Below are 57,300 nucleotides of genomic sequence, written 5' to 3' on the forward strand. Positions count from 1 at the left end.
CAATACAGGCGGCGCAGCTACAGACTAAAATGGCTAAAGCCGAAAGATTACCTCAGTTTTCTGTAGGCATAAGTGCTACTCGCTTTGGTGTTTTTGATATGAACTTAAGCACTGGCTTCCAAACCGTTGGTTTTGGGCTTTTAAGCATCCCTATTTCTAGCTGGTGGGGCAGCGCCAAGCATCAGATCAGAGAGCGAGAAATACAGGAAGAAATTGCAGCTAATAACTTCAGAGACATTCAAGACCAACTCACAGTAGGTATTATGCAGAGCTGGTATAATTTGCAAGATGCTTTTAAACAAATTGAATTTGCCCAGCAAAACCTGGAATATGCCAATGAAAATCTGAAAGTACAAAGAGACAATTACAATAGCGGGTTAAATAACCTTACTGACCTGCTGGACGCGCAAAGAACTCAGCAGCAGGCAGAGACAGAACTGGTAAACGCTTACGCAGAATATGAGGTGAATGAAATCGTATACCTTCATAGAACTGACCAGCTGGAAACGCCAAAAATGGACGAGTAATTGTAGTTACTCAGTAATACAGGGGTGGTGTTTAATTACATCGCCTTTGTATTACGTTTAACCATTCAGGTCTAGCTTAATGGTTTTTCGTTTATCCGTATTTTCTGTACCCACTACTATGGTCTGAATAAGCTCAGGCATCTCTTGTGGCGCCAGCACATAATCCGGATGATCATAGATAATACTTTTCAGAGGCATGCTTTCAAAAATAGCTGTACTGGGATCTTGCACCAGCACCACTCCACCATTTTTTTCTATTACAGTACAGCCCTTTGTACCATCACTGCCCGTACCGGACATTACTACGCCTACCATCTTATCTTTCAACTCATTAGCAAGGGCATTAAAGCTCTCGTTCACAGTATAGTTAACTATTTCATCATTTTTACGCATGATTAATTTTAATTGACCATCCTGCAAACCCACCGAATGAGAAGGCGGACATATGTAGATTTTGTTGCCCGTTAACTCCATACCGTCCTCAACTTCCACCACTTCTACAGGAGTAATTCTTGAAAGAATCTTTACCAATAGGCTTTTATGAGACCGCAAAGCATGCTGAATTACTATATAAGATTCGTTATCAGTACTTCTCAAATTAGAAAAAAAAGGCCTTTAAAGACTCTAGTCCGCCGGCGGAGGCTCCAATAGCCACTACATAATTATAATCGGTCATATTCTTATTTTTAAATAAGTGTAATTCAACATTAAAAAATTCAATGTTTTCAATTATAATTTAAACAATTTTTATTCCGCAAAAGCTCTTTCAAACATATTCTGGCAGCATTTGAATGTAAAAAGGAAATAGAATAGATTAGCAGTATAAGCAATAAGAAGATCATCTTCTATGCAATTTTTCCTCATATCAAAACGTAAAATGAAACTGTTACTAAAAATCCTACCCTTACTTTTTGTCGTTTCTTCCATTCATATTTCTCAAGCACAAATCTCTGCTTCCAAAGTATTTACAGACCATATGGTACTGCAAAGAGAAGCGGACATTCCTGTTTGGGGCAATGCAAAAGCGGGAACGAAAGTCACGGTAGAACTTAACCAGCAAAAGCAGTCTGCCTACGCAAATGCTGATGGCCAATGGCAGCTAGACCTGCCCGCCTTACAAGCCGGCGGGCCGTATATATTGAATATTTATGAAAACGAGTCCACCTCTCCTTCTGTAAGCTTTAAAGATGTGCTTATTGGAGACGTGTGGCTGGCTTCAGGCCAATCTAATATGGAATGGCAAGTACAGCAGGCCATGAATGCCGATGAAGAAATTAAAAATGCCGATTATCCGCAAATTCGCTTTTTGAAAGTAGAGCATGCTAAAGAAATGGAACCGCAAGCTGAGATAAAAAATGGGAAATGGAAAGTTATAGATTCCGCCAGTGTTAAAGACTTCTCTGCCGTTGCTTATTATTTTAGCAGAAAGATCTATGCTGATATCAATGTGCCTGTGGGTATTATCCAATCAACCTGGGGCGGCACGCCTGTAGAAGCCTGGACCAGCCGTGAGCAACTGCTCTCCTCTCCGGTAATCAGAGACCGGGTACTGGCCAATGACACCATCACCATTCATCATATAGAAAAAGATAGCCTTGATCTAATCAAATTCTGGGAGTTAGTTTACAACCCTCATAACGGCACCGAGAAGCGCATTCCGAAAAAAAATTATAATGATACTGACTGGCCTACAGTAGCCATGCCTATCACTATTAAAAACTGGGATATACCACCTTATGAAGGAATGGTTTGGTTAAGAAAGACCATAGACCTGCCTAAATCCATGACCGGGAAAGACCTCACTATCAACCTGGGGCACCCTGAGCTCAACTACTCCTTATATTTTAATGGCACTGAAATTTGCAAAAATGTATGGAATGCTGAGCCGAAACACTCTTATACCATTCCTAAAAAAGCGGTAAGAAAAGGAAAAAACACTATAGCTGTACGCATAGCTTATTTATGGGGTGGCGGTGGCTTCAACCCTCCTGCTGAGGAAATGTACATCACTGATAACAACTCTAACATAAGCCTTGACGGCGAATGGAAATACAAAAAGGATTTGGAGCCTACTATTCCTACTATCATGAACTACCATCGTTATCCTTCATACTTATATAATGGCATGATTAACCCGGTTATTCCTTATGCCATAAAAGGTTTTATCTGGTATCAGGGGGAGGATAATGTAAAAGAGGCGACAGATTATGACAAGCTTTTCCCTTTGCTTATCAACGATTGGCGCATAAGGTGGCAACAAGGCTATTTACCTTTCATCTATGTGCAGCTGGCTAACTACATGAAACGTAAGCCAGAGCCATCAGAAAGTGACTGGGCGGTACTTAGAGAAGCTCAGACCAAAACCTTATTACAGCCCAACACAGGCATGGCTTGTATTATTGATATTGGAGAGGCGGAAACCATCCACCCGCTCAACAAGCAGGAAGTTGGCAGAAGGTTAGCGCTACTAGCTGAAAACATGGTGTATGGTAAGCAGGTACAAGCCTATGGACCTATGTACAAAAACTATTCTATTGAAGGTGGAAAAGTAATCATTGAATTCACAGAAACGGCTGACGGCCTATCTATCAGTAAAAATGCTGATAAGCTAAAGGGATTTGCCATAGCAGGAAAAGATCAGCAGTGGCACTGGGCTGAGGCAGAGATCAAAGGCAACCAGGTGATTGTACATTCACCGCAGGTAAGCGAGCCCACAGCAGTAAGATATAACTGGGCAGATAACCCTGAAGGAAACCTGATTAACTCCAGTGGTCTGCCAGCGGTTCCTTTCAGAACTGATAACTGGCCTACTGTAAAACAAAAATAGGCCTTTTTATAAATGAGAAGCGGTATCTTTTTCTATGCTAAACCAGAAAAGATACCGCTTTTTTATTTTCACACCATCAGCCAAGCTACTTCACTCCTACCAGCTGAGCCTGCTTTTCAAAAGCAATTTGCTGATTAAAGCGCTTTACTATTTCATCATAATAACTCTTCACTTTAGGGTATTCTTCTGGTTGATAAACTGATTTTTTAAACATATAGCTGGCATTTACTTTTACCACCTGCCCCTCACTCACATAAGCAACATCTATATAAACCAGGTCATTATTCAATTGATAATTTTCTGGTAATGCCATCACCGTGTACCCTTCAGGCACGCCTATTATGGTTTCATACTTCCTCAGGCTGCTATAAATCATATCTATAGGGTAGGTTCGGGTTTTCTGGTGCAACTGATTTTCCTGTATAGGAAATTTAAAAAACGGACTTACTATAAGCTTAGAGTTAATAGCCCCAAGCTCAGAGTTGGCCTGAACTGTTATACCATACGGCTTATCATTCTTAGCATAATTAAAAGAAGTAACAGATTCTACACTTTTAAATCCTTCATCTAAAAATGCCTTTTTCAACTTCTCCTCGCTGTCTTCATAGTTATATTTATACTCAAAGGCCTCATAATCTGTAGCCTGCACCGTAACAAATGACTTCGCTTCCATTTCATCTGGCTTCAGTTCAGTATTTAGCCTAATGGTCAGGTAACTAGGCGCATCATTCTCAAGGTTTACCCAGGCGGGCATTTCTTTAAGAATCAGCCCTTTCCCATTGATACACCACATGGGCAACCTATAAAAAGGCACAAAATTCTGAACGCCATCTGCCAGGAATGATTTATTATCAGCATATACCATTACTGCCACATAGTTAAAAAAGTGGTCAAAAGGATAGTCAACTGATATTTTACCATGGCTCCTTGTACTTAAAATCACAGGATATGCCTCTATGCCCGCCTCCTCTAGCAAGGCCAAAAGAAATAAATTGATCTCTCCAGAGGAGCCCAGTCTTTTGTCTACCAGCTCTTTAGCATTTTGATGCGCATATTTGGTAAAGGTTTTATTGAAAGAAAAACGCTTTCTTACATATTCAATTAAAGTGGCTGCCTTCTGTGTATCATCTAACCCCTCCAGGTTAATTTCCTCTAGCAGCTTTTTGGCCTGCCTCTGACTACTTTTTATATACTTTCCGAAATAATCATTTTTATATAGACTCTTGGTAAGCTCAGGCCATGACGTCATTATTTCACGATCTCCCCCTTGCGGGCTATGGAATTTTGCCAGCTGAAAATCAATTTTCATAATGTAATCATCCACAGAAGTAATAAAGCCTTCGTCTTTAAAAGCAGGCACATCTTCCATAGCGTAAGTGTGCACATAGTCTGAATATTCAAAACCAGACCCTATATTTTGACCGTAAGACTTAGCTATGCTCCCAAATTTACGTTTGCGCTTGCCTACTTCTGAGTTCTGATAATCAAACTTTCTAATGCCCTGAGCAATATAGATGTATTCATAAAAAGGCACCATTTTTACCGTATAGCGGCTATATACGGTAGGTATTTCATCCTGAAACTCCCAATCGGGTAAGTTAAAATGAAAAGGCGTTTCCAGCTCGTACTGATACTCTATCACTGTACCCACTTTCACATCAGGGAAAGCAAATTTTTTCACATTCCATCGTTCGTTGATCTTTTCTTCATAGATGGTTTTAGGGTTGAGCTCCTTTTTTCACAATCTGCCCATTTTCCTTATTGTAAGTGTAAGCCTCTATGTTTCTCACCACTTCTGTTTTCCCGTATCCATCTTCGTAATAAGGAATTCTCACGGTGGCATAATCCGTACCTGAAGGCTTTAAAATCTTGATCCTTTTAGTACGCACAAACTTAATGTTGTAAGTATCATCCAGAAATTCCGAAAGGCCTAAATCAAACAAGATCACAGCTTCCGCTTCAGGATCTTTATCATAGGTCTCCATGTCCATTTCCAAATCACCAACTTCAGTGAATTCTCTTGAAAACTTCTGCTCCTGCGCCCACACCCAAGCTGGCATTATAACTGCCATAAAAATTATCAATAATATTCTCATTATAGAGGGGTTAAAATAGTGGATGAGCCCTTTTTAAAGGCTTTAATTGTATTAATGAAATTGTAAAATTCCTTGTAATCAGACAGTGGATAGTCTGCCATGTATAACTCGAACTTCCTGACATAAATTACCTTATTGTTTTCACGAAAGCACGATAACTGAAAATTGCCAAATCTGGAACTGAGCTCAAATGTTGACGGCAACTCCAAAGCGTATTTTTCCAGGTCATCAATCTCATAAATAATAGAATCAATATTATTAATAGGATAATTGATTCTTATTGGAGACTTTCTTTCATCTGGCTTTTCCAGATCCATATTAAAAATATTAGGGCTAAGCACCTTCATACCGGCTACATGATGAAACTGATCGCGTACTTTAAAATCAAGATCAATTGATAAATGATCGTCATCTCTGGCCACAGAATCAAAATGCCACTGGATAAGCTCTGATTTCGGTATATTCAGGTACTCACTAAAGTAATCATGAAGATCATCCTTAGTATAATTTACCTTCATGTAAAGGTAATCTTCAAACAAAGTGCCTTTTAGCTCTCTTTCCAGCTTCAAATTTCCATTGCCATGTGCATCAATGGTATAATGGTATTTATCTACAGTGAGACAATCCTCGGCTTTTAAGGCAGGAGTTTTTACAAACTGGCTATTGGCACCATCTACCATAAAAGCATATCGGTTTTGTGTAAAAGTACCCAGATGATTAAAAGCATCAATTTTAGAGGTGTTTTCTAACCAAATGGTATCACCTGCCAGCGGCACCATTAAAATAACATGATTAAATTGCTGACTAGGAAACGCTTTATTCACCCGCTCCTGATTGACTCCCGCTGAAACTAAAGTATAATAAGACGGTATGTTAACAAATGACAGCATCGCTTTCATATAATTAGTAAGCGCTTTACAATCACCATACTTGTTTTCACAAACATAAGTGGCAGGGTAAGGCTTCATGCCTCCAAAATCAATATCTACATTGATATAGCGGGTGTTATCTTGCAGGTAGTGATATAATATTTTCACTATCTCCTTCTTGTCATTCACTCCTTCTATCAGCTGAGCTATTTTATTCTTCTCTGTAAAAGTAAGCTCTTCCAGCCCTTCATTTAAGTCATTTATCCACTGCCCAAATTCCGTCCAGGTTTTTAGTGATCCTTTCACCTCATAATCAAACTCCGCGGGAACTATCTCCACCATAGGCAGCAACTCATCTTTTGGAGGCCCAAAGGCTTCGACGTCATCTATCTCTTCCAGGTCTTCTATCTCCCAATGGTCCACCCGTTCCTCTTCACCATCGCTAGATTCATGCTTAATCTCATCATCATAATTCATATACAATTCAAAATCAACAGGATAATGAATAGTAAGCATGGCCTTTTTAACTGGTAAGCTCGGCTTTTTATAGGCTGACCAATAAGCGACATATAGATAATCTCGCATTGAGTATTCATAGCTATACTTTATGCGATACGGAAATTCATGCCATATAAGATCAAATTCCATGACCATGTCATCAGCATGAAAAGCATCTGACGAAAAATAATTATGAATAATAAGATCCTTGTTCTTCAATTTACGGATTGTATTCCCTTGCAAGTCCTGTATTTCTGCAGTCAGTAATTTGGTGTTTCCCTTTGTATAAGGGATGCTTATTTTACCTTCATTAGTATAGTGCCTACTCTTGATCTCATACAGGTAGGTCTCCCGTACATCAAGCGTATTGTTGCGCTTAACATAAATTTCAGTATGGCTTTGAAGCAAAATAGCTCCTGCTTGCCCCACACTATTATGCCAGCAAAAAATTAAGACTATTGGTATAAAAATTTTCATAAAACCAGACTAAACAAACGACAATGCTAATTATCTAATTTTGATAATTAAATCAATAAAAATAGCAAGAATCATTTAATCGCCATTATTAAGAAGCTGAAATAATCTTTTAACAATCCGTTAACCCGGCTTCTTTGGCTACCATAAAAGGCGTGATTAATTTCGGCACCAAGTACCACGTGGATAGATCAATCTCAAACCCGAATGTTTACGACTACTCAGGAAAAGGCCTATTCTAAGTAGACAAAACATTTAATTAAACTAAACCAAATGAAAACACTGAAACGTACATCGTTATTCAGCAAGGCCATTATTGCCTTATATTTTACTTTATTTATGAGCTGTAAAGATCATATTATAGAAGAAATGACCGATGAAAAAGCTACCGCAGAACAAGCTGTGGTCACCAGCACCCAAGCCAGAACTTCAGCTGATGCCCTGGTAAAAAGATGGGCTCCCATTCATTATATGGATGTAGACGTGACCGGTACTTACGCTGAAAATGGCAAGTCTGACTACATCACAGCCATTAATTATGATGGTGACTGGAATGCAGAAAACAACTGGGAGAATTTGTCTACCTACGGAAATGACCTTTATGCACATGTGTACTACTCTGTAGTGGAGACCTCCACCCACTGGTATATCATTTATGCCTTTTTCCACCCCAGAGATTGGACGGACATAGCCTTGCTCTATTACCTTGATCAGCATGAAAATGACCTGGAAGGTATATTAATGATGATAGAAAAAGATGGCAGCACTTATGGAGCATTACGAGGCGCTGTAACCGTGAGTCACTCAGACTTCTTTTCTTTCACCCCTTCGGGCAGCCCGCTGACTAATGGCCATGAAAATATTGATGGCACGCTACAGTTCGCTAACTATAATGGTGAAATGCACCCCGTTACTGCTCAAGAAGCTAAAGGTCATGGGTTAAAAGCCTGGCCCCAGTATGATATCAACGGAGATGGCATTATTTACTACCCTTCTATGAATGACATAGCTGAAAAGCCTGCTGATGAATATGATAATCATGTAGAGTATAAACTCGTGAATATATTTGAAAGCAATGGTTTATGGGCACAACGAAACAATACGGCCTTATTTTATGATGCCGGTGGAGATTTCAGAGGTAACAATTTTAAAGATGGAGGAGCCAATGCACCCTGGGCCTGGAATGATGGTAACGACGGAATTGTAAATGGAGGAGAAATGGCCACTGACCCTGCAAAGCTTTTTGACAACTATTTTGAAGGCATCAGTAACATATCTCATATATACACCAGCAATACTTACAACCCCAATGGTGGTGGAGTAGCTACTTTATATGAGGACTGCAACTACAGGGGCTATGCAGTATCATTGCCTGTGGGTGATTATACCCTAAGCCAGCTGGAAAGCAGAGGCATTTCTAATGATGATGTATCTTCCTTAAGAGTAGAAAATGGCTACAAGGTAGTTTTATATTGGGATAACAACTTCTCTGGAAGCTCAATAACCAAAACCTCTAATGAAGGCTGCCTGGGCAACCAGGGCTGGAATGATGAACTTAGCTCCGTAAGAGTAATGCATAATTAAATTTTTAAACATATAACCCCATAGAGTTTCATAAAACCGTAATTTGTTGTGAAGGCAAAAGGTTTTATGAAACTCTCTTATTTACACACATGACAAGATCACTCGTATTCAACCTCTTTCTTATCACCACAGCCGCATGGCTTTGTGCATATTGTTCTTCCCCTAAAAAGGAACTATCACAAGCTACACTACTACGAAGCCCCTATTTGCAGTGCGCTTTTAAAGACAGCCTTACCATACTTTGGCGAACAGACAGCGGAGAGGTTTGTCATGTAGAATACCGATCTGCTGACCAGGAAAAATGGCAGCAAGCCACAGGCATCACCCGAGCTACTAACACGGCAGCCATTGAAAACGAAGTGGTGCTGCATCACCTGCTTCCAAATAAAAAATATGAGTATAAAATATTTACTAATAAGCAGGAGCAATTACCAGATGAAAAGTTTTGGTTCCGCTCTCCATTAACCAAAAAAGACACTGCTTTCACCTTTTTTGCTGTGGGAGATATAGGTGAGCCTGTAGATGAAGGTGGCACACCCGATGTGCTGGCTAAAGCCCTGGAACCGCACAAAGACTCATTAGCTTTCGGTCTGCTGTTAGGCGATATTGTTTACCCTGACGGCTCCAGCCAACGCTATGACCAAAACCTTTTTCAATATTTCACTAAAGTGTTTCCTTATGTGCCTACCTATGCCTTGCTGGGCAACCATGATTGGCAGCTACCTGATGACTTCACTAAAGAGTGGAAACTCCCTAACAACGAGCATTATTATAGCTTTGATTATGGAAAAACCCATTTCATAGGCTTAGATTCTAAAATTGGCGACTTCTATGATTATGAAGAACAAGTAGAATGGTTCAAAAATGATTTACAAAAACGTGCTAAAGACACCGAATGGACCATTGTTTTTCTCCATCATAACGGCAAATCATGCACATACAAGCAAGATTATGAAAATGTAATAGCCCTCTACCCTATTTTTGAAGAAGCGAAAGTAGACCTGGTGCTCAATGGCCATGCGCATACTTATGAAAGGCTCAACCCTATGAACGGACAAGGGGAACCAATATCGCAATACATTGGCAAAACAGCGACCTACGCCAACCCAAGCGGATTTATAAGCATAACCGTGGGCAGCGGCGGGAAGCTAAGAGGCATAGGTTCCGACCCGAAACCATTCACCCCTGATCCTGAGCATTGCCGACACCCGAACCTGGTAGCGAAGGCCAACCATCTCTGGGCTTATCTACAGCTGAGCATTGAAGGCAGAAAATTAAAAGCTAAGGCCATTAGCACTGAAAAAGGTGATGTTGTAGATGAGTTTATTATTGAAAAATAAGGCTTTTAAAAAAATGTAATTGGATAATGCCATCAGACCTTTTAAATTGGATCGTTTAAAATTAACTTTATATGCAAACGGCGATTTTCACTTTACTGGGCACCATTTTAGGAGGTCTGATATCCTACTTTCTGCAAAGGCAAAAGTTCTCTCACGACTTAAAAATAAGACGAGAAGCAGATAAGACCGATTTCATGGCCGAAACCACCGCCCGACATTTCCTGAGCCACAAATCATACACAGATCGCTCCTTTGAGACCCTAAAAAAACGCTTAGGTGGGTTTGAAGATGATGAATTGAGAAAAATCCTGGTTCGCGCCGGAGCCATAAGAGACATCCGCCATGACGGCACAGAATGGTGGCGCCTACTCTCCAGAATGGATGAATATATAGAGAAAAAGAAGGCGGAGCGGGAGGAGGATTAATTTAGGTTGGAGGTATTTCGGCCTGATCTTTATTATCTGATCACCTGCCTTTACGGCATTTGTAACGCCATCGATAATTCAACAATCTGAATTTATTAAAATCGTAATTTAATTACGGTAGAGCTATAATCTTTCAACATAAAAATTAGCGATTATACCTATGAGTAGTATGTAGCCTTCAAGATGCAACACTTGATCAACTCACACTTATTTTTGTTTCAGGACGGCTATTGCTTCATTAATTATTGACACTAAATCACTAAGATTAACAGGAATACTTTGAATAGCTGCTTTTCCTGATGCAATCAAATGCTCTGTATCCAAAAATTGATACGTTAAAAAGAAGCTATCATGGTGAGGTATGATAAAACAACTAAGGTTATCAGTAGTTGGTCCCCAATTTAAAAAATTATAGAATGGGTAAATATTATCGTCCTCTATGTCATATTCATCCGTTTCAGGTATTCGTGTACGAAATATAAATTCATAAATTTCAGTAATACTTTTTCTTTCGAAATATTGCACATATTTACTCCAATCCTTTTGAAGAATCCGCTCAACATCTCCTTGCATACTTGCTATTAACTGCGGCACGTAAGCAGAATTATCTGCATAACACACATATTGATTATCTATAACAATATCTACTGTTAAAATTTTAGCGCCTATTTCTTTATCGTCTATATCAAATGCAAAGGTTGACTTATCCCCTATAATCATATTTGGCCTCTGGGTATTAAAAAATAATTGAACTTAAGTGTTATTGCATCTAAAACTGTGTACAATGAAATTTATGAGTAGGCCGACTTAGCTTCACCTCATCCATCTTAATATAAACTTTGTGTACTCCCATTGTTTATTATTTTTCAAGAATATAGCAGCTTTACCCTCTTCATAGCCACTATCAAAATAATCGTATTGTACATATACCGCTGAAGAGTCAGCATTAAAAATAGGTAAATAAAAGATATACCAGCTCTCATCATTCTGAAACTTTACGCCAAGTTTGTCATCTCCTAATGAGCTCAAATTCACCTTATTAACAATCTTTTTAGAATTTATGATTTGACTCTTTAGGTATTGTCTGGTAACTGAATCATCAAAATACTGAGGCTCTTCTAATTGTTCTACAATAGTTGTTTCATTCAACCATTGAGATCCTTGTGGAGGTGGATAGCTTATTCCCTTATCCGTGAATTCTAATTCATAATATTCATAATGCTGTAATTCTGAATCAATAAACCCATGATAATTAAGAGAATCCGCCAAAATACACTTTTCTATTAAGGCTATTATCAGGTTCTGGTTTACTGATTCAACTTCATCTCTATTATGCCCGCAAGAAACTAAGAAAATGAAAAATACGATTATGATTCTATGCATCAAAAATATAGTCTAGTAGATTGGGTTCAGCTATTTCCGGCCATAGTATGCCTGCTTATCCACTAGACACGCTCATAACTGTATTAAAGTAATAATTCCCGAAATACTATCTAAGCTGTATGGTCTCAATACCCTCTATCAGCATAGTTTTTAATTGCCCCCATTCTTTTATAAATATGAGGGTGGCTTAAAAACTTTTCACTTAGCCAAACCCAAAAATTATTATTATCCTTTGAGTCTTCTATAAACTGGCTGGTATTGATTTTTGAATAAATTTCTTTTCCTGTAGCCAGAATTAAAATCCCTTCAACTGAACCTATAGCTGAAAAATGGAACCCTATTCTATCACAAGTATATTCACAAGCTCTGGAATGTGCTAACTTAAGAAAAGGTATTATTGCCGATGGTGCAAGAAAAAATTCATGGTTCAGATGTTGTCTTTTTATATGACCTAGTTCATGACCAATTACGAATTTTAAAACTTCAAAATCTCCTTTAGAAGCAGTTTCAAGTACTTCTGAAAACAATACCAAGTGCTTGTTGCGGGCAAGCTTTGTTACAAATGCATTAAAGTGTCCGTGAAGCACATATATATCTGGCATCTCTTTAATTCCTATTCTCTGACATTGATCTTTAACTATAAAATAGATTTCCGGGTATTGCTTCTCGTTCAGTCTAACAGAATTACCTTGTATTAACCCTATAAAAAATCCCTGCCCAATCCTTTTTAATAACCCAAAAAGCAGAATAAAAGCTATAAGCCCAACTACAGCCATTACTCCAGAAATAGCTGATTGAAGAAAAGTAATAACCAACATGGCTAAAATGGCCAAATAGACGCATGAGCTAAAAAATACTCGCCATTGATAGTATCTCCTTTCTTTAGGATGCACTTTAAAATCCAGGTTCTCAGCTCTAACAGCAGAAGATGAGACATGGATATTATGAGATTTTTCCTTCTCCTGAACTTTTGATTGATACCATTCCTCTATTTCTTCATTTGGGAAATAGTGTTGAACTAAATAGTCTAAAAACCCTTTCCTCTCTACCTCTCCAATAATTCCCAGCGTGTGATCATACCCAGCCTGCTCTACGGTCATTAGGAAATCACCTGGTGAATCTTCTATTTCTATGGAAACACCCCCTTTCCCTTGCCTGGACTCCACTGCGGTGAATAGCTCATATAAATTTTGAAAATCTTCAATTTGATTATTAAATAAGATCCATTTTCTATAATCCTTTTCTATGTTAGCATTCATTTTTAATTATTGATTTGATCATTCACTTTAGAAAAAGCAATCACATTATTTTTCTATTTTTATTTGCAACATAATAAATTCGCATCAATAATTTAATTTTTATAATTAATTAAATATTTAATTTAAAACTAAACCTTAATGAGTTAATGATACCACCGTATTCATTTGAGCTTCCTGTTCTAATAATACAAGCTTCTTTGGGTAACACTTTAATAACCCACTCCCCAATTCACCCTCGTTTTGGTTACAACATGCGCTGAATCGGTTACTGCTCTTGCCCTGCCAATCATGAGCTTTGCCTTATAATTTAAAACACAAACAGCATGAAAATATTTGTAACAGGAGCCTCAGGTTTTATAGGGTCTGCAGTAGTAAGTGAGTTGATCAACTCAGGTCATCAGGTACTTGGCTTGGCTCGTAGCGAAGCATCTTCCATAAAAATAAGTGATGCAGGTGCTGAGCCTTTAAAAGGAGACCTTAAAGATTTGGAGAGCTTAAAACAAGGAGCATCACAAGCTGATGGGGTAATTCATACTGCGTTTATCCATGATTTTAGCCAATATTTAAAAGCAGGTGATATTGACCAAAAAGCCATTAAAGCCATTGGCGAAGTATTAGAAGGCACAAACAAGCCTTTGGTAGTGACCAGTGGCTTACTTGGTTTACCGCTCATCAATGGATATATTACAGAAGAGAGCATTTTACAGAATGGGCCACGAAGTTCTGAACCTACCACATTAGCACTTGCGGAAGAGGGAATCAATGCTTCAGTGGTTAGACTCCCTCCTTCGGTGCACGGTAAAGGAGACCAGGGTTTCATACCTTTCATTATCAATCAAGCTAAGAAAAATGGTATATCCGCATACCCCGAAGATGGCAACAACCTTTGGCCGGCCGTTCACCGGTTAGATGCCGCCAGGCTTTTCCGATTGGCAATAGAAAAGCCACATAAAGGTGCAGTATACAACGCGGTGGGAGATCAGGGAATTACTCTAAAAAGTATTGCTGAATTAATAGCCCAGAAATTAGATTTAGCCGCCACCTCAGTGAGTGGTGAAAAAGTTACTGAACACTTTGAATGGATGAGCAGATTTATTGGTTTTGATAACCCGGCAACTTGTGTAATTACGAGTCAACTACTCAACTGGCAACCTTCCGAAATTGATTTATTGCAAGACATGAATGAAAACTATTTCTAAATTAAAATAATTATCCTCCTTCAATTAGTCTAATTGAGGGAGGATTAACTATAACACCAACATTTCATAAATTTGAAATAATGAAAATCAAAGCCCCTATACATGTAAAAAGCATTAGTGAGTTTCATAAACTGAGGCGACTACCACCACCAGAGCATCCACTGATCAGCCTCATTGATTATGCTTCTATACAAACCCGTGATAGCGACGAGAGTGAGGCACTATTCTTTGATTTTTACCTTATTTCTATAAAGAAAGGCCTTACAGTAAAGCTAAAATACGGACAGCATACTTATGACCATGATGAAGGGGTAATGTCATTTATGGCACCACACCAGATACTAAAACTTGAAAGAATAAAAGGAGCCTCACCCCCGCGTTCTGGCTGGATGCTGCTCATACATCCTGATTTTATTTGGAATACCTCTTTAGCCAAAAACATTAAACAATACGATTTTTTCGGGTATGCTGCTAATGAGGCTTTATTTCTCTCTGAAAGGGAAGAAAAGATGCTTGATGGCATAGTACAAAATATTAAACAGGAGTACCTTAATAATATTGATAAATTCAGCCAAAACATTATAGTTTCTCAAATAGAAACCTTACTCAATTATTCTGAACGTTTTTATCAACGCCAATTTATTACCAGAAAAAAGGCAAGCCACCAAATATTAGAACAATTAGAAACCTTGCTTGAAAATTATTTCAGCAATAACAATCTGTTGGAAAACGGCCTACCTACACCTCATTTTGTTTCTGATCAACTTAATCTTACTACCAGCTATTTAAGTTCATTACTCAAATCACTCACCGGCCTGAGTACACAACAACATATACACCAAAAGCTGATTGAAAAAGCAAAAGAAAAACTCACCACCACACCCTGCTCAATAAGTGAAATTGCCTATGATCTGGGTTTTGAGCATTCTCAAAGTTTTAGCCGGTTTTTTAAACAAAAAACGAACATATCTCCGCTGGAATTTAGGAATTCATTTTTACAGAATTAACTAATAAAAAATTGACAAACAGAAAGTTACAACCTTAAAAGAATTATTATTGAGGTAAGCTTTTTAGGCATTATAGACCTCAATGATGGTTTCAATATATCCCTTTCTAATTTGGTTTGTATGTTCTATTTCACCTTTCGAAGTCTTAGCGATCTTATTCAATCGAAAACAATAGAATTATAACAAATAAAAGGGCTAGCAGAGCCGGTAATGCCTGTACAAAAAATATTTTCTTGCTAGCTGTAATCGCCCCAAATATTCCGGCAATTACAACGCACAGCAAAAAGAATAACCGAACATTAACCACCCACTGAATATCTGAAATGAAGAAAGTCCAAATTAAGCCGGCAGCCAAAAAACCGTTATAAAGTCCCTGATTGGCCGCTAATACCTTAGTTTTAGGAAATAAGTCTCCTGGGATTGACTTAAAAGTCTTCCTTCCTTTAGTTTCCCATGCAAACATTTCAATCCACAAAATATACAAATGCTCTAGAGCCACTAAACCAGTTAACAGGTGTGCGATAACGTTTATCATTGAATAGGTACTTAAATTGATTATATATCACATCAAGATAGACGAATAAATTAATATATGTACAAGCATTACTTTTAAATAACCAATAAGTTGCCAATCTCTATTTAATAATTGATCTCCAAAGGTTGTGTAAACCTGCATAGTAAAGGAAATGGTAAGTGATTGAAGAAACAGACAGACTTATCTGTATGTATATAATTCTGTATTTCTGCTGAATATGATTAACCATGAACTCACCAAGAGAACGAATTTTAGAAGTTACATCAGAATTATTCCATCAACAGGGGTATAATAGCACAGGCATAAATCAAATAATAAAAGAGGCCAAAGTTGCTAAAGCTAGCTTATACAGTAGACAGTCAATGGAGAAATAGAAATCTATTCATTAACGGTCGGGAAGAAATTACAGCCTTCCTGTCCAAAAAATGGCAGAATGAATTAGACTATAAACTCAAGAAAGAATATTGGAGCCATTCTGACAATAGAATAGCTGTACGCTTTGAATATGGATACAGAAATCTGAATGGTCAATGGTTTAGAGCCTACGGAAACGAAAATTGGGAATTTGATGAAAACGGTCTGATGGCAAAAAGATTTGCCAGTATAAATGATCTGGAAATGGCAGAAAATGAAAGGTATTTATAATATCTCTATCGGTCGTAGTGAAGGCTACGACCTACTTATTTTGCCTCGAAGTAATTATATTTTACCTTTTTATGTATGTAGAAATTGCCATTCTACCAGAACTTATAGAATTGGCTTTTTATGAAAGTGAGGGGGCGCCTCTAATGTGAAACAGTTATGGTATAACCAATATTTCTCAAGGAGACACCTCATATGCCCCAAATTCACTTTTATAATTATAATGACCTCATCCATTCATCCTTTTAAAGCGTGTTTCATTTTCAGGTTTACCGAAAAACCTAACTTCTTCCGAGCTTCCAAAGCCCACTTCCATTTCATCATTTACTAACCTATTCATTACGGAAAGGGTAAATTCTTTAACATCTACCCCATAAGTATGTAAGCCTTTGCCTCCCAAATCTGTATTTACTGCAGGTGGTATAATTTCAAGAACTCCAATACCCGAATTTTTGAGTTGATGCCTTAAAGAAAGTGTAAAAGAATGAATCCCTGCTTTAGTAGCACTGTAAATCGGCACGGCTGCATAAGGCACAAAACCCAGACCTGAGGTTATGTTAATAATATTAGCATTCGATTTTTCACGCAAGTGACTTAATAATAAAGCAGTTAGATGGATAGGCGCCTCCAGGTTGATCTGTATTTCTGTCTGTAAATATCCCCATTCCGCAGAGTGTAATTCATTGAGATTTATGAATTGTTGCATCCCTGCGTTATTCACCAAAATATTTAATTGAGGGAAATCTACCAAAATATTTTCAACTAACCGAACTCGTTCCTCTGCATTACTCAAGTCACACACCAGGATATGCAGATTCGGCATAGCTCCCCTGGCCTCTTCCAGCACTTCGGCCCTTCTGCCACAAATAATCACCTCACTACCATGATCATAAAAGTATTTTGCTATTTCCAGCCCTATTCCACTACCGCCGCCTGTTACTAGTACTGTGTTATTTTTGATATTCATTTTTGATTAGCTTTAATTAAAATCAATGACTGGCTCCACCATTCACTAATAGGTGCTGGCCATTAACAAAAGAAGATAAGTCACTGGCAAAAAATTCGGCTACATTGGCCACATCATCTACATGAGCCATACGTTTCATAGGGTTAGCCTCTATTAGCCATTCGATTGATGGTTCGTTATGATCCGTAAAAATTCCTGCATCACTTACTGCATAGGGTATGATAGAATTTACAGTAACGCCACGATGTCCTATTTCCTTTGCCAAAACCTCAACGAAATACTTAGGTGCAGTTTTACTACCTCCATAAAGCGCTACCCCCTCAAAAGGATATTCAGTAGTACTGGAAGATATATTAATAATGCGCCCTCCATCAGCAACATGCTTTGCCGCTTCCTGCAAGGTAAAAAATGTTCCTTTGGTATTAATGCTAAACAATTTTTCAAATTGCTGTTCAGTAATGTCATTTACGGGTACATCTACCAACTCTATTCCAGCATTGGCCACCACAATATCTATTTGATCAAAAACAGCTTTGGCTTCCTGAAATAGACGTTTTACTTCATGCGGCTTGCTTATATCTGCCTGAACAGCAATAGCCTCCACACCATGAGCCTTTATGACCTGCAAAGCCTCCTCTGCAGCAGCCTTATTATTAGTATAATTTATAATAATATTAGCCCCTAAGAAGGCATATCTTTCGGCAACAGCTCTCCCTAAACCACGACTAGACCCCGTGACAATGGCTACTTTATTCTGAAGTATTTTCATTTTAATTGATATTTTATTCGCGTCAAAATATTCTCAAGCAACTATTTTAATAAGCTAGTTGCTTGAGAGAATAATTACCTAACGCCATTAGAGATGAAAAAAATTAGGACATGCCTCCATTAGCTCCAATGCTTTGACCAGAAATCCATTTGGCTTCGTCCGTAGCTAAAAATGCTACCACTTGAGCTATTTCTTCTGGTGTACCTAATCGTTTATAAGCATTATTTGAGGCTATTTGCGCAATCAGTTCTTCTGATTTTCCTTTAAGGAATAAATCGGTACCTGTAGGTCCGGGCAGCACACAATTAACATTAATTCCTCTTGCACCTATCTCCTTAGCAAAAACCCTGGACAATTGCTCTACTGCAGCCTTGGTAGCCGAATAAACACCATAAGTAGGAAAAATAGTACGTGTTACGGTAGAAGATAGATTGATAATACTTCCATTATCAGCTAATTTGGTAGATGCTTCCTGCAAAGCATAGAACACACCTTTGAAATTGATATCGATTTGCTTTTCAAACTGATCTTCACTCAAATCTTTAATCATGGCATTGAGCATCACTCCTGCATTATTTACCCATATGTCAATTTTACCAAAATGACTAATCGCTTCATCAAACAAACGGGTTACATCAGCCCTTTTACTCACATCAGCCTGAATCACAACAGCTTCACCACCTTTTCCTTTAATGGAATCAAGCACTTCCTCCGCTGCCTCTTTATTACCATTATAATTAATTACTACTTTTGCTCCTGCATCCGCTAGTCTTAGCGCAATGGCTGCGCCTATTCCTTTTGAAGATCCTGTAACTACGGCTACTTTATTGGTTAGTGTACTCATCTTTATTATTGTTTAAATTTGATATTACAAAGATGACCATAGTAATCAGCATGGCTGATGCGAATAATTAAGGAAGACTTGCAAATATCTAAGGTGAGTTAAAAAAGATAGTTTTTACGGTAAGTAGCCGGGCTATCTCCGCTTTGTTTTTTGAAATAATTACTAAAATGAGCGCTTTCTAAAAAACCCATCTGGTTAGATATCTCCTTAATACTAAGTGAAGGGTTTTGGAGAAGAATTTTGGCCGTAGAAATGGCTTTTTCATTAATCCAGTATAGCATAGGCTTCCCTGTTTTGTTGCTAATAACATTAGAAAGGTAGTTTACATGCAGGTTTTGCTGATCAGCAAAATATTGTACCCGCATAGGTTGTTCCATTCTACCTTCCAAGACTTCCTTAAAATATTGCTCTACGTTTAATTTAAAATCCTTTACAATTTGTGAGCTGCGATTACCCTCATAAATAGGATTATAATCTAAGTAACAATACTCCTTAATTATCCATAATAAACCCACTAACAAACTACCTATAACCTTATTTTGAAACGCTGAAGGAGATAGAAACTCTTGCTCTATCAGGTTGTAAAGCCGCTCCACCCTAGCAAATTGATCTTGGGTTAACACCCTGGGCCGAACAGTTTCAGTTAATAAATATGGAAATTTCTCAAAGATGTCGCTATCTGTATATTCCTTCAAAAATGCCTCGTCAAAAGTAATAAGACGAGCATCCGTTAGCCGCGTCCACTCAAAAGTTCTGAAATTACCTGGGTTAGTAAAATATACAGTCCTGTTCTTTACCGGGAAGGCATGATCATCTATGGTATAACTTCCATCTCCATCTTTGCTAAAAAGAAAATTATAGTAATTCGGCCTAAAACTTTGTGTTCTATATGGTAGTTTTCTGATAGAATCCTGAACATGATGGATCGTAAATCCATTTACCGAGCTATTTGGAGTTTGCGTTATCCCCATTTTCTCGTAGAACTCATGTAAATTTTCAATACTATTAAGATCCGTCATTAATTCTTCTCTTTGGTTTAGCTATGAAAACCGAATTTAACATATAAATTTTACTAGCTTGGTGCAGCCTACTTCCGTCTAGTTGGTTTATTTTACCTGATTGACATCCTTTCCTACAGCTCCTTTATTATAATACAGCTATCCATCTGTGCTTACCTGAAATAAAAAGCACATGCTTATTATTTGAATTTCGTATCTTTGTTAAATGAACCACATTGAATCATTAGACGATTTTTATAAGCAGCGATTAAAAACCACTCCTAAACCTCTGCAAAATGTAATAGGACATTTTAATGTGTTTGCTTTTGATGATTTAACAGGATGTAGCATAAAACCTATTCCTTATAGCCGAAGGGGTTATTTTAAAATCAGTTTGATCAAGGGAAAGAATAAAGTTCATTATTCAGACAAAAGTATTAAAATTAAAAAACAAGCATTGCTATTTGCCAACCCACAGGTACCCTATAATTGGGAACAAATAAACAACGACCAAAGTGGGTTTTCATGCGTTTTTACAGAGAATTTCTTCCATCATTTTGGAAATCCTTTAAATTATTCTTCTTTTCAGCCTGAAGGTACTCCTATTATAGAACTAACAGACGAGCAAACCAGCTGGGCAGAACAGGTCTTTTCAGAAATGATCTCAGAGTGGACTTCTGACAATAAACATAAATATGATAAAATGCGAATGCTGGTATTTGAACTGTTATACCATGCTGAAAAACTACAACCTCAAAAAACAGACACAAAAAACCACACAAACGCTTCTCAAAAGATATCTACTCAGTTTTTAGAGCTATTAGAGCGTCAGTTTCCCGTTGAAGATGCCAGGATAGTTCCCTTACGGTCAGCCTCAGAATTTGCCGATAAGCTATCAGTTCATGTTAATCATTTAAACAAGGCCTTAAAAGAGGTTTTAAACAAGTCCACCTCCATTATAATACAAGAGAGAATGTTAGTTGAAGCTAAAATTTTACTTAAGCACACCAATAAAGATATCTCAGAAATTGCTTTTGCATTGGGATTTAAAGAACCCACCCATTTTCATAACTTCTTTAAGAAGCATGCCGAAATAACTCCAAGCCAATTTAGAATTGATTGATTCTCGTACTATTGAGATTGATTTTTGTTTAAAATCTGATGTGCCACCATTCTACCTTTGTACAACAAAATTTTCAGAAAAATGGCAAAAACAATTTTTATTACAGGAACTTCTTCAGGAATAGGAAAAAGAACCGCAAAATACTTCCAACAAAAAGGATGGAACGTAATTGCTACTATGCGAAACCCTGAAAAAGAGACCGAATTAACACAGCTAGATAACGTTACCGTATTACCTTTAGACGTTACTAATTCAGAACAAATCAAAACCACTGTAGCAAAAGCAGTTTCGTTAGGTAAAATTGATGTTGTACTAAACAACGCGGGTTACGGAACAGTGGGAGCTTTAGAAGGCACTACAGAACAGGAAATAGAGCAAGTGGTAAACACTAACCTGGTAGGGGTTATAAAGTTAACAAAAGAATTCATCCCTCATTTCAGAGAAAACAAAAGTGGTGTATTTATTACAATCTCTTCCATTGGTGGCTTAGTGGCATATCCTTTCTTTTCATTGTACCATACTACAAAATGGGCTATTGAAGGTTTTACCGAAAGCTTAGCTTTTGAATTAAATCAGTTAGGCATACAGATAAAAACGGTTCAACCCGGCCCTACAAAAACTGATTTCACAGGACGTTCTTTGGTTATTCCGGAACACGCTGCTTATGACGATATTTTTGACAGCTTCAAAAATATATTCTTTAGCGATGCTGTCTTAGATAATCTTGCTCCTGCAGAAACTGTTTCTGAAGTTATTTATGAGGCTGCTACTGACGGGAAAAACCAATTGCGTTATCTAGTAGGATCAGTTGCTAATGGTGACTACAACAAACGTTTAGAATTAGGAGCTGAAGAATTTCACAAAGATTTAGACAAAACCTTTTTTGGTGAATAATCAGCTTTAACAAGCTACCTTTAAAAGGTAAATTTTAAGTCACATTGGTACTTGAAATCTTCAGTATTAAAAGTAGGGAGATATTTCAAGTGCTTTAATGTGACTTTACTCCATGTTAGAAAAACTAGGTCAATCTTAGCAATGATAACCTACCCCACCTGGTAATCATGAAGATGATATGAAGAAGTAATTTTGATATTATGGAAATCAGACTGCTCTGGACAGCAGAAGCAAGTTCGAGATTGCTTCACTACACTTCATTAAGTTCGCAATAACCAGTTTTCTTTGGTCAGTTACGATCTTGCAGTACCGTGGTGAGGTAAAAGGGATTGAAAAGCAGGCTTTTCTCAAGTCCTTAGTGGCAGTTCAATGAGTACTCATGGCAACTGAACTAATTAAATGATTTTCTAAACTCCAGAGGGGTTTGGTTAGTATTTTTCTTAAATAATTTACTGAATGATTGAGGACGCTCAAAGCCTAGCTCGTAAGCAATCTCACTCACAGTCAGATTAGTAACGGTAAGTTTTTCTTTGGCCTTCTCTATAATTTTATTTTGTATATGCTGCTGCGTATTCTGTTTGGTATACATTCTTAAAACACTACCCAGATAATTAGCTGAGATATTAAGTTCTGAGGCAATCATGTTAACAGAAGGAATACCATTTTGTACTGATATATCTTTATCAAAGTAACCAGACAACACCTGTTCAAACCTGGCGACTAACTCCACATTTTTTTTCTTACGAGTTATAAATTGGCGTTCATAAAATCGCTCAGAATAGATCAGCAACATTTCCAATTGTGCCACAATCAGCTCCTGACTAAAACGATCTATATTAGATTGATATTCCCGTTCTATATTCTTAAGAATCTCTACAATAACTGCCTCCTCCTTCTCAGAGAGGAACAGTGCCTCATAAGCGGCATATTGAAAGAAATCATATGACTTTATTTTCTTAGCCAAAACAGTACCGAAGAGAAAATCAGGGTGAATAAGTAACAACCATCCGGATGGCTCAACCTTCACTTTAGGGTTCATCTCAATTTTGAGAAACTGCAATGGTGATACAAAAGTGAGCACCCCAGCATCAAAATCATAAGATTGCTGCCCGTAATTGAATTTGGCATTAACATTTCGCTTCAACCCTATTGAGTAAAAACTTTGTATCCACTGTAGTTCATGATCATTAACAGGGTATTTCACCTTACTATAATCTATTAGACTAATTAATGGATGCTCAGCCGCTGGCAGGTTACAGAAATGATGAAATTCAGATATTGAGTTGAAACGAAATGCCTTTTCCATAAATACTAATTCATAAATTTAAAGCTCTTTGTAGAAGATCATACCTCCATGGTATAATATTCCATTTTTAAACTCGCCATCAGCAGTAAAGCCAGTGTCATCTTTATAATCGATGTGATTCCCCGTTACTCTATAACTTCCCTGATAAGCACTTTTTCTAGAGCCACGAGCTTCATCGTATCTCATTGTTTGCAACAGTTCATGACGAATATGCCCATCTTCAGTTACCCACATACCTAAATACTCCTTGGTTTCTTCTATTGTTTTTTCCATTGACTTTAATTTTCTTGAAATCAAGCTTCAACTTAATATGCTTTTTGAGCCGTAGGTCTCACCACCAATTCATTTACATCTACATCAGTGGGTTGAGCTATGGCAAAGGCAACGGCTTTAGCTATGGCCAAACCTGGAATAGTATCTTTTCGGAACGATTCAATCGCCATTTTCTTTAATTCCGGATCTGATATCGTATTGGGTAGCTCTGATTCTGTAGCTCCCGGTGCCACTAAAGCCACACGTATATTTCTACTAACTTCTTGCCTAAGACCATCTGAAATGGCTCTTACCGCAAACTTAGTAGCACTATAAACTGTAGAAGTAGGCCCTACCCATCGATCACCTACAGAAGTGATATTGACAAACTGCCCACTGTCTTTTGATTCAAATACAGGAAGTGCCGCTGCAATACCATGCAAGACACCTTTTACATTTACATCTATCATCTGGTGCCATTCTGCTATTTTGTAATTATTGATCATAGATAAGGGCATAAGTCCGGCATTGTTAACAAATACATCTAACGTGTCGTACTTGTCAATAGCATATTCTACAAATGCCTTTACATTATCGGGTTGAGTCACATCCAAACTAGTATAAACTGCCTCCCCGCCATTTTCCAGGATCGAATTAGCAATTACCTCCAGCTTTGCAGTTCTTCTTGCTCCTAATACCACTTTAGCCCCTAAGGAAGCTAAATGCCTGGCAATTGCCTCACCTATACCACTGCTAGCTCCTGTAATAGCTACTACTTTACCTTTTACATTTTCCATCTTTTATTGATTTTTTGTTAAAAATGATAATGCAAAAGTGAGGGAAGGTAGAATCAAAAGAGTCGCTCAATCCGTGTTGGATGTATCCAAATCGTGAATGACAGTAAATTACGGGACTTTAAGGAAACGAATTTCGAAATATAAACAGTCGCAAGGCTACAGCTTCTAAAAGCAACCATATATTTGAAAAGCCTATGCTAATTAAGTATATGGATGTCTCCTTTAGTACATGACTCCGGATTTTTTGAGTTAGTTTCTGATAAAAAGTTTTATTACCAAAGAAGTGATTAGTCATAACTCTATCACGTCATCCCGGCCGCAACGAAGTGAAGAGCCGGGGTCTCGCTGTTCTGATAACACTAACCGAACAGTGAGATTCCTTATATCATTGCGCTATGCTCCATGATTCAGGAATGACGGCTTTTATTTGCTAATTAGTGTGTGTGACCTGCTTTTCACAACTGAATCATAGCAGGTGCTACGATCCATATATTGCTTGAGCATCCGCTCAAATTCTTTTCTTTATGTAGAAACACGTATTCATGAAATACTGCCTGTGTAGTGTAGCCTTAGCCATTAACTTATCTTATTCCAACAAAACACCATGCAGAGCATGGCGGGAACGAAGCACAAACGGACACTTGCCACAAAATAAAACTCAGACAGCCCTCATAGGACTGAAGTTTGCAGCAAAATTTAATGTAAAAAATACTTTAAAGTAAAAACTAATGAGCCAAGTCGAATCAAACACCTCATCTGTAAAAAATGCTGCAAAAGGATTCTTTCAGTCCTTTCGTGAATTAACCACTTGGAAGCCAGGAGATAGTTTCTTAACTAAAACAGGGAAAGTGCTCCTACATATTGTGGGTATTTTCCTTCTCATTGCCCTAAGCCCTGTCCTTTTATTTTCTCTTATTGTGGCCTTTTTAATAGCATTATGATCAAGAGATTTCTCCATTATAGCTTTTTGGTGCCACTTGTAATCTTTTTAAGTCATCAGTTGCTCGAGGGCATTTTTAAAATTAGCGTCCCCTTCATTGATTATTACGTGGATCCATTTTGCATGAGTGCACTCGCCCTACACCTACTGGCGGCAGAACGATATTGGTTTTTCGATCAATATATGCATACCATTGACATCATTATTACCACTGCTTTTTTAGCAATCGTATCCGAGGCATTATTTCCTTATCTGTCAGATCGATTCGTGGCAGACGTTTTAGATGTATTAGCTATTATTCTTGGTTCTTTATGGTATGTAATAACCAGACCACATTCTCATATGCCCGAATAAGGCACAAGTGGACACTTGCGCCAGGTTTTATAAATCTTGGAACAGTTTAGGGTTTCAGTTTCATGTCCACCAAAAACCAAATTAGGTTTGCAGTTTAAGGCAATCTCTCAAAAGAAGGGGACAAGTTTCACACTCTATTTCACATTATTGATTTTTCAAATAATTGTACTCCTCCCTTTAATATCAATAACCTAATATATCACTTCACCACAATCCCATATTTAAATAGCAGTCCGGCTAGTTCTGATTGAGAGAATTGTGCTTTTTTCAGTCTGTTATTTTCGGGGTCTATCAAAAAATTGAAGGAGGTGCTTAAGTCGGCCTTTTCCAGGTTAGTTCTGTCAAAAGTGGCTCCGGCGAAGTCACATTCATAAAAAAGGCTTTCTGACATGTCTGCTTCTACCAGGTCTACCTCGTACATAGAACAGCGTATCAGCCGGGTTTTCTTCAGGGACTTTTTATAAAAAGAGGAGAAATTTAAAATACAATCTTCAAAGGCCACTTCAAAAAGGAAGTCATTACACTCATCAAAGTGTGCTCCTATAAGCTTGCAGTTTTTAAACCGCACTTCGCGCATGGCACTATCAGTAATTTTTATGTTGCTCAGGTCACAACCGTCAAATTCACAATCTACAAAGGTAATTCTACTCAGATCAGCTCCTGCAAATGAACACTGATGGAAACTACACTCTTCATATTCTATGGCTTCAAGGCCTGCAGTAAAATCTTCCTTATTAAAACTCTCCTCTTGAATGGTATTCATTTATATCTATTACTTATTGTATATTATGCTTACTTCACAAAAACACATAGCTCCAGCAAGCATTTTCGCTCCGGATGCTCCTGCCAGTTACTATGATAAATTTCAAAACACGGTCTTTCTGCCACCTGATAGTCATTGGCATTAAGCCACATAAACATGCTGGTCCAGGCTTTTTCCAATTCATCTACTACCAGCTCCAACTTAGCTACCATGCATTTCCCGCCATCAAAATCCATTTTGAGCACCTCTCCTTCCTGTTCTATTTCCTCATTCAAAGTAATAGCCGCACTAAACCGGGCATTTTCTGCAGGAGTAATTTTCAAACTATCATGATATATCAGCATCAGTTTAGTGCTGGGAAAATCCAGCACGTTTCGTTTATCTGCCCATGATAAAAGCTTGCTAAAACTATCGCCTATATTATTACAATCACCAATATGACTAACATAAGCCAATAGCTCTTTTTCTCTATCCAGCAGCCGTATGTCGGCCGCATTAATAAACCATTCTAATTGTTCTTCCATACGGTAAAGGTAAGCTTCAAAAGAAAGTGGCTCTTGTCCGATCTTGCTATGATCTATTTTGGCATATCTATCCGGACTGGCCTCTCTAAACTGGGAGGGACTCGCACCATAATGTTTTTTAAAAGCCTTAGAAAAGGCAGCATTATCAGCAAAGCCCACCTCATAAGCAATATCCGTGATAGAAGTATGAGATCGCATGAGTAGAGCGGCAGCTTTCTCCATTCGGCGTCGCTTTACATAGATCAAAAAAGGCTCCTGGATGAGTGCTTTGAATATGCGGTGGAAATGAAAAGGAGAATAGTATGCCTGGGCGGCCACCTCATCAAGCGTCAGTGATGCTGATAAATGATCATCAATAAACTGGAGGGCTTTTGAAAGGCGCGAAAGGTACTGATTTATCTGATCATGCTGCTTCACGCCTTTAAATTATAATTTAGTTTCAAGGGAGACAAACGGTCTCCCTTGAAACTAAATTCTTTGTTAGCCTATTCACTCCTCAACGACTTCACCGGATTAGACCGGGCGGCTCCCCAGGCCTGATTAGCCACAATGATAACGGCAAAAGAAAGGGCTATAAAGCCTGTAAGCGGAAATACCCACCAGTCGATATTGGTACGAATAGGGTATCGGTCTAAGTATGAGTTAAGAAGCCACCAGGCCAGCGGAGCCGAAATTATAAATGAAATAATTACCAACCTGGAAAATTCACTTGAAATAAGTGCCACCAAACTGCCTACCGAAGCCCCAAGCACTTTTCTTATGCCTATTTCTTTAGTGCGTTGCTCAGCTGTGAAGCTTGCCAGGCCAAACAGTCCTAAACCAGTTATAATAATGGCCAGAATAGCAAATATGCCAGCTAACCGACTGGTAAGATTAATAGTGGTGAATTTCTTAGCAAAGTCTTCATCTACAAACCGATATTCGAACGGATAGGCAGGGTTATGTTTCTCAAACACACCCTGCACCTGAGCTACAGCGGCCTTTATGTCATCTGTTTTGCTCAGCCTTACGGTAACCAAATTATTACTCCAGTCCTGATCTATAATAATAAACATCGGCTTTATTGGGGCGTAAGGAGAGCCCATCAAGGTGTTATCTACCACGCCTATCAAGTTTCGTTTATCACCCCAAAGATCCAGCTGAGTGCCGATAGGTTCTTCCAGTTCCATGAGATCTAATGCTGCTTTATTAATTACTATTGCCGATGAATCACTTTTAAAATCTTCAGAAAAATCCCGCCCTTCAAGCACTTCTATCCCCATGGTTTTGGTATAATCATACCCAGCCGCAATGGTGGTAAAAATCACTTTTAAATCCTCTGGCTTTCCGGGCCAGCTCATAAAGTTGTTAGAATTAATAGATGTAATGGAGCTATTGGACTTGGTTACCGACTCTACCACCCCAGAACTTAGTAATTCCAATTTCAAAGGCCTAAAGTTTTTAATCATCTCATTATTCATAGGTATGGATAGTAAATTCTCCTGATCATACCCCAAGTCACGACTCTGCACCAATTGTATCTGTTTATAAATAACAGCGGTGCCTATAATCAGCAAAATAGCAAAACCGAACTGCAGCGTCACCAATACTTTCCTGGGTATACTACCATTTTTACCGACCTTCACTTTTCCTTTGAGCACTTTTACAGGCTGGAAAGAAGAAAGGTAAAATGCAGGATAACTGCCTGCCACTACTCCTACTAGTAAAATAAATGCCACGGTAACCATCCAAAATTCAGCAGAGAGATATTCAATAAACAATTGCTTTTCTACCAGCTGATTGTACAAAGGAAGTATCAGCTGAGCGAGTAAAATGGCCAGCACATATGAAATCAAGGTGATAAATATAGATTCGCCAATAAACTGAAGTACCAGCTCCACTCTGCCAGAGCCTACGCTTTTTCTCACCCCCACTTCCTTAGCTCTGCGCTCAGAACGTGCGGTGGCCAGGTTCATGAAATTAATACAGGCTATTAAAACAATAAAAACGGCTATTATGGTAAAAAGCTTCACATAATCGTTCATGCCGCCTTTAGCCACACCGTTTTCAAAATTAGAGTTGAGGCGCCAATCATCCATAGGGTGTAAAAAGAATGATCGGGGCATATCATCCTGTCCATTTTCTGTTAGCAATGGAGCTACCGCTTCATTTGCAGCCAACTCATGCGCAGGATCATCTAGCTCCACAAAAATCTGAAACGAGTAATTTCCCCAATTGTCTTCATTGTTTCCCACCCAGGGTTGTATCATGGCCTTAAACTTCCAGGGATATAGGTATTCAAATTCAAAGGAAGAGTTATCCGGGATGTCTTTAAGAATTCCGGTAACTTTTAATTCATGTTCATCATCAATTCGAACGAGCTGTCCCATAGCCTCCTCATCGCCAAATAATGACTGAGCCAAAGACTCTGTTATTACTATAGAATAAGGCTCATCAAGCACGGTAGAAGCATCACCTTTTATAAGTGGAAACTCAAACATATCCAGAAACTCCTCACTCACAGCGTATCCATCCTTATTAAAACGGGTGTCTTTCCAGCTCAGCAAGTGGGTACTCCCCCAGCCTGTAACTGCAGAGTTTACAATATTGGCCTGTCGGTTTTTAACGGCCTCATAAGTGGGCAGCGGCACCGACCTCCAACTATTCATTTTACCATCAAATTCGGCATTAGCCCAAACCTGATATAGCCTATCATGCTTAGGAATAAACTTATCGAAAGAAGTTTCATGTTTTACCCAGAGTAAAATAAGGATACTGCAGGCAATACCTATAGCCAGACCTGTAATGTTGATGAATGAATAAACACGATTTTTTAACAGGTTGCGAATAGTTACTAGTAAGTAGTTTTTGAGCATGGTAATTGATTTTTAAGGTATACTCAAGATTTCCGAAATGGTGACAGTCCAACATTCAAAAAATCTTAAATCGTCCAAAAGACCAAGCCCAAAACAAAAGGTTGCATGCTGATCAGCACGAACATCCTTTTACCCTATTATGAGAATCAAAATATTGATATATAAAGATTGCGGTTTTATTTAAAATTAGTCTAAATAGTTGCTCTTGTCTTTCATCCACCATACATTTGTCATTGTTTAGAATAAGTTTAAATAATGGTATGGTTTATATAAAAATAGCTAATGAAGAAGGCATATTTATCTACGAAGTAAATCCTGAAACCTACACTGCTACCAGAGGTGCTGAAATCACATCTGCTGCAGCTGTATTCGGACTCTTTGACCTTAGACCATAATTTATCTATAGCAACTATCACAACCTGTGATTAATTTCGCAGGTTGTTTTAATATTTTATAATGAAAGCACACAAACTAATCCTTTTACTATTACTTATCACTTCTCAATCTGCCTGTGCCCATTATTTATGGGTAGAAACCAATGAAACTGGCATAAAAGGCCAAAAACAAGAAGTGAAAGTTCATTTTGGCGAGTATACTTATGGACTTATTGAAGACCCTAACGGAGAAAACTTCGCTGGTGTCAAAAATTTCGAACTATGGGTAGTAGCCCCTTCAGGCAAAAAGCAAGCTATAAAAACCAGTGCCAAAGAAGATGCTTTTATAGGCTCTTTCACTCCTGATGAAAATGGCGTTTACACAGTAGTGCTAAACAACAAAGAAATTGATGTGATAGATTATACTAAATATGACTTTGGTATTTTCAGAACACATTATCACTCTACCGCTAAGGTAATAGTAGGTGGCGAGGTAAAAAGCTCAGCTTCTACTAATGATACCGGCCTGGCTATAGTCAACCTCAGCACTGAAAAAGCAAAAGAAAACGCCGAAGTTTCACTTCAGGTATTATACAAAGGTGAGCCTCTTAACAAACAGGAAGTAGATATTTATATAGCTGACCTATGGAGCAAAAAACTCACTACTAATGAAGAAGGAATAGTAACTTTTAAACTTCCTTGGGCTACCAAATACACTGTAGAGACCACTAAAAAAGAAGAAACTCCTGGCACTTACAAAGGAAAAGATTTTGAATTCATCTGGCATTGCGCCACTTACTGTATCGCTTTATAAGGCAATATGATTACATTAAGCATAATATTAACTTTCATTGGTTTTTGGTGCTTTTACCAAAAATCTAACCGTGCAGAGCTGGCAAAACCCAATGGCTTTGAGAAATGGATACGAGGCCATAAAGAACAGAGCTACATTATAGGGCTATTCGGTCTGGTATTAGGTTTTGTCTTCTGCCTGTTCTCCTTCGGTGTTACCTCTGGTATATTTACTTACCTGATTACCCTCACGGTAATAGCCAGCCTAAGCATAATTCTGGGGCCTTTGGGCTATCTTAACCGCTGGAGCATCAGCATTTTTTTCGTTTTAGCCTTAATTTTTGAAACTACCTTTTAATGCCAGCCAATAAGAAATACCTCAATCCTTCTTTTCACCAGCGGTTCGCTAAAATCACCGCTGGCTTTATTGGAGGATTTTTAATCACCAGCATTTTATTTCTATTATTCGCTTTAATAGTGGATCATGCTGCTGTTTTTATGACCTTAAAATTTGCAGGTTTCATAGTATGGTGCGTACTTATGATCCTGCCTTTTCTCTTTAAAAATGGCTGGAAGGCATGGGCCATATATCTGGCAGCCATTATTGTACTGGGAGCCTTATTCTATTTTTTAAAGCCTTCACCTGAACTATTATCTGCCTTATGAGTAACCGCATATATAACGTCCTTTTTCATACCCATACCGTAAGCGGACTGGTAATCAGTGTAGCCCTTTTTGTTATTTTCTTCGCCGGTTCTATCAGCTTTTTCAGAGATGATATTGTAAACTGGGAGCGACAACAGCCCATAGTGAATAACACTCAAATGGATGTGGATTTTGATACCATGCTGGATTCCGTTGCCAACTCTAACCCGCTGTATGGTAGAGATATTACGCTTAGGCAGATCCATCAGGAACGCAGAGTAATGGTATCAATTACGCCATCAAAAGATACCACTGCTGCAGAAGCAGCTCAAGGCAGGGCCTTTTTCTATCAAGATCCGGCAACACAAAAGAGCTATAACTACTTTCAGGACATTACTCTGGGAGAATTCATCTATAGACTACATTTCTTCGCTCAGCTCCCCTACCCCTATGGTTACACACTGGCTGGGTTTGTCTCCTTCTTCTTTCTGTTCGCCATTATAACTGGTGTTATCGTACACTGGAAAAAAATTATTAGCAACTTCTACCTTTTCAGACCCTGGGCTAAGCTAAAGACAGTATGGACGGATGCGCATACCGCATTAGGATTAATAGGCCTTCCTTTTCAATTTATATATGCCGTTACCGGAGCCACACTCATTATTGGTTCCACTATTATGCTTAGCTCCGCCACCTCCTTTTTTTATGATGGCGACAGGCAGCAAATGTTTGAAGACTTATCTACTGATGTAGAAGCATTACCGTTCACCAATACACCTACTGCCTACACAGGCTCTATTAATGCCCTGGTAGCACAGGCAGAAAGCCAGTGGGAAGGCGTGTATGCTGATAAAGTGCTGATTCAAAACTATGGCGATGCAAATATGCAAGTGGCCGTAGACGTGAAACCAGTTAATAAAAAGCAGTTTTCAGGATTGGGACAAGTAGCCTTTAAAGCGAACAGCGGTGAAATCACCTTCAAAAGAACTCCTTATGGAGAAACTCCTTATATAGCCAGTGTTCAGGATTTCCTGATAAAGCTGCATTATGGGAATTTTGGTGGCTACGCACTCAAAATCATTTATTTCTGCTTCGGTATTATTAGCTGCTTCGTTATTCTTTCCGGAGTACTCATATGGGTTGAAGCTCGCGATAAAAAGAGTAACACCCCATTTAAAAGAAAAGCAAATGAATGGGTAGCCAGTATTTTTATGGCTATTTCACTGAGCATGTATCCGGTTACAGTGATAAGCTTTTTGGCTGTAAAGTTATTTAAAGATGTAAATGATCCCGCTCCGCACGTTTTTCTTTACAAAGTATACTTCCTGAGTTGGTTGGTGCTATCCATTTTGTTTTCTATCAAAAAGAATAACTATTTCACTAACAAATGGTGCCTGATCTCTGGTAGCATTTTAGGTTTTATGGTACCGATAGCCAACGGCATAGTTACTGGCGATTGGTTATGGACTACCTTTAATGAACAGCAAATACAAATATTTGTGGTAGATGCCTTTTGGTTGACCACTTCAATAGTGACCCTTATCATCTGTTTTAAATTAAAGCCTGGCAAAAAGAAAACAGTAACCTCAACAGAAAGCACTACAAAAAAGACAAAACCTAAAAAACAGTTTAAGCCTAAAGTGAAAGCAAAAGCTGTTTAGCAAGAAATCTCTCCTCTCTCAGGTTCCTGCAGAGTTACCTGAGAGAGGAAATTAACCCCTCCCTCCTGTACATATAAAAGGCTTATTTTGATAATTATGATTCATTCTTTTCATAAGTCTTAGCTCTCATTTCTCCATAGTTGCTTCTAAAGCACTCAAAACCAATCCAACAGACTGATTGACAATATTTTGAGTAAATATTCCTATAAATCTATCATGATTAATAAACAGATAAATTTCCGTTTTTAAGAGATCAATTATTCTCCCACCTTGAAGCTTCACCATAATGACTGACTATGAATAGATTAGACGGAAAAGTAGCTTTAATAACCGGAGGAAATAGCGGAATAGGTCTGGCCACGGCCAGGCTTTTTGTACAACAAGGAGCTAAGGTGGCCATTACTGGTCGGCGGCAGGTAGCATTAGATGAAGCCATGGCACTTATCGGAGAGAATGCTATTTCTATTTTAGCAGATGCCTCCAGCATTTCTGCCAATAAAGAGGCCATAAAGCAGACTGTAGAAGCATTTGGCAAGATCGATATTCTCTTCTTAAATGCAGGAATAGCCAAGTTCTTACCCATCAGCCATATTTCTGAAGAGCACTTTGATGAACATTTTAACACGAATGTAAAAGGGCCATTTTTCACCATAAAAGAAGCCTTGCCTTACATGAATGATGGCGGCACCATTATTAGCAATACTTCTGTAGCCGGCGGTAAGGGATATGTAGGCACTAGTGTATATGCCGCCACCAAAGCCGCCTTACGCTCTCTAAGTAGAGTCCTGGCCAATGAGCTGGCAGCTAAAAACATCAGAACCATGAGCATAGCTCCAGGACCAGTAACCACGGCCATATTCAGTAAAATGAAGCTCAGTAATGAAGAGTTCGATGTGATGGAACAGCAGTTTTTAGATCAGGTACCGCTGGGCCGCTTTGGCTCCTGCGATGAGATAGCTGAAACCGTGCTCTTTATGGCTTCTGATGCGGCCTCTTATATAAATGGAATAGAGCTGAATGTAGATGGAGGCATGAGTCAAGTATAAGAAAAAGGCTGTATCAAAAGTAATTTTCAAATCATCCCTTTTGATACAGCCCATCAATTACTCCTCCATAGTAGCGAGATTACTCAATCAGCTATATTGGGGTAATAACAGCTGGATAGTAGTGCCTACTTTGGGTTCACTGGTAATACGCATTTCTCCACCTAGCTCATCCAGCAATTCCTTAACTATGTATAAACCAATGCCTACAGTCTTGTAATCTGCATCAGCACTATAAAAAACATCAAATACATTAGGAATAGCATCCTTTTCAATACCAATTCCATTATCATCGATTTCCAGAATAATGTAGTTATTCTGTTTTACTGCCGTAAGTGTCATACGGTTAAGCTCTTTGGCGGTATCTTTAAAAAGCATACTATTTCTAAAAATATGTCTTAATATCACCTTCAACACTTTTACATCCCCCTGCCAGGTAAGATCTTCTGAAATGTTATTTACCATTACAACATCAAAAAAGCGACTTTCCAGCAATTCGAACCATACATTAGTAGTAAGCAACCTGAGGTTAATAACATCACTGTTTACTTCAGAAAGCTTCAATTCTGCCATTTCTTTTATACAATGGCTTACATAACGCATTTGCTGCGTTTGCGACTTAATTTCTCTGTATTGGAAATTCCGATACTTAGCACACAACGCTTCATTCTGCATCAGATTAGTCATACCATCAATAGATTGAATTTTTTCATTCAGGTATTTCGTAAATTTTAATGCAAAAGAATTGGTGTCTATTTTAGGCATTGACATAGCTTCTGCAGTTAGGTTTTTCACTCCACTGCTCACCCAGCTTCTATGCTTACTGAGTGCTTGTTTCACCACATCTGGTAAGAGATCAAGATCTTTCTTAAGAACATAGTTATCCACCCCTAGTGCTAACAGTGACTTGGCTGTCTCCTCAGGCAGCGTGCCAGTAACCACTAAAAAAGGAACACTTCTGCGTTCTTTATGGCAAATCTGCAAAGCATCCATGCTGCTAAAATTTGCCATAGCATGATCCGAAATAATCAAATTAGGATTTGATTCATGAAGGGCGTCCAGGAACTCATCCCTGGTGTCTACACAATGTAGAGAGCAAGGAATCTGATTCTTTTTCAGAATCCGTTCCATCAAATAGAAGTCGTCTTTAGAGTCTTCTATTACGAGAATATTTATAGTTTCCATGACCCATTAGTAATTAGTAGTAGCGTATATATACAAAACTATTTCTTTGTTAAAATAATTTCCATAGGTACATACACGTATTTATACAAATTAAAATTATTTTAATTCAAATTAATTACTGATAAGAAAATTAATCGACTGATTATCAATAAATTACATGAAATGAGCAAAACTGCCACCGCGAAACAGAGAAGCTAAAACCCTGATTTTGAGCCGTAATCAGGTAAAAATAAATTTATGATTTTTGTCAGGATTTTGAGTTACTACCAATGAATACCCTATGATCTATATTTAGACTTTGAAAAAGGAAAAATGAGACTATTTAGGAGGAGCTATCACTCCCCTTCCTTCACCCCAAAAATAGTCTCGAGTTTAGATTTTGTATTTCCATCAGAGATAAGGATAAGGTAATCTCCGGCATTAATGATCTGCCCTTTGTTAGGGTTCTTTATGATTTGTCCGTGGCTCACCATACCAATGGCTACTGCATTAAACTTCTCTTTGAGTTCATGAAAAGCATCCATATACTCCGCCCCGGCCAGCTTATTATCTTTCAAAATTCTATATTGCTGAATATCAGAATCAAATCCCGAGATACTGGTTGTAATAAGGTCTTCAGTATAAGAAGCCACAAAAGGCTCAAATATATAGCTAGCCACCAGGCGAGAGGCTACTTCGCTCTGCGAGATGACATAGCGAATGCCTGCATTCACAAAAGTATCTTTGAGTTCCGGATTAATACAGGTAACTACAATATTACTATTAGGATATGCCTTTTTAAGGTTAAGCACAAATACCAGCGTTTTAGTATCTTCTTCAAAGTTTACAAATACGCCTTTAGTCTTTTTTATGTTCACCTTTTCATAGGCTTCCATATTATAATAATCAGCAAACAGGCAGAAGCAATTATCTCCCGGAAACACATCTTTGATCAGGTCTACATCTGCTTTTGAGTTAACTACAAAAGCGATTTTATGGCCAGAGTTAAATATTTGCTCTGCCACCTGCCGACCAAAGGGATTCCAACCAATGATGATATAGTGTCCTTCAAAGTCTGTACCCCAGAAACCATATTTTTTCTTTTCCATATACCGATTAAATTTACTGGTGATTTCGCCTATTACATAGCCTAATACGCCTATACTACCTATAATTACAATTAAACCTACCACTTTCCCTATTGGTGTAACAGGATAAAAATCTCCGTACCCCACGGTGGTTAGCGTAACTATAGCATACCAAAAGGCATCTGAAATACTCTTAATATTAGCATCTGGCGATTGTTGTTCTACCACCCCGATCAGGCAAATAATGCCGATGTAGGCTAATGATGCTAATATGTAGTATTTCCATTTTTTCATCTATTGCTTATTTTTATCATGAAGACCCCGGACAACTCTCAGTCATCTCAGGGGTTTCCCATTTCATTTCAAAATCCATAAACTGAACCTGCTCTTTAAACAGGTTAGTCTTCTCCTTGTTACAGCCGCTGAGCTCTATATAACTCCAGCCGTTTTGAGGGAAAGTGTGAATAGCCAGGTGAGATTCTGCCAGCAGCCATATAGCCGTGTATCCCTGAACCGGAAAGAAATACTCCGAGAAGTTAAGCACTTTAAATTCAGTGCTATTGAGCAACTTATCAAAAGTAATTTTCAAATATTCCGGCTCTATGGTCTTTACCCATAACCTAAGGCTGTAGATATGCGCCGTTAATGATTTATGTTCTGGTGTAATATGCTCCATAGCTTCGGTTAGTATAAATCCCAGTTTCCTTTTAAGTAATATTTATAAAGCACCGGATCATGTATTCGGTTAATTTTAACCGGCCCCTTATTGTCTCCTACATAAATATCTTTCCCAAATGAGGTGATCAGCTGCATGGCTTCGTGGTCTATCCACTGAGTATCTACAGAAAACTGCAGTTTTTGAAGTGTACCTTTCAGATCATCATAAGGACTGGCTTTTTGACCTAAACTCCACCCCCATTCGCCCATAGTAACTACCTGATTATGCAATGGAACAGTGTTAAAGCCTGCCTCTTTCATAGTCTTTACTATGCACTTAAAGGCTTTAGTCGCAAAATAAGGACTTCCGGCCTGAGTTACAATTACTCCCTGAGGCCTGAGCAACTTATAACAGCTTTTATAAAACTCATAACTATACAGCCTGCCTAGCTCCACAGTACGAGGGTCTGGCAAGTCAATAAAAATAGCATCATAAAAAGAGGTATCCTTTTGAATATACTGATAGCCATCTGTATTAATCACCTTTACCTTCTCATTATCAAGAGAGTTATGATTCAGCTCTTTGAGTATAGGGTTATTTTGCCCTAACTCCGTCATAGCAGGATCAAGATCTACCAAAGTAATATTTTTAACGCTAGGGTACTTCAGAATCTCTCTGGCAGCACAACCATCTCCACCACCTAATATCAGCACGTTTTCAGGGTGCGGATGCAAGGTGAGTGCCGGGTGCACCAAAGGCTCATGGTACATCACTTCATCTCTGGTAGAAAGCTGCTGATTACCGTTTAGGTACAGCCAATAATCATCTTTCCACTGAGTCATTACTATTCTTTGATAGGCCGTCTGCTCAGTAAATATTACCTTATCTTTATATTTAGACTGTTCTCCATATATAATAATAGGCTTGGTAACTAATGACCCTACCACCAGAATAACTAAAATGGCTGAAGCCGAAGGCAGTAATACTTTTTTATCTGAATCGCTCATCACCTTTCTTAAAGAAATAATTAAAGCTATAGCTACCAGAAGATTTACCAACCCTAATACAAATGGCGTATACATAAGCCCTAATACAGGCAAACCTATAAAAGCAAAGAAAACACCTCCTAAAAGGCTTCCATAATAGTCATTTTCAAGTATTCCTGAAATATTATACTTCAGCTCTTCAAACTCATTATTGATACGTACAACCAAAGGTACTTCCATACCTATGAGTGTGCCTATGCCTATAGACAGAACATATATCAATGTTTCATATGAAGTACTCCATGCTGACATGGTATACACCGAAAGTGGCGCAAAAGAAACCAATAATGACAAGGCAAACTCCACAAATAGAAACCATTTAAGCAAATGCTGATTAAAGGCTTTACTTATGCGGCTACCAACCCCCATGGAGAAAAGCATCAGCGAGATAATCATAACCCACTGAAAAATAGAATCTCCTAAAAAATAGGTAGCGAGTGTAGAAAGTATGTATTCGGCTACTACGCCTGAAAAACCAGTAGCAAAAATGGCTGCTTTTAAAAGCGTTGATCTACGACCAAGCATATTTTTAATCCGTCCCTCCAATATTTACAGTCCCTCTTTTACTATTACAAGCACCAGGTAATCAGCACTGAACCTCCTATATAAGCAAAGGCCTCTACTATGGCTGCTCCAATATTTGGCTTCTCCTGATTGATAATCTCATCAGTTAAATTCTCACCAGGCAGTAAAATTTTATCTGTAATATACCGCATTACAGGTAGTAATATTAGACCAACTACTACTTCTAGTCCAGCTTCAGAAAGGGTGGCTCCCCAGCTCTCAAACTCTCCCATCAGGCCAAATTTGATAAGGTTACCCATAGCTACTAACGCTCCTGCAAAACCAATACCCACAGCCACATTATCTTTTTCTATATGCTCATGGATGTCATAAGGAGTGATCAGGTTATATACCCAACCAGTAAGTAAAAGGGCTAACTGCCCCAAGAACCAAAATGCAAGCGCTGAAATAATTCCCGCAGATATGCTGCTGCTTTCTCCGGTTACGGCTCCAAATATTATAAGACCTGAAGCTATAGAAACGGCTCCTTCTACTATTCCTGTACCCTCATTCTGATCCTCTATTATTTCCTTTCTTACAGAAAAACGACTGAGCAACACCCTATCTGTAATAATGATAGAAACATTGAGCAATACTATAGCTAAGGCTCCATAGATGGAGATAACGATGACATCATTCCAAAGTCCTTGAGACGGACCAACAATAGCACTACCAATGGCTATAAGTAATCCCACAAAATAGCCTACATGTGATAAGCTAAAAGCCAGATTATCCTTTTTAACCAGCTCCTCTTTTACGTTGATGGTATTATGTATTAACTGATAGACAAACTTGCCTATTAAAAAGAAAATGAAAGCCAGTGCTATGTATATAATGGCCTCATATACAACAAATGAAAATTCAGAGAGACTCATAAATTATTATATTTTTCAATATGGAGTGTATTATTTACCAAATCCGCCACTTCTAGACCTAAACGATGATCCTGATGATGATCTTGAAGAACTACGAGAGGTTCTACCGTAGCTACTACCAGAAGAATACTTTCTGGAGCTAGACGAAGAAGAAGATCTGGCTACGCGGGTTCTTACCTTATCTTTAAATGTAGATGGCTTAGAGGCCCAGGTAGTGCTTCTACCAGAACTGGAAGAGGTGTAATTCTTTGTTCCATATATTGTTCTACCAGAAGGACCATAATATGATCGGCCAGTACCATAGTAGCCTCCATGGTAATCATCCCAATAAGATCTTCTTACAGGATAACTCATCATGTTGAACATAGAACGCATGAAAGCATATTTACCATAAAACTCCCAGAAGGAGCCTCCGTTTCTATTTACCCAATGTCCATATTTTTCATTACCTACATAGTTAGTATAACCTGCAGGAGCGGCTTGTTTATGCACAACCCCATCTTTTTTAGAGGCTATTTCCATACCCATATCATTTAAATGCTGCTTAAAAAAACCAGCTGATACAGGGTACCACTCTGTTTCTTTTGCCTGCACAGTATCAGGCTTCTCTACTATTACTCTATACTTATGCTTGTAGGTATCTCCTGACTCATCGGCATCCATATCATACAATATGATAGAGAAGTTTTGCTCGTCAGAAAGAGATTTTATTAACTCATCCACAGGAGACTTTTCCCAGTTCTCCATTTGCGATGAGCCTCCGTAATCATTACGCCGGTTATTACAAGCTTTAATAACTACAAAGCCTATTATTACCACAATAATAAGTTTTACAAATCCATTGTTCATTTTTTTCTTTTTAGTGTTAGTGGGGCCATTTTCATGATCTGCCACTCCCCTTCATGTATCGCCCGAAGGTAAAATATTAGAGATTTCAAATTCTTTTATGTATTTACCTGCTGAAGCCTCAAACTCCTTCTCTCCCCATTGCTCCACGGTAAGGATGTACTCTCCCTTATCATCTTCATAATCCCAAGACACAAACTCTTCCCAATCATCACTTCTGCCTATATCATGAAAATATCCGGGAGATTCTTCTTCCAGATAATAAGTTCTGCCATCATAAGTGATCTCAGAAGGGGGCTTTTGCTCAGTCATAAGCTTATCTACCACCTCAGAGCCTAGCGCCCTTACTTTTATTTTTGATGAAACAGAAAGTTCGAGCTCATCATCTTCTTCTAAAGACAAAAAGAGTGATTTTTCTCCGTTACTAATTTTATACTCTCTGGTAAAGTAATTATCGCCCCAGTCGTATTCATAAATATTATTCACCTCCCAGGTAGAAAGGTCATAATCGAATACAAACCCAACATCTAAGTCCTGCACTCTGATATCTGTGCTATCATAGTGAGGCTCTTTCTCTTTTTTCTTAAAGAAGTTATCAAACAAGCCCATTTGCTAATTATTTAATTACTGTCCTTTATTTTTCATCTTAGCTTTCAGCTCTTCTAATGAAGAAGACGCTTTAAATGATTTCTCATCAAGAGCAGAGTCTATCTCATCATCAAGACTTTTGCTTTCATTAGCGATGTCTCCATAAGCCTCTGCCATAGCCTCTTGCTGCGCTACTTTGTCTTTCATTTTTTCTAGCATACTCACTGTACTAGAGCTGTCTATGCCTGACATTTGCTTATTGATTTTTTGAGTAGCCTGGCTCACGCGTGAACGTGCTTTTAGCGTACGCAATTCATTTTCATATCTGGTGATAGAAGATCTCAACTTCTTTACGTTAGCATCTAACTGAGCTATGTTGGTCTCAAATCTTTGCACCTCTTCTTCACTTCTTTTGGCACTTTCTGTAGCCTCTTCTTTTCTGGTAAGTGCTTCAGTAGCTAACCTATCAGCCTCAGCAGGATCTAAATCACCTTTTTCAGCTCTTTGTAAAAGCATAATAGCCTTTTGCTCGTAAGATTCTGAAGTAGCTTTATGGTCATTAAGCTCTCTCTTACTTCTAATAGCCATCGCTTTTACCTCTGCTAAGGCTTGTAGACTCTTATCAAGATCCACTTTAAGGTCTCTTATGCCCTGCTCAGTCATTTTGATAGGGTCTTCTAATTTATCTATTGCCGAATTTGTTTCGGCTTTACCTATGGTAAATAACCTGCTAAATATTCCCATTCTTCTTTTAATTAATTTTTTGAAAATTCTATTATATCAGCTGCATACTCACTTAGCAATAACTCTAATGAGTTTAGCGTTCCTTCCAGCTCATTAAGATCAAGATTCTCCAGCTGTAAAGTATCTCTAAATAGCACTTTAGATCCGGACTCATCCAAAACAAAAGCACCATGAATAATCTCTCTGTTCTTCTTAAGCAGCTCTTCAAAAAGCTCTAATGACTTGTTGTTTATTTCAAAAAGCACCCCTTCTATAATTAAAATAGGGTCTTCGCAGTCAATAATAAGGTTGGCTATACCTGAGCCATCTTTTTCCACTACAAATAATTCTTCTTGAGGGTCTTCATGAAGCAGCGTAAACTCAAGCTCCAACAAAAACGATTTTACTTTATCAAAATTTGCACTCATTTTTCACTAGTATTTTAATATAACAAGTTTATATATTTATCGACAAACCACATAAATTTTATAGCAAATTTGGGTCATTGGCAATATTTGAATTTAAACAGAACTATCTGATGATCAGTAGAACGCTTATATTCATTACCTACCCTACTTTTCATTCTTTATAGCCGCCAACCTGGCCAAAAGTGGTGGATGCGAGTAATTTACAAAAACATATGCCGGGTGCGGATATAAATTACTTAAATTATCTACGGAGAGTTTCTTTAATGCGGTAGCCAAAGCATCTCCATCATATGTTTCTCTCGCATAAGCATCGGCTTCATACTCATTTTTTCTGCTAAAAATATTCATAGCTATGCCCAGCAAGGTACTAATAGGAGAATATAATAGACCGAAAGCCAATAAATTTAAATGCACGCCCATTTGCTCGGCACCAAGAGCAAGAGAAAGGTTTTCATTATAAATCATCGTAGACATAACGAATAGCATTACTCCTATTTGCATAATAGAAATAGCAAAGCCGTAAATAATGTGCTTTTTCTTAAAATGTCCCACCTCGTGAGCCAGTACCGCCACAAGCTCTTCTGTGGTATGGTTATTAATTAAAGTATCATATAACACTATTTTTTTCTTCTTTCCTAAACCAGAAAAGAATGCATTTGCCTTGTTAGATCTTTTTGATCCATCTATTACATAAATACTGTCTAACGGAAAAGCTATCTTCTCGCTATAAGCCTGTATTGCACTTTTGAGTTCACCATCTTCTAACGGCGTTAGCTTATTAAAAAGAGGAAGAATAAGTGAAGTGTAAAACATATTTACAAACAAGATAAACACAGAAGCCACCAGCCAAAAATACAACCAGAAGTTCTCACCGATATTCAATATCAGATATAATAAGGCACCCACCAGCACCACTCCCAGCACGGCAGAAAGCGCGTATCCCTTTATTTTATCCAGCACAAAAGTTTTAGGTGTAGTTTTATTAAAGCCGAAACGCTCTTCTATCACAAACGTGCTATACCATTGAAATGGGATGTTAATAACATCAGACACCACATATAAAACTCCAAAATTGGCTAATGCCAGCCATATTTCATTTTCAAAATACGGCCTCAGCAGCTGATCGATATAACCAAAACCACCAAGCGAAAGCATTAAAAATGAAATGATAAAACTAAAGGATGAGGTAATAAATGAAAATCTGCCAGAGACTTTCTGGTATTCCTGAGACTTTTTATACTTCTCTTCATCATAAAATGAAGCTATTTCTTCAGGCAAATCCACCCTCTTAGACTTATGATTGAGGTAATCTAAAAGCTGATCTACCGCAAAGTCTATAGTAATAATTCCTAAAATAATATAAAGAATAATATTTGGTGCCATTAAGAGTATCTAAGTAGTTAAAGCTCAAATATAATAAAGTTGACCGAGAAGCCCCTTTCTCAATTTGAAACAAAATCCCAATAAGAGAATAAAACAAGCCTTATTAATACTTCAAAAAACTGAAATACAGCACTTTACAAAACATGGTATGCAAATTGGTACCGACATGTCAAATCCTTAAAGTTAAATGAATAAACGTACAAATATATTTGGGAAAATAAAGGACGCCATTAAGCACCCTTACTTTATCCCTGTAGTGGTCTTCATCCTGGGAGCAATCACTATTATGGTAGAAATATTATTACTGGTATCATAAGTCTATTTAGAATGTTTTAAAATAGCTGACCATGATTGTTTGATTAGTTTTTGGCTTGTACCTTTGACAACGTCAAAATGTTACAACTTAAACTATCAAATTATACAAATGAGTTGGTTCACGAACGCTATTTCTAGCTCCTTGGGAAGAAAGCTTCTCATGGCTTTAACGGGATTATTCCTTATCGTATTTTTAGTGGTTCACTTAATTGGTAATTTCCAATTATTACACCACGATGGTGGCCAGGCATTTAACACATATGCCCGATTTATGACCTCCAATCCTATTATCAAAACTACATCCTACCTACTTTATGCCACTTTCATTATCCACATTGTATGGGGTATTGGATTGGTAGTGAGTAACAAAAAGGCTCGTCCTGTAGGATATAATGTATCTAAAGGTTCTACAAATAGTACCTGGAGCTCACGAAACATGGGCTTGTTAGGAACTATTATTTTCATCTTTTTGGTAATACATCTGAAAAACTTTTGGTATGAAATGCACTGGGGGAGGGATCCCTACGGTAACGTATGCTGGTGAGTCTTACAATGACCTTTACACGGTAACTGCTGCGGCTTTTGCCGAATGGTGGATTGTAGCTTTCTACACTATTTCTATGCTTGCTCTAATGTTTCACCTATATCATGGGTTTAGCAGTGCCTTTCAAACTTTGGGTCTCAATCACCCTAAATACAATCCTTTAATTAAAGGGGTGGGATATGGATTTGCCATTATTGTTCCGGCACTTTTCGCAGTGATTCCCATTATAATGTTTTATCAAAGTATTTAAAAAAAGAACTCTTAAAAGCTTGATAGATGAAATTAGATTCTAAAATACCAGAAGGCCCAATAGCCGAGAAATGGTCAAAGCATAAATTCAATATAAAATTAGTAAACCCTGCCAATAAGCGAAAGTATGACATCATTGTGGTCGGTACAGGTTTGGCAGGAGCTTCAGCCGCAGCCTCTTTTGGTGAACTAGGTTATAACGTGAAAGCCTTCTGCTTTCAGGATAGCCCCAGAAGAGCGCACAGTATTGCTGCACAAGGTGGTATAAACGCTGCTAAAAACTATCAGAATGATGGTGACAGCGTTTTCCGTTTGTTCTACGATACCGTAAAAGGAGGTGACTACAGATCAAGAGAAGCTAACGTACACAGACTTTCTGAAGTAAGTGTAGACATTATAGACCAGTGTGTGGCTCAAGGTGTTCCTTTTGCCAGAGAATACGGTGGTTTATTAGCTAACAGATCTTTTGGTGGAGCGCAGGTTTCCAGAACCTTCTACGCCAGGGGCCAAACCGGACAACAGCTTCTACTAGGTGCCTACAGTGCGCTAAGCAGACAAATCGCTAATGGTAAAGTAAAAATGTACCCTCGCGAAGAAATGCTTGACCTGGTAATGGTAGACGGAAAAGCCAGAGGTATTGTAACCAGAAACCTGATCACAGGTAAAATAGAGTCACATAGTGCTCATGCCGTAGTTTTGGCTACGGGAGGTTACGGTAACGTATTCTACCTTTCTACTAATGCTATGGGCTCTAATGCTACCGCAGCATGGAGAGCACATAAAAAGGGCGCTTACTTTGCTAACCCTTGCTTCACGCAGATACACCCTACCTGTATTCCTGTTTCTGGAGATCACCAGTCAAAATTAACTTTGATGTCTGAATCTCTAAGAAATGATGGACGCGTATGGGTTCCTAAAGAAGTATCTGATGCTGAAAAAATCAGAAGAGGAGAATTAAAACCTACTGATCTTCCTGAAGAAAAAAGAGATTATTATCTGGAAAGAAGATATCCTGCATTTGGTAACCTTGTACCTCGTGATGTGGCGTCTCGTAACGCTAAAAACATGTGTGACGATGGCAAAGGGGTTTCTAAATCAGGCTTAGCAGTATTTCTTGATTTTGCTGATGCTATTAAAAGAGATGGCAGAAGCACTATAGAAGGAAAATACGGTAACTTGTTTGACATGTATCAGCAAATTACCGGTGAAAATCCTTACGAAACACCGATGATGATCTATCCTGCTGTTCACTACACCATGGGTGGACTTTGGGTAGACTATAACCTGATGACTACCGTAGACGGTTTATACTCTCTCGGAGAATGTAACTTCTCTGATCACGGAGCTAACCGATTAGGAGCCAGTGCATTAATGCAAGGTTTAGCAGACGGATACTTCGTAATTCCTTACACTATCGGCGATTACTTAGCGAAAATGTCTTATGATAAGGTACCTACTGATCATGAAGCATTTAAACAAGCTGAAGCTGATGTAAAAGGCAAAATCGAAAAACTGCTTTCTATAAAAGGAGAAAAAACCGTTGATGATTTCCACAAAGCACTAGGAAATATTATGTGGGAATACTGCGGTATGTCTAGAAACGAAGCTGGCCTGAAAAAGGCAAAAGTAGAAATACAAAAATTAAGAGAGGAATTCTGGCAAAATGTTAATGTGATTGGATCAAGCGATGAATTAAACATCAGTCTTGAAAAAGCTAACAGGGTGGCTGATTTCCTTGAATTGGGTGAATTAATGGTAGATGATGCACTCCACAGATCTGAGTCTTGTGGTGGTCATTTCCGTGAAGAATCACAAACCGAAGAAGGAGAGGCTAAAAGAAAAGATGATGAATTTTCTTTTGTTTCAGCTTGGGAATATACTGGCCCTGAAGCTCCTGCTACCTTACATAAGGAAGAACTGGTTTTTGAAAATGTTAAATTGACCCAAAGAAGCTATAAATAAGTACAGGGACTATACCCATTTACTTTTAAAAGTTTTATTATGAAAATCACATTAAAAGTCTGGAGACAGAAAAACGATAAAGAAAAAGGTGCATTAGTTACCTATCCATTAGATAATATTTCTTCTGACATGTCTTTTCTTGAAATGTTTGATGTCTTAAACGATCAACTAGAAAGAAAAAGGAGAAGAACCCATTGCCTTTGACCATGATTGTAGAGAAGGTATTTGCGGTGCTTGTAGCATGTACATAAATGGTAAGCCTCACGGCCCCAAACAAACTACTACCTGCCAGCTTCACATGAGAAGCTTTAAAGATGGAGATACCATAGTAGTAGAGCCCTGGAGAGCTAAAGCTTTCCCTGTAATCAAAGATTTAGTAGTAGATAGATCAGCATTTGATCGTATTATTACATCTGGAGGTTATGTTTCTGTAAACACAGGAGGTATTCCTGATGCTAATGAAATTCCTATTCCTAAAAAAGTAGCTGATGAAGCTTTTGATGCTGCTACTTGTATAGGTTGTGGTGCTTGCGTAGCTGCTTGTAAAAATGCTTCTGCCATGCTTTTTGTAAGTGCTAAAGTGTCTCAATTGGCCCTTTTACCTCAAGGTAAAGTAGAAGGTAAAACCAGAGTTGAAAACATGGTAGCTCAGATGGATGAAGAAGGATTCGGATCTTGTACTAACACCGGAGCCTGCTCAGCGGAGTGTCCTAAAGGAATCAGCTTAGAGAACATAGCAAGACTTAATAGAGAATTTTATAGTGCTAAAGCTAAATCTGATAATCTATAAGTTTTAAATTATATTCCGTTATAAATCCCCTTCAATCATGAAGGGGATTTTTTTATGCTTTTATTTTTTTACGGTTTCAGGCATATACTTATACACTAAGCCTGCCGCTATTAAAGCTGCAGCTCCAGTCACAATAAACGGCAGCTCAAAAAACTCATTAACCAGCACACCGGTTATCAATGGCCCCACGGCTATCCCCAGAGCAAAGCCCATGGTGATAATGCTCATTTGCCTTCCCCTCTCCTCCTTTGCTAGATAAATCTGCTGCCAAGGCAAATGCTGGCGCAGCAATTCCTGCCGCCGACACTCCTTGTAATAAACGTAATATTACCATCTGATACATTTCTGTCACCTCTCCCATAAGCACTGTACTGATGGCCATAAGCACCAAGCCTATTAAAATAAAAGGCCGCCGCCCCCTCTTATCTGATAAATGCCCCAATGGTACCTGAAAAATCAAACGGCCAACCATAAGCATACTAAAGGCTACACTAAATCCAAATGCAGTAATATCCAAACGCTCGTTAAACTGATTCTCTAATGTAGTGACCATAGAGAAGCAATTAGCCATAGTAAAAGTAGCTAAAGCCGCTGTAAGTATACCTGGTGAGTATAGTGACCAATCAAAAAGTCCTGATTTTTTAGTTTTAGTAACTGGCTCCTCCACCTTCACTTCTTTAACCCATAGCAGCACCATAATTACTGAAATAAATATTAACACAGCTCCTGCAATAAAAGCAGAGTTAAACCCATAATGAACTTGCAAATATCCGCCTACCACTGGTCCTATAGCAAAACCAATCATTCTGGAAGTACTGTATACTCCCATTGCCCCTCCTCTTGATTCCTTTTTGGAAACGGCCGTAATAATAGAGAGAGATGCAGGTATTGTAATGGCCACACCTACACCTTGCAGTATCCTCAAATACAGCAAATGCATGAAATTTTCAGCCACTATAAATCCTAACGTACCAGCACAGACAATGAGCATTCCTATTATGATCAGTACCTTTCTCTTATTCAAAGCATCACTTACTCCACCCATTACAGGTTGGCAAAGAGAAGTTACAAAGCCGTAAATAGAAATAAGCAGCCCTACCAGCACTGATACAGAAAAGTCAATATGTTCAGTTGGTATCTTGGCTACGTATACGGGAATTAAAATAAACAGAATGCTATTTCCCATAGCATCAGCCATTCGGGCAAAAGAAAGGGCCAATATAGTTTTATTAAGCCCTAGTATATCATTTATCGCTTTCTTAAAATTCAAATCCTATACTTTTAATTTATAAAGTTTACTTAGTAAAACATTTGTAAAGAAATTGTTCCGGTTAAGGCCTCCTAATCAACTCCTTTTACACTTAGTGTAGTCCTTTTAAAGGAAACACCAATAACCTATAAAAAGAAAAACCTGAACATACTATATTCAGGTTTGCGTCTATAAATAGATTAGGGAAGTTTTACTTCTTTTCTTCTTTAAGCTTTACTATCTCCTTTTGCAGTTCCAAAACAATAGAAGCCAATTGCTCAGTGGAAACATCCTTAGAATCATCAGCATCAGGAAATTGCACACTTATATAAGCCTTACTAGCCCATATCTCCAGCACCTCCTCTCCTGCTATCTGGTAAGGAGAATATTGTCGGTTATCAGACACTAAAAACAGCTTACCTGTATCCTCCAGATAATTAAAAACGCGCTTATAAACTATCCCGTCGTTTTGAGTTACCAAAATATAGGTCTTCCCATTTTTTATATCTCTAATATCATCTACATATTGGCCTATAATAATAGTACCTGGCAAAATAGGTAACATAGAATCTCCCGTTATCTCAAAAGCCCGGTAGGTACCAGTAGCCAGTATAGGTAGATTGAATTTAGGCAGTTCCTTTATATACTCAGGGTCAGCATATCCATTCAGATATCCAGCTGCAGCTTTTTGAGGAACCAGCTCTATATTTTCCTTTTGCTCTTCATTAACAGTTATAGCCAGTACTTCCTTTCCTCTTTTGAATTTGCTTACAATCAGCTCTTCATCAGAAAGCTTGCTTACATCTTTATTAATGAGTATATCTACAGAAGTACCAAAGAGCTGAGCCATTTTTATAAGATTGCTAATTCGGGGATCTGCTCTCCCCTCTTCATAGGCTCCTAAAAGAGATCTTTTTATACCCAACTGCTCCGAAAACTGCTCTTGGGTAACTCCCATCTTCTTTCTAAGATATTTGATATTATCGCTTATCAGGCTCATTAGTTAACTGTTAAAAATCAATATTGAATCTCTGGTCCTCCTTAGAGGCTCGGCTAAGTTATATAAATGGCTGTGATAATATGCATCTTTAGCATCAATATATCTCATTTCTTCTTCAATAGAATTCACCACTTCTTTTAAGGTCGACCCTGACTCTGCCAACATATAACCATGCCAGCGGGCCTGATTAGAAGAGGATACCACAAACTTAATCTGGCACTTGCCTGACTTTAGTTTCTTACTATACAACTTGAGCTTATAATCTGAATTATTCATTTTACTAATTTTATTAGTATTCATCTGCAATAATGCGACTATTATTCAAAAAAGCAAATCTCAATACTAAAAAAATTAGTTTTTACTCAAAGTTCAATTTTCGCCTTCATAAAATCTAAGGATTATTTTAACTTCACAAATACAAAATATGGAAGACAGTTACAAACACAGGGGCATGCGCAGATCTCTGGTAAAAATTTTAAAAACCAAGGGAATAACTGATAACGGTGTGCTTCAGGCAATTAGCAAAATACCTCGGCATTTTTTCTTTGACAATGCCCTGCTGGGTCACGCCTATCAGGACAAGGCTTTCCCTATAGGCGAAGGTCAAACAATATCACAACCTTTCACGGTGGCCTTTCAAACTGAAAAGTTAGAGATCAGCCCACAGGATAAAGTACTGGAAATAGGCACTGGCAGCGGCTATCAGGCTTGTGTATTGGTAGAAATGGGAGCTAACGTTTACACCATTGAATACAATAAAGTACTCTATGAAAGAACGCGCAAGTTTTTACCTAAAATGGGCTATAGACCGAAGTTTTTCTGTGGAGATGGCTCCAAAGGCCTACCCAGGTATGCGCCATATGATAAAATAATTGTTACAGCCGGGGCACCTTCAGTTCCATCCAGCCTCATCAAACAATTATCTGTAGGAGGAGTTCTTATTATTCCTGTTGGTGATAACGAAAAGCAAAAGATGCTCAAAATCACCAAAGTAGAAGATAAAAAATTAAAGAAAGAGGAGTTCGATTATTTTAGCTTTGTACCTTTGCTAGGTGATGAGGGCTGGGGCAAATAGTCTACCTCTTGCACTTAAGCAAAAGATCAGATTTAGATTTTAATTTAAAGAATGTCAAAAAAACAAAAGAAGTTTGTTCGTGAGTCCTATGTGACCATGACAGAACTGGTTCTTCCTAATGATACCAATACCTTGAACAACCTGATGGGTGGAAGGCTCATGCACTGGATGGATATTGTATCTGCCATAGCAGCTCAAAAACACTCTAACAGAATAGTAGTAACTGCTTCTGTTGATAATGTTTCTTTCGGTAAACCTATCCAGCTTGGTAATGTAGTTACGCTTAAAGCGAAAGTAACACGGGCATTTAACTCTTCCATGGAAGTGCACATTCAGGTAGAAGCTGAAGATATTCCTAGCGGTAAAAAATTTGCCAGTAACAGTGCTTTCTTCACTTTTGTAGCTGTAGATCAATCTGGCAGACCGATCGATATACCTGAAGCCATTCCTGAAACAGATGAGGAAAGAGACCTATATGATGGCGCATTAAGAAGACGTCAGTTAAGATTGGTGTTAGCAGGTAGAATGGATCCTGATGAAGCCGTAGAGTTAAAATCAATATTCAATTTAAATAAGGAGTAATGTCTGATAACGCTTTCTTGAAATTTTTCATCACTGAGCCTGTATACAAAATAGCAGGTGAAGAAATCATCAGTAATTCTACCGAACAGGAGCCTCAGGAAGAACAAACACCTGAACCTACAGTGGTTGTAGAAGAAGAAAAGCCTCAAGAAAAGCAAGAGCAGCCTATTTCCATAAAAGGAGCTAATTCCCTGGGGGTTATTGTTATTGTAAACGAACCCTCAGCTGAATTCATTACAGATCAGGACGAAGCCTTTTTAGGCAAAATATTGAAAGCCGTAAAGCTAGACATCACTAAGACTGGCATCATCAACGCTCATAACAATCCCGGTCTTAACCAACATACTTCAATGGACATTGAAGCCAATAAATTCCTGTTATTTGGCATAGATGCTGCACATATATTCAAAAGCGACTTCCCTCACTATCAAATTATAGAAGCAGAAAATAAGGTTTTTCTTAACAATCACTCCCTTTCTGAAATCGCAAAGGATTCAGAACTAAAAAAACTGCTTTGGGGTGCCCTTCAGAAAATGTTTTTATAAGCTCTAAGCACTCTTTTTTATTTCATTATAAGGTTTGATATCATATATTTGTTAAGGCGGCAAGGCGGTAAAAAACTACCCTGATTTGCCGTATGTGCAAATTCACTAAACCTCTTTTGTAATGAATAAGATCCTTTATCTTGTTCCACTTCTCGGATTGTTGGGACTCATCATCATGGCATTCAAATCTTCCTGGGTAAAGAAACAACCAGCTGGAAATGACAAAATGCAAACACTGGCTAATCACATACGTGAAGGAGCCCTCGCTTTTCTTAAGGCAGAATATAAGGTGCTGGCTATATTTGTAGTCATAGCAGGCATTCTTTTAGCAATAATTGCGTCTCTCGTTGAAACCACTCATTGGTTTATCGTCATTGCCTTCGTTATAGGGGCATTTTTCTCAGCCGTAGCAGGAAACATAGGCATGCGAATAGCCACTGCTGCTAACGTAAGAACCACTGAAGCTGCCCGAACCAGCTTAGCTCAGGCATTAAAAATATCCTTTACGGGAGGCACCGTAATGGGACTTGGTGTAGCTGGCTTGGCCGTATTTGGCTTAAGTTTATTGTTTTCACTCCTTTTCATCTGGTTTATGGGTGGAGAATGGACTGCTAACGGTGTTCATGACATGACCTTAGTGTTAGAAGCACTTGCAGGATTTTCTTTAGGAGCAGAATCTATCGCTCTTTTCGCTAGAGTGGGCGGCGGTATTTATACTAAAGCCGCTGATGTGGGCGCTGACCTGGTAGGTAAAGTAGAGGCAGGCATCCCTGAAGATGACCCTAGAAACCCTGCCACTATCGCAGATAACGTAGGAGATAATGTGGGAGATGTAGCCGGCATGGGCGCTGACCTTTTCGGCTCTTACGTAGCCACCGTTCTTGCCTCCATGGTTTTAGGTAACTATGTAATAAGAGACATGGGCGGCTCTATTAATGACGAGTTTAATGGCATCGGCCCTATTCTTTTACCACTTGTTATAGCCGGCTTAGGCATCATATTCTCAATAATTGGCACCTTTTTCATTAAAATAAAAGATAATGGAGCCAAAGAAAGCCAGGTACAAAGTGCCCTTAATTTAGGCAACTGGAGCGCCATAATACTTACAGCCATAGTCTCATTTTTCCTCATCCCCTGGATGCTACCTGAAACTATGCAAATGAACTTCTTCGGTATAGGACTGAAAGATGTTAGTTCTATGAATGTTTTTTATGCTGTTTTAGTAGGACTTGCCGTAGGCGGACTCATATCTTACTTCACTGAATATTATACAGGGCTGGGCAAGAAACCTGTTTTAGATATCGTTCAAAAGTCAGCTACAGGAGCTGGCACCAATATTATTGCTGGTCTGGCCACGGGTATGATCTCTACCTTTGCTCCAGTATTACTTTTTGCTGGTGCCATTTGGGGCGCTTATGCCTTAGCAGGATTCTATGGAGTAGCTATTGCTGCCTCTGCTATGATGGCTACCACTGCTATGCAGTTAGCCATTGATGCCTTTGGACCTATTGCTGATAACGCAGGGGGTATAGCCGAAATGAGCGAACTACCTGATGAAGTAAGGGAAAGAACAGACATTTTGGATTCTGTAGGTAACACCACAGCGGCCATTGGTAAAGGTTTTGCTATTGCTTCGGCTGCACTTACAGCCCTGGCACTCTTTGCGGCTTATGTAACTTTCACCGGCATAGATGGTATAAATATTTTTAAAGCAGAAGTTCTTGCTGCCTTATTCATTGGCGGAATGATTCCTGTAATATTTTCGGCCTTAGCCATGAACTCTGTAGGTAAAGCTGCTATGGAGATGGTTAAAGAAGTAAGAAGGCAGTTTAAAGAAATACCAGGAATTATGGAAGGTACCGGCAAACCTGATTATAGCAAATGCGTTAATATTTCAACTAAAGCCGCGATCAGAGAAATGATGCTTCCTGGCGCCATCACTATAGTTTCTCCTATAATAATTGGTTTTGTTATGGGCCCTGAGTGCTTAGGTAGTTATATGGCAGGAGTAGCGGTTTCTGGCGTATTGTGGGCTATATTCCAAAATAATGCCGGAGGCGCCTGGGATAATGCTAAAAAATCTTTTGAAGCAGGGGTTGAAATAGACGGCCAAATGACCTTCAAAGGTTCAGAAGCTCATAAGGCAGCCGTTACTGGTGACACAGTAGGTGATCCATTTAAAGATACTTCTGGTCCTTCTATGAACATTCTGATTAAACTCACCTGCCTGGTCGGCTTGGTGATAGCTCCTATTCTGGGCAAAATATATCAAAATGAAGCCTCACAGCACGCCTACACTGAAGAAGTAAAAACAGAGATAAAAGTACCAGACGAAAAAACTCAATCTTCAATTACTGCAATTAAAGAGTAGTTTTATGACCCAAAAACAAGAAAGAGCCGTTTTATACAGCTCTTTCTTGTTTTTATTCTTCTAATAAAACTAATTCGATTAGATTTACATTCTTGGCTACGGCCTAAGTGCTAAAGCCCTTTATAATCAACTGATAAAGTTGTTTGTTTTTATTTATTTTATGTAATATCCTTTAGCAAATATTACTATGATCAAAAAAATCTTGCTATTATTACTTAGCATAGCACCTTTCCTGTGCCAAGGCCAGGATATTTTAGGTAAGTGGAAAACAATAGATTCTGACTCAGGCGAGGCTCAGTCTATTGTAGAATTATATAAAAGAGATGGTAAAGTCTATGGCAAAATAGTAAAACTATTCAGAAAAGAAGGTCAGGATCCTGACCCTATTTGTGATGATTGCCCTGAAGACGATCCTCGCTATGGTAAAAAAATCATAGGCATGGAAATCATCAAAGATTTAGAAAAAGATGGCTCTGAATACGTAGATGGTACTGTATTAAAGCCAGACGAAGGAAGAATTTACAAATGTAAAATATGGCTTGAAGACGGAAAACTAAACATTCGAGGATATTGGGGGTTTCTATATAAAACCCAGGAATGGATTAGAGCCGAATAAAGCACATATAGTAACCTAACCCCTATTTATGCACTTCAGAGAAAATTTTTATAATCGTCTAATAAAGCAAGGGTTACCAGAGTATATTTATATGTATAAAACAGCAGAGCTCAAATGAAGGACAATGAGGTTTTCGAACGGATATGCCGTGGTGACGAGACTGCCTTGGAGTATCTTTATAAAAAGTATTATCGGATGATGACCAAATTGGTGATCTCCAATAGCGGAACAGAACAAGAGGCAAAAGACATTTATCAAGATGCTCTTGTTGTTTTTTGGCAGAAAGCTACCAGCGGTAACCTGGTGCTCACGTCAAAGATAAGCACTTATCTCTATAGTATTTGCCAAAATCTATGGAGAAAAGAGCTAGATAGAAAAAGACGCCTTTCCCATGAAGAAAAAGATGGAGAGGAATATATTGACATCGATACAAAAGAAAGATCTAAGATCATTACAGACTGTATTGGACAACTTGGTGAGACGTGTAAAAAAGTGCTAATGTTTTACTATTTTGACGGGTTATCCATGCAGGACATAGCTGATAAGCTAGGTTTTGCGAATACTAATACCGCCAAAACGAAGAAATACAAGTGTAAAAAGAAATTAGATGAACTAGTCAAATCTCAGTACTCTGAGAGCGACTTCCTTGATTAATTAAATATGAGCGAAGTAGAAAAAATCGATGCTTATTTCGGAAACGAAATGACTGAAGCAGAAAAGATGGACTTTGAAAACTCAGTTCAAAATGATCCTTCTCTTAAAAAGGAGTTTGAGTTTCAAAATGATATCGTGAATGCTTTACGAGAAAACCGAAAAGCTGAACTTAAGGCAATGCTCAACAAAGTTCCTGTATCAGGATCTATGTCGGCTGGCAGTTCGTTTAGTGTAGGAAAAATCGCTTCATTAATAGTGGGTGCCGCTATAATGGGTATAAGCGTATACTTCCTGACTAACTCAGACGCTGCTGAAAGTACAGCTACTATAAGCACAACCGAAAACCAACCTGTAAAACCTGAAACCTTACTTGAACCTGCAATCTCTAATGAAAAATCAAATTCTGATGAAGAATTGATTTCAATTGAAAGTGAGCAAGCATCAAGTTCAGAAAGTAATGAAGCAAACGTGCAGAATTTCTCTGATGAACAATCTTCACCTGAGAAATCTGAAGACAATATGACAAGTGTTTCCTCTACTACTAACAATACTGAAGCAACTCAGAATGTAGTAGTGAGCAAACCTGAAATTAACAAACCTGTTCTTTCTAACTTTAACGATGCTCAAAACAACGCAGATAGCCTTGAGGCTCCTGGTGGCAGCCTGGTAAACAAAACTTACAAGGAGCAAAAAAGCATTGAAGTAGAAATAGAGGAAGGCAGCAAAAGACACAACTTCCACTATCACTTTGTGGATGGGAAACTTTTCTTACTAGGTGATTTTGATAAGAATCTATATGAGATCTTAGAAATTAACACTGATAGTGATAAAGCCATCTTCTTATACTACAAAGATCAATACTACAGCTTAGATAAGCAGCAGGAAAAAATAGAGGCACTTACTCCTATCAAGGATAATAGCTTGGTAGCCAAACTTGAAAGAATTCGTTCTGAAGAGTAACCTCTAAAAAAGATTTACACAAAGAAGCCTCTGATTATGTCAGAGGCTTTTTTATTTGCAATACTTGGCTTTATTTTGCCAGAGGTTTAATAACTTGGCTAACAATTATTAAATTTGAAATAATCAAATCAACTGCGTGGAAAAAGATCAAAGAAGCAAAAAGAAGAAAAAACTAGGTAGCTACCCATATACCAGTGTGATATTCAGTATAACCCTGGCACTTTTTGTAATCGGTTTATTTGGACTTCTTCTCCTGCACACCAATAGACTCACCGAACTTATAAAGGATAATATTGAACTTCAGGTATACCTTGATAAAGACATTACTGATAATCAAAGGATCCAAATACAAAAAACCCTTTCCTCTAAAGATTATGCTGCAGAGAAAGATGATGAAGTTCAAATAAGCTTTGTTTCTAAAGAGGAAGCGGCTGAAGAGTTCATCAATGAAACAGGAGA

General features: G+C 38.3%; 62 protein-coding genes and 1 pseudogene (2 of these 63 running past the window's edge). 31 read left to right on the forward strand and 32 right to left on the reverse strand.

Going from position 1 to position 57,300, the window contains the following annotated elements:
* A protein-coding gene (locus LVD15_RS00310) for a TolC family protein (protein ID WP_233778315.1) crosses the window boundary here: on the forward strand, positions 1–527 show its 3' portion. It extends 799 nt beyond the left edge of the window; the window shows 527 of its 1,326 coding nt (coding positions 800–1,326); its start codon lies off the left edge, out of view; it ends in the stop codon at positions 525–527.
* Positions 528–584: 57 nt separating this feature from the next.
* Here the strand turns inward: LVD15_RS00310 and LVD15_RS00315 are convergent, their stop codons facing one another.
* Positions 585–1,124 (reverse strand): chemotaxis protein CheB, encoded by a 540-nt coding sequence (locus tag LVD15_RS00315; protein ID WP_233778316.1) that lies wholly within the window; start codon positions 1,122–1,124, stop codon positions 585–587.
* A 280-nt stretch (positions 1,125–1,404) separates the two neighbouring features.
* Here LVD15_RS00315 and LVD15_RS00320 point away from each other — a divergent pair, with 280 nt between their 5' ends.
* Entirely contained in the window at positions 1,405–3,354 is a 1,950-nt protein-coding gene (locus tag LVD15_RS00320) for a sialate O-acetylesterase (RefSeq protein ID WP_233778317.1), read from the forward strand.
* Positions 3,355–3,439: 85 nt separating this feature from the next.
* Here LVD15_RS00320 and LVD15_RS00325 read toward each other — a convergent pair whose 3' ends face one another.
* Genes LVD15_RS00325 through LVD15_RS00335 form a run of 3 tightly spaced genes read right to left on the reverse strand, consistent with a single transcriptional unit; the run spans position 3,440 to position 7,294 of the window.
* Positions 3,440–5,035 (reverse strand): DUF3858 domain-containing protein, encoded by a 1,596-nt coding sequence (locus LVD15_RS00325; RefSeq protein WP_233778318.1) that lies wholly within the window; start codon positions 5,033–5,035, stop codon positions 3,440–3,442.
* 37 nt (positions 5,036–5,072) lie between these two features.
* The gene (locus tag LVD15_RS00330; protein ID WP_233778319.1) at positions 5,073–5,450 is read right to left on the reverse strand and encodes a hypothetical protein; all 378 of its coding nucleotides are present in this window, start codon (positions 5,448–5,450) and stop codon (positions 5,073–5,075) included.
* The gene (locus LVD15_RS00335) at positions 5,450–7,294 is read right to left on the reverse strand and encodes a DUF3858 domain-containing protein (RefSeq protein WP_233778320.1); all 1,845 of its coding nucleotides are present in this window, start codon (positions 7,292–7,294) and stop codon (positions 5,450–5,452) included. Before LVD15_RS00335 ends, LVD15_RS00330 begins: the two co-directional genes overlap by 1 nt.
* Before the next feature lie 270 nt (positions 7,295–7,564).
* On the opposite strand from LVD15_RS00335, the gene LVD15_RS00340 reads away from it, so the two are divergent.
* From LVD15_RS00340 to LVD15_RS00350, 3 genes are all read left to right on the forward strand, one after another.
* Positions 7,565–8,875, forward strand: a complete 1,311-nt coding sequence (locus LVD15_RS00340) for a beta/gamma crystallin family protein (RefSeq protein ID WP_233778321.1) — start codon at positions 7,565–7,567, stop codon at positions 8,873–8,875.
* A gap of 89 nt (positions 8,876–8,964) precedes the next feature.
* A complete protein-coding gene (locus tag LVD15_RS00345; RefSeq protein ID WP_233778322.1) occupies positions 8,965–10,215 on the forward strand; it encodes a metallophosphoesterase in 1,251 nt (416 codons plus the stop codon).
* Between the two features lie 71 nt (positions 10,216–10,286).
* Positions 10,287–10,640: a hypothetical protein gene (locus LVD15_RS00350; protein ID WP_233778323.1), complete on the forward strand. Its 354-nt coding sequence runs from the start codon at positions 10,287–10,289 to the stop codon at positions 10,638–10,640.
* 207 nt (positions 10,641–10,847) lie between these two features.
* Here LVD15_RS00350 and LVD15_RS00355 read toward each other — a convergent pair whose 3' ends face one another.
* The 3 genes from LVD15_RS00355 to LVD15_RS00365 all read right to left on the reverse strand — a co-directional run bounded on the left by LVD15_RS00355 (position 10,848) and on the right by LVD15_RS00365 (position 13,282).
* Positions 10,848–11,360, reverse strand: a complete 513-nt coding sequence (locus tag LVD15_RS00355) for a hypothetical protein (RefSeq protein WP_233778324.1) — start codon at positions 11,358–11,360, stop codon at positions 10,848–10,850.
* 93 nt (positions 11,361–11,453) lie between these two features.
* A complete protein-coding gene (locus tag LVD15_RS00360; protein ID WP_233778325.1) occupies positions 11,454–12,023 on the reverse strand; it encodes a hypothetical protein in 570 nt (189 codons plus the stop codon).
* A 125-nt stretch (positions 12,024–12,148) separates the two neighbouring features.
* A complete protein-coding gene (locus LVD15_RS00365; protein ID WP_233778326.1) occupies positions 12,149–13,282 on the reverse strand; it encodes a M48 family metallopeptidase in 1,134 nt (377 codons plus the stop codon).
* Positions 13,283–13,605: 323 nt separating this feature from the next.
* Between LVD15_RS00365 and LVD15_RS00370 the strand changes: the two genes are divergently transcribed.
* Together LVD15_RS00370 and LVD15_RS00375 are read left to right on the forward strand one after the other, a co-directional pair.
* Positions 13,606–14,481 (forward strand): SDR family oxidoreductase, encoded by an 876-nt coding sequence (locus LVD15_RS00370; protein WP_233778327.1) that lies wholly within the window; start codon positions 13,606–13,608, stop codon positions 14,479–14,481.
* An 80-nt stretch (positions 14,482–14,561) separates the two neighbouring features.
* On the forward strand, positions 14,562–15,488 hold the full coding sequence (locus LVD15_RS00375; RefSeq protein ID WP_233778328.1) for a helix-turn-helix domain-containing protein: 927 nt from the start codon (positions 14,562–14,564) through the stop codon (positions 15,486–15,488).
* Between the two features lie 154 nt (positions 15,489–15,642).
* Here LVD15_RS00375 and LVD15_RS00380 read toward each other — a convergent pair whose 3' ends face one another.
* Entirely contained in the window at positions 15,643–16,020 is a 378-nt protein-coding gene (locus LVD15_RS00380; RefSeq protein WP_233780919.1) for a DUF1304 domain-containing protein, read from the reverse strand.
* A gap of 230 nt (positions 16,021–16,250) precedes the next feature.
* On the opposite strand from LVD15_RS00380, the gene LVD15_RS00385 reads away from it, so the two are divergent.
* Together LVD15_RS00385 and LVD15_RS00390 are read left to right on the forward strand one after the other, a co-directional pair.
* Positions 16,251–16,397, forward strand: a complete 147-nt coding sequence (locus LVD15_RS00385) for a TetR/AcrR family transcriptional regulator (protein ID WP_233778329.1) — start codon at positions 16,251–16,253, stop codon at positions 16,395–16,397.
* Positions 16,354–16,668 (forward strand): DUF1348 family protein, encoded by a 315-nt coding sequence (locus LVD15_RS00390; protein WP_233778330.1) that lies wholly within the window; start codon positions 16,354–16,356, stop codon positions 16,666–16,668. The genes LVD15_RS00385 and LVD15_RS00390 overlap by 44 nt, the downstream gene beginning before the upstream one ends.
* 226 nt (positions 16,669–16,894) lie before the next feature.
* Here LVD15_RS00390 and LVD15_RS00395 read toward each other — a convergent pair whose 3' ends face one another.
* From LVD15_RS00395 to LVD15_RS00410, 4 genes are all read right to left on the reverse strand, one after another.
* Positions 16,895–17,632: an SDR family oxidoreductase gene (locus LVD15_RS00395; protein ID WP_233778331.1), complete on the reverse strand. Its 738-nt coding sequence runs from the start codon at positions 17,630–17,632 to the stop codon at positions 16,895–16,897.
* Positions 17,633–17,654: 22 nt separating this feature from the next.
* On the reverse strand, positions 17,655–18,401 hold the full coding sequence (locus tag LVD15_RS00400) for an SDR family oxidoreductase (protein ID WP_233778332.1): 747 nt from the start codon (positions 18,399–18,401) through the stop codon (positions 17,655–17,657).
* Positions 18,402–18,504: 103 nt separating this feature from the next.
* On the reverse strand, positions 18,505–19,245 hold the full coding sequence (locus LVD15_RS00405) for an SDR family oxidoreductase (protein WP_233778333.1): 741 nt from the start codon (positions 19,243–19,245) through the stop codon (positions 18,505–18,507).
* A 98-nt stretch (positions 19,246–19,343) separates the two neighbouring features.
* Entirely contained in the window at positions 19,344–20,264 is a 921-nt protein-coding gene (locus LVD15_RS00410; RefSeq protein WP_233778334.1) for an AraC family transcriptional regulator, read from the reverse strand.
* A 205-nt stretch (positions 20,265–20,469) separates the two neighbouring features.
* Between LVD15_RS00410 and LVD15_RS00415 the strand changes: the two genes are divergently transcribed.
* Together LVD15_RS00415 and LVD15_RS00420 are read left to right on the forward strand one after the other, a co-directional pair.
* The gene (locus tag LVD15_RS00415; RefSeq protein ID WP_233778335.1) at positions 20,470–21,366 is read left to right on the forward strand and encodes a helix-turn-helix domain-containing protein; all 897 of its coding nucleotides are present in this window, start codon (positions 20,470–20,472) and stop codon (positions 21,364–21,366) included.
* 81 nt (positions 21,367–21,447) lie between these two features.
* Positions 21,448–22,260: an SDR family oxidoreductase gene (locus LVD15_RS00420; protein ID WP_233778336.1), complete on the forward strand. Its 813-nt coding sequence runs from the start codon at positions 21,448–21,450 to the stop codon at positions 22,258–22,260.
* 391 nt (positions 22,261–22,651) lie between these two features.
* On the opposite strand, the gene LVD15_RS00425 is transcribed toward LVD15_RS00420, so the two are convergent.
* Genes LVD15_RS00425 through LVD15_RS00435 form a run of 3 tightly spaced genes read right to left on the reverse strand, consistent with a single transcriptional unit; the run spans position 22,652 to position 24,615 of the window.
* On the reverse strand, positions 22,652–23,566 hold the full coding sequence (locus tag LVD15_RS00425; RefSeq protein WP_233778337.1) for a helix-turn-helix domain-containing protein: 915 nt from the start codon (positions 23,564–23,566) through the stop codon (positions 22,652–22,654).
* Between the two features lie 18 nt (positions 23,567–23,584).
* Positions 23,585–23,839 (reverse strand): Atu4866 domain-containing protein, encoded by a 255-nt coding sequence (locus LVD15_RS00430; protein WP_233778338.1) that lies wholly within the window; start codon positions 23,837–23,839, stop codon positions 23,585–23,587.
* Positions 23,840–23,871: 32 nt separating this feature from the next.
* Positions 23,872–24,615 carry an SDR family oxidoreductase gene (locus LVD15_RS00435; RefSeq protein WP_233778339.1) on the reverse strand — a complete coding sequence of 248 codons (744 nt, stop codon included), beginning with the start codon at positions 24,613–24,615 and terminating at the stop codon, positions 23,872–23,874.
* A gap of 1,063 nt (positions 24,616–25,678) precedes the next feature.
* Here LVD15_RS00435 and LVD15_RS00440 point away from each other — a divergent pair.
* Positions 25,679–25,909: a hypothetical protein gene (locus LVD15_RS00440; RefSeq protein ID WP_233778340.1), complete on the forward strand. Its 231-nt coding sequence runs from the start codon at positions 25,679–25,681 to the stop codon at positions 25,907–25,909.
* A 199-nt stretch (positions 25,910–26,108) separates the two neighbouring features.
* Here LVD15_RS00440 and LVD15_RS00445 read toward each other — a convergent pair whose 3' ends face one another.
* The 3 genes from LVD15_RS00445 to LVD15_RS00455 form a co-directional block, all read right to left on the reverse strand.
* Positions 26,109–26,672 (reverse strand): pentapeptide repeat-containing protein, encoded by a 564-nt coding sequence (locus LVD15_RS00445; protein ID WP_233778341.1) that lies wholly within the window; start codon positions 26,670–26,672, stop codon positions 26,109–26,111.
* A 29-nt stretch (positions 26,673–26,701) separates the two neighbouring features.
* Positions 26,702–27,613: an AraC family transcriptional regulator gene (locus LVD15_RS00450; RefSeq protein WP_233778342.1), complete on the reverse strand. Its 912-nt coding sequence runs from the start codon at positions 27,611–27,613 to the stop codon at positions 26,702–26,704.
* 68 nt (positions 27,614–27,681) lie between these two features.
* Complete coding sequence (locus LVD15_RS00455) at positions 27,682–30,051, reverse strand: ABC transporter permease (RefSeq protein ID WP_233778343.1); 2,370 nt, start codon at positions 30,049–30,051, stop codon at positions 27,682–27,684.
* Positions 30,052–30,311: 260 nt separating this feature from the next.
* Between LVD15_RS00455 and LVD15_RS26775 the strand changes: the two genes are divergently transcribed.
* The 6 genes from LVD15_RS26775 to LVD15_RS00480 all read left to right on the forward strand — a co-directional run bounded on the left by LVD15_RS26775 (position 30,312) and on the right by LVD15_RS00480 (position 34,569).
* Entirely contained in the window at positions 30,312–30,446 is a 135-nt protein-coding gene (locus LVD15_RS26775; protein WP_255763351.1) for a DUF4374 domain-containing protein, read from the forward strand.
* Between the two features lie 61 nt (positions 30,447–30,507).
* Positions 30,508–31,239, forward strand: a complete 732-nt coding sequence (locus LVD15_RS00460; protein ID WP_233778344.1) for a DUF4198 domain-containing protein — start codon at positions 30,508–30,510, stop codon at positions 31,237–31,239.
* Between the two features lie 6 nt (positions 31,240–31,245).
* Positions 31,246–31,575 carry a hypothetical protein gene (locus LVD15_RS00465; protein ID WP_233778345.1) on the forward strand — a complete coding sequence of 110 codons (330 nt, stop codon included), beginning with the start codon at positions 31,246–31,248 and terminating at the stop codon, positions 31,573–31,575.
* Positions 31,575–31,883 (forward strand): hypothetical protein, encoded by a 309-nt coding sequence (locus LVD15_RS00470; RefSeq protein ID WP_233778346.1) that lies wholly within the window; start codon positions 31,575–31,577, stop codon positions 31,881–31,883. Before LVD15_RS00465 ends, LVD15_RS00470 begins: the two co-directional genes overlap by 1 nt.
* The gene (locus LVD15_RS00475) at positions 31,880–33,523 is read left to right on the forward strand and encodes a PepSY-associated TM helix domain-containing protein (protein WP_233778347.1); all 1,644 of its coding nucleotides are present in this window, start codon (positions 31,880–31,882) and stop codon (positions 33,521–33,523) included. Before LVD15_RS00470 ends, LVD15_RS00475 begins: the two co-directional genes overlap by 4 nt.
* Positions 33,524–33,819: 296 nt before the next feature.
* The gene (locus LVD15_RS00480) at positions 33,820–34,569 is read left to right on the forward strand and encodes a glucose 1-dehydrogenase (protein WP_233778348.1); all 750 of its coding nucleotides are present in this window, start codon (positions 33,820–33,822) and stop codon (positions 34,567–34,569) included.
* Positions 34,570–34,656: 87 nt separating this feature from the next.
* Here the strand turns inward: LVD15_RS00480 and LVD15_RS00485 are convergent, their stop codons facing one another.
* The 10 genes from LVD15_RS00485 to LVD15_RS00530 form a co-directional block, all read right to left on the reverse strand.
* Complete coding sequence (locus LVD15_RS00485) at positions 34,657–35,751, reverse strand: ATP-binding response regulator (RefSeq protein ID WP_233778349.1); 1,095 nt, start codon at positions 35,749–35,751, stop codon at positions 34,657–34,659.
* Positions 35,752–36,086: 335 nt separating this feature from the next.
* Positions 36,087–37,112 carry a potassium channel family protein gene (locus LVD15_RS00490; RefSeq protein ID WP_233778350.1) on the reverse strand — a complete coding sequence of 342 codons (1,026 nt, stop codon included), beginning with the start codon at positions 37,110–37,112 and terminating at the stop codon, positions 36,087–36,089.
* A 16-nt stretch (positions 37,113–37,128) separates the two neighbouring features.
* A complete protein-coding gene (locus LVD15_RS00495; protein WP_233778351.1) occupies positions 37,129–37,494 on the reverse strand; it encodes an S-adenosylmethionine decarboxylase in 366 nt (121 codons plus the stop codon).
* Positions 37,495–37,502: 8 nt separating this feature from the next.
* Positions 37,503–39,047 carry a polyamine aminopropyltransferase gene (locus LVD15_RS00500; protein ID WP_233778352.1) on the reverse strand — a complete coding sequence of 515 codons (1,545 nt, stop codon included), beginning with the start codon at positions 39,045–39,047 and terminating at the stop codon, positions 37,503–37,505.
* A 44-nt stretch (positions 39,048–39,091) separates the two neighbouring features.
* Complete coding sequence (locus tag LVD15_RS00505; protein WP_233778353.1) at positions 39,092–39,961, reverse strand: DUF350 domain-containing protein; 870 nt, start codon at positions 39,959–39,961, stop codon at positions 39,092–39,094.
* Between the two features lie 30 nt (positions 39,962–39,991).
* Positions 39,992–40,855 (reverse strand): hypothetical protein, encoded by an 864-nt coding sequence (locus LVD15_RS00510; protein ID WP_233778354.1) that lies wholly within the window; start codon positions 40,853–40,855, stop codon positions 39,992–39,994.
* Between the two features lie 6 nt (positions 40,856–40,861).
* Entirely contained in the window at positions 40,862–41,416 is a 555-nt protein-coding gene (locus LVD15_RS00515; RefSeq protein WP_233778355.1) for a DUF4178 domain-containing protein, read from the reverse strand.
* A gap of 15 nt (positions 41,417–41,431) precedes the next feature.
* Positions 41,432–42,139, reverse strand: coding sequence for a PspA/IM30 family protein (locus LVD15_RS00520; protein ID WP_233778356.1), 708 nt, complete (start codon positions 42,137–42,139; stop codon positions 41,432–41,434).
* Positions 42,140–42,150: 11 nt separating this feature from the next.
* On the reverse strand, positions 42,151–42,546 hold the full coding sequence (locus LVD15_RS00525) for a YbjN domain-containing protein (RefSeq protein ID WP_233778357.1): 396 nt from the start codon (positions 42,544–42,546) through the stop codon (positions 42,151–42,153).
* A gap of 144 nt (positions 42,547–42,690) precedes the next feature.
* On the reverse strand, positions 42,691–43,929 hold the full coding sequence (locus LVD15_RS00530; RefSeq protein WP_233778358.1) for a M48 family metallopeptidase: 1,239 nt from the start codon (positions 43,927–43,929) through the stop codon (positions 42,691–42,693).
* Positions 43,930–44,116: 187 nt separating this feature from the next.
* Between LVD15_RS00530 and LVD15_RS26780 the strand changes: the two genes are divergently transcribed.
* The 5 genes and pseudogenes from LVD15_RS26780 to LVD15_RS00545 all read left to right on the forward strand — a co-directional run bounded on the left by LVD15_RS26780 (position 44,117) and on the right by LVD15_RS00545 (position 47,789).
* The gene (locus LVD15_RS26780; RefSeq protein ID WP_255763352.1) at positions 44,117–44,245 is read left to right on the forward strand and encodes a hypothetical protein; all 129 of its coding nucleotides are present in this window, start codon (positions 44,117–44,119) and stop codon (positions 44,243–44,245) included.
* 108 nt (positions 44,246–44,353) lie between these two features.
* Positions 44,354–44,788 carry a succinate dehydrogenase/fumarate reductase transmembrane subunit gene (locus LVD15_RS27035; RefSeq protein ID WP_306416811.1) on the forward strand — a complete coding sequence of 145 codons (435 nt, stop codon included), beginning with the start codon at positions 44,354–44,356 and terminating at the stop codon, positions 44,786–44,788.
* Entirely contained in the window at positions 44,742–45,038 is a 297-nt protein-coding gene (locus tag LVD15_RS27040; RefSeq protein WP_306416812.1) for a succinate dehydrogenase/fumarate reductase transmembrane subunit, read from the forward strand. Before LVD15_RS27035 ends, LVD15_RS27040 begins: the two co-directional genes overlap by 47 nt.
* A 26-nt stretch (positions 45,039–45,064) precedes the next feature.
* On the forward strand, positions 45,065–46,999 hold the full coding sequence (locus LVD15_RS00540; RefSeq protein WP_233778359.1) for a fumarate reductase/succinate dehydrogenase flavoprotein subunit: 1,935 nt from the start codon (positions 45,065–45,067) through the stop codon (positions 46,997–46,999).
* A gap of 39 nt (positions 47,000–47,038) precedes the next feature.
* Positions 47,039–47,789: pseudogene (locus LVD15_RS00545) on the forward strand (succinate dehydrogenase/fumarate reductase iron-sulfur subunit).
* Between the two features lie 60 nt (positions 47,790–47,849).
* On the opposite strand, the gene LVD15_RS27235 reads toward LVD15_RS00545, so the two are convergent.
* From LVD15_RS27235 to LVD15_RS00560, 4 genes are all read right to left on the reverse strand, one after another.
* Positions 47,850–48,017, reverse strand: a complete 168-nt coding sequence (locus tag LVD15_RS27235) for a hypothetical protein (protein WP_370687390.1) — start codon at positions 48,015–48,017, stop codon at positions 47,850–47,852.
* Positions 47,947–49,059, reverse strand: coding sequence for an MFS transporter (locus tag LVD15_RS00550; RefSeq protein ID WP_233778360.1), 1,113 nt, complete (start codon positions 49,057–49,059; stop codon positions 47,947–47,949). The genes LVD15_RS27235 and LVD15_RS00550 overlap by 71 nt, the downstream gene beginning before the upstream one ends.
* A gap of 190 nt (positions 49,060–49,249) precedes the next feature.
* On the reverse strand, positions 49,250–50,038 hold the full coding sequence (locus LVD15_RS00555; protein WP_233778361.1) for an XRE family transcriptional regulator: 789 nt from the start codon (positions 50,036–50,038) through the stop codon (positions 49,250–49,252).
* A gap of 3 nt (positions 50,039–50,041) precedes the next feature.
* Positions 50,042–50,314, reverse strand: coding sequence for a hypothetical protein (locus tag LVD15_RS00560; protein WP_233778362.1), 273 nt, complete (start codon positions 50,312–50,314; stop codon positions 50,042–50,044).
* Between the two features lie 148 nt (positions 50,315–50,462).
* On the opposite strand from LVD15_RS00560, the gene LVD15_RS00565 reads away from it, so the two are divergent.
* The 8 genes from LVD15_RS00565 to LVD15_RS00600 form a co-directional block, all read left to right on the forward strand.
* Positions 50,463–51,113 (forward strand): protein-L-isoaspartate(D-aspartate) O-methyltransferase, encoded by a 651-nt coding sequence (locus LVD15_RS00565; RefSeq protein ID WP_233778363.1) that lies wholly within the window; start codon positions 50,463–50,465, stop codon positions 51,111–51,113.
* 51 nt (positions 51,114–51,164) lie between these two features.
* Positions 51,165–51,695, forward strand: coding sequence for an acyl-CoA thioesterase (locus LVD15_RS00570; RefSeq protein WP_202246270.1), 531 nt, complete (start codon positions 51,165–51,167; stop codon positions 51,693–51,695).
* Positions 51,695–52,240: a hypothetical protein gene (locus tag LVD15_RS00575; RefSeq protein ID WP_233778364.1), complete on the forward strand. Its 546-nt coding sequence runs from the start codon at positions 51,695–51,697 to the stop codon at positions 52,238–52,240. Before LVD15_RS00570 ends, LVD15_RS00575 begins: the two co-directional genes overlap by 1 nt.
* A 121-nt stretch (positions 52,241–52,361) precedes the next feature.
* A complete protein-coding gene (locus LVD15_RS00580; protein WP_233778365.1) occupies positions 52,362–54,611 on the forward strand; it encodes a sodium-translocating pyrophosphatase in 2,250 nt (749 codons plus the stop codon).
* Between the two features lie 187 nt (positions 54,612–54,798).
* Positions 54,799–55,227: a DUF2147 domain-containing protein gene (locus LVD15_RS00585; RefSeq protein ID WP_233778366.1), complete on the forward strand. Its 429-nt coding sequence runs from the start codon at positions 54,799–54,801 to the stop codon at positions 55,225–55,227.
* A gap of 114 nt (positions 55,228–55,341) precedes the next feature.
* Entirely contained in the window at positions 55,342–55,881 is a 540-nt protein-coding gene (locus tag LVD15_RS00590; RefSeq protein WP_233778367.1) for an RNA polymerase sigma factor, read from the forward strand.
* 6 nt (positions 55,882–55,887) lie between these two features.
* A complete protein-coding gene (locus tag LVD15_RS00595; protein ID WP_233778368.1) occupies positions 55,888–56,841 on the forward strand; it encodes a hypothetical protein in 954 nt (317 codons plus the stop codon).
* A 136-nt stretch (positions 56,842–56,977) separates the two neighbouring features.
* Positions 56,978–57,300: the 5' portion of a cell division protein FtsX gene (locus tag LVD15_RS00600; protein WP_233778369.1), read on the forward strand. The gene runs 574 nt beyond the window's last position; 323 of the gene's 897 nt are visible here — the first part of the coding sequence; its start codon is at positions 56,978–56,980; its stop codon lies off the right edge, out of view.

Origin of the sequence: Fulvivirga maritima (assembly GCF_021389955.1) — a bacterium.
Classification (GTDB): Bacteria; Bacteroidota; Bacteroidia; order Cytophagales; family Cyclobacteriaceae; genus Fulvivirga; species Fulvivirga maritima.

What these genes read in the sequence shown, in the direction of transcription:
- LVD15_RS00320 (WP_233778317.1), top strand. Translation starts at nt 1,405, where the DNA reads ATGAAACTGTTACTAAAAATCCTACCCTTACTTTTTGTCGTTTCTTCC.
- LVD15_RS00330 (WP_233778319.1), bottom strand. Translation starts at nt 5,450, where the DNA reads ATGAGAATATTATTGATAATTTTTATGGCAGTTATAATGCCAGCTTGG.
- LVD15_RS00335 (WP_233778320.1), bottom strand. Translation starts at nt 7,294, where the DNA reads ATGAAAATTTTTATACCAATAGTCTTAATTTTTTGCTGGCATAATAGT.
- LVD15_RS00340 (WP_233778321.1), top strand. Translation starts at nt 7,565, where the DNA reads ATGAAAACACTGAAACGTACATCGTTATTCAGCAAGGCCATTATTGCC.
- LVD15_RS00345 (WP_233778322.1), top strand. Translation starts at nt 8,965, where the DNA reads ATGACAAGATCACTCGTATTCAACCTCTTTCTTATCACCACAGCCGCA.
- LVD15_RS00350 (WP_233778323.1), top strand. Translation starts at nt 10,287, where the DNA reads ATGCAAACGGCGATTTTCACTTTACTGGGCACCATTTTAGGAGGTCTG.
- LVD15_RS00355 (WP_233778324.1), bottom strand. Translation starts at nt 11,360, where the DNA reads ATGATTATAGGGGATAAGTCAACCTTTGCATTTGATATAGACGATAAA.
- LVD15_RS00360 (WP_233778325.1), bottom strand. Translation starts at nt 12,023, where the DNA reads ATGCATAGAATCATAATCGTATTTTTCATTTTCTTAGTTTCTTGCGGG.
- LVD15_RS00365 (WP_233778326.1), bottom strand. Translation starts at nt 13,282, where the DNA reads ATGAATGCTAACATAGAAAAGGATTATAGAAAATGGATCTTATTTAAT.
- LVD15_RS00370 (WP_233778327.1), top strand. Translation starts at nt 13,606, where the DNA reads ATGAAAATATTTGTAACAGGAGCCTCAGGTTTTATAGGGTCTGCAGTA.
- LVD15_RS00375 (WP_233778328.1), top strand. Translation starts at nt 14,562, where the DNA reads ATGAAAATCAAAGCCCCTATACATGTAAAAAGCATTAGTGAGTTTCAT.
- LVD15_RS00385 (WP_233778329.1), top strand. Translation starts at nt 16,251, where the DNA reads ATGAACTCACCAAGAGAACGAATTTTAGAAGTTACATCAGAATTATTC.
- LVD15_RS00395 (WP_233778331.1), bottom strand. Translation starts at nt 17,632, where the DNA reads ATGAATATCAAAAATAACACAGTACTAGTAACAGGCGGCGGTAGTGGA.
- LVD15_RS00400 (WP_233778332.1), bottom strand. Translation starts at nt 18,401, where the DNA reads ATGAAAATACTTCAGAATAAAGTAGCCATTGTCACGGGGTCTAGTCGT.
- LVD15_RS00405 (WP_233778333.1), bottom strand. Translation starts at nt 19,245, where the DNA reads ATGAGTACACTAACCAATAAAGTAGCCGTAGTTACAGGATCTTCAAAA.
- LVD15_RS00410 (WP_233778334.1), bottom strand. Translation starts at nt 20,264, where the DNA reads ATGACGGATCTTAATAGTATTGAAAATTTACATGAGTTCTACGAGAAA.
- LVD15_RS00415 (WP_233778335.1), top strand. Translation starts at nt 20,470, where the DNA reads ATGAACCACATTGAATCATTAGACGATTTTTATAAGCAGCGATTAAAA.
- LVD15_RS00420 (WP_233778336.1), top strand. Translation starts at nt 21,448, where the DNA reads ATGGCAAAAACAATTTTTATTACAGGAACTTCTTCAGGAATAGGAAAA.
- LVD15_RS00425 (WP_233778337.1), bottom strand. Translation starts at nt 23,566, where the DNA reads ATGGAAAAGGCATTTCGTTTCAACTCAATATCTGAATTTCATCATTTC.
- LVD15_RS00430 (WP_233778338.1), bottom strand. Translation starts at nt 23,839, where the DNA reads ATGGAAAAAACAATAGAAGAAACCAAGGAGTATTTAGGTATGTGGGTA.
- LVD15_RS00435 (WP_233778339.1), bottom strand. Translation starts at nt 24,615, where the DNA reads ATGGAAAATGTAAAAGGTAAAGTAGTAGCTATTACAGGAGCTAGCAGT.
- LVD15_RS00440 (WP_233778340.1), top strand. Translation starts at nt 25,679, where the DNA reads ATGAGTGCACTCGCCCTACACCTACTGGCGGCAGAACGATATTGGTTT.
- LVD15_RS00445 (WP_233778341.1), bottom strand. Translation starts at nt 26,672, where the DNA reads ATGAATACCATTCAAGAGGAGAGTTTTAATAAGGAAGATTTTACTGCA.
- LVD15_RS00455 (WP_233778343.1), bottom strand. Translation starts at nt 30,051, where the DNA reads ATGCTCAAAAACTACTTACTAGTAACTATTCGCAACCTGTTAAAAAAT.
- LVD15_RS26775 (WP_255763351.1), top strand. Translation starts at nt 30,312, where the DNA reads ATGGTTTATATAAAAATAGCTAATGAAGAAGGCATATTTATCTACGAA.
- LVD15_RS00460 (WP_233778344.1), top strand. Translation starts at nt 30,508, where the DNA reads ATGAAAGCACACAAACTAATCCTTTTACTATTACTTATCACTTCTCAA.
- LVD15_RS00465 (WP_233778345.1), top strand. Translation starts at nt 31,246, where the DNA reads ATGATTACATTAAGCATAATATTAACTTTCATTGGTTTTTGGTGCTTT.
- LVD15_RS00470 (WP_233778346.1), top strand. Translation starts at nt 31,575, where the DNA reads ATGCCAGCCAATAAGAAATACCTCAATCCTTCTTTTCACCAGCGGTTC.
- LVD15_RS00475 (WP_233778347.1), top strand. Translation starts at nt 31,880, where the DNA reads ATGAGTAACCGCATATATAACGTCCTTTTTCATACCCATACCGTAAGC.
- LVD15_RS00480 (WP_233778348.1), top strand. Translation starts at nt 33,820, where the DNA reads ATGAATAGATTAGACGGAAAAGTAGCTTTAATAACCGGAGGAAATAGC.
- LVD15_RS00485 (WP_233778349.1), bottom strand. Translation starts at nt 35,751, where the DNA reads ATGGAAACTATAAATATTCTCGTAATAGAAGACTCTAAAGACGACTTC.
- LVD15_RS00490 (WP_233778350.1), bottom strand. Translation starts at nt 37,112, where the DNA reads ATGAAAAAATGGAAATACTACATATTAGCATCATTAGCCTACATCGGC.
- LVD15_RS00495 (WP_233778351.1), bottom strand. Translation starts at nt 37,494, where the DNA reads ATGGAGCATATTACACCAGAACATAAATCATTAACGGCGCATATCTAC.
- LVD15_RS00500 (WP_233778352.1), bottom strand. Translation starts at nt 39,047, where the DNA reads ATGCTTGGTCGTAGATCAACGCTTTTAAAAGCAGCCATTTTTGCTACT.
- LVD15_RS00505 (WP_233778353.1), bottom strand. Translation starts at nt 39,961, where the DNA reads ATGAGTCTCTCTGAATTTTCATTTGTTGTATATGAGGCCATTATATAC.
- LVD15_RS00515 (WP_233778355.1), bottom strand. Translation starts at nt 41,416, where the DNA reads ATGGGCTTGTTTGATAACTTCTTTAAGAAAAAAGAGAAAGAGCCTCAC.
- LVD15_RS00520 (WP_233778356.1), bottom strand. Translation starts at nt 42,139, where the DNA reads ATGGGAATATTTAGCAGGTTATTTACCATAGGTAAAGCCGAAACAAAT.
- LVD15_RS00525 (WP_233778357.1), bottom strand. Translation starts at nt 42,546, where the DNA reads ATGAGTGCAAATTTTGATAAAGTAAAATCGTTTTTGTTGGAGCTTGAG.
- LVD15_RS00530 (WP_233778358.1), bottom strand. Translation starts at nt 43,929, where the DNA reads ATGGCACCAAATATTATTCTTTATATTATTTTAGGAATTATTACTATA.
- LVD15_RS26780 (WP_255763352.1), top strand. Translation starts at nt 44,117, where the DNA reads ATGAATAAACGTACAAATATATTTGGGAAAATAAAGGACGCCATTAAG.
- LVD15_RS27035 (WP_306416811.1), top strand. Translation starts at nt 44,354, where the DNA reads ATGAGTTGGTTCACGAACGCTATTTCTAGCTCCTTGGGAAGAAAGCTT.
- LVD15_RS27040 (WP_306416812.1), top strand. Translation starts at nt 44,742, where the DNA reads ATGAAATGCACTGGGGGAGGGATCCCTACGGTAACGTATGCTGGTGAG.
- LVD15_RS00540 (WP_233778359.1), top strand. Translation starts at nt 45,065, where the DNA reads ATGAAATTAGATTCTAAAATACCAGAAGGCCCAATAGCCGAGAAATGG.
- LVD15_RS27235 (WP_370687390.1), bottom strand. Translation starts at nt 48,017, where the DNA reads ATGAGCATTATCACCATGGGCTTTGCTCTGGGGATAGCCGTGGGGCCA.
- LVD15_RS00555 (WP_233778361.1), bottom strand. Translation starts at nt 50,038, where the DNA reads ATGAGCCTGATAAGCGATAATATCAAATATCTTAGAAAGAAGATGGGA.
- LVD15_RS00560 (WP_233778362.1), bottom strand. Translation starts at nt 50,314, where the DNA reads ATGAATAATTCAGATTATAAGCTCAAGTTGTATAGTAAGAAACTAAAG.
- LVD15_RS00565 (WP_233778363.1), top strand. Translation starts at nt 50,463, where the DNA reads ATGGAAGACAGTTACAAACACAGGGGCATGCGCAGATCTCTGGTAAAA.
- LVD15_RS00570 (WP_202246270.1), top strand. Translation starts at nt 51,165, where the DNA reads ATGTCAAAAAAACAAAAGAAGTTTGTTCGTGAGTCCTATGTGACCATG.
- LVD15_RS00575 (WP_233778364.1), top strand. Translation starts at nt 51,695, where the DNA reads ATGTCTGATAACGCTTTCTTGAAATTTTTCATCACTGAGCCTGTATAC.
- LVD15_RS00580 (WP_233778365.1), top strand. Translation starts at nt 52,362, where the DNA reads ATGAATAAGATCCTTTATCTTGTTCCACTTCTCGGATTGTTGGGACTC.
- LVD15_RS00585 (WP_233778366.1), top strand. Translation starts at nt 54,799, where the DNA reads ATGATCAAAAAAATCTTGCTATTATTACTTAGCATAGCACCTTTCCTG.
- LVD15_RS00590 (WP_233778367.1), top strand. Translation starts at nt 55,342, where the DNA reads ATGAAGGACAATGAGGTTTTCGAACGGATATGCCGTGGTGACGAGACT.
- LVD15_RS00595 (WP_233778368.1), top strand. Translation starts at nt 55,888, where the DNA reads ATGAGCGAAGTAGAAAAAATCGATGCTTATTTCGGAAACGAAATGACT.